General features: G+C 61.8%; 58 protein-coding genes (2 of these 58 only partly in view). 22 read left to right on the top strand and 36 right to left on the bottom strand.

Annotation, left to right across the window (positions count from 1 at the left end):
- The 3 genes from ACJO2E_RS15760 to ACJO2E_RS15750 form a co-directional block, all read right to left on the bottom strand.
- Positions 1-344: the 5' end (the start) of a DUF3857 domain-containing protein gene (locus ACJO2E_RS15760; protein ID WP_406965076.1), read on the bottom strand. It extends 1,543 nt beyond the left edge of the window; 344 of the gene's 1,887 nt are visible here — the first part of the coding sequence; its start codon is at positions 342-344; its stop codon lies beyond the left edge, outside the window.
- Entirely contained in the window at positions 341-979 is a 639-nt protein-coding gene (locus ACJO2E_RS15755; protein WP_406965075.1) for a hypothetical protein, read from the bottom strand. Before ACJO2E_RS15755 ends, ACJO2E_RS15760 begins: the two co-directional genes overlap by 4 nt.
- Positions 980-1,148: 169 nt before the next feature.
- Positions 1,149-2,087: a glutathione S-transferase family protein gene (locus tag ACJO2E_RS15750; protein WP_406965073.1), complete on the bottom strand. Its 939-nt coding sequence runs from the start codon at positions 2,085-2,087 to the stop codon at positions 1,149-1,151.
- A gap of 272 nt (positions 2,088-2,359) precedes the next feature.
- Here ACJO2E_RS15750 and ACJO2E_RS15745 point away from each other — a divergent pair, with 272 nt between their 5' ends.
- Positions 2,360-2,896 (top strand): fasciclin domain-containing protein, encoded by a 537-nt coding sequence (locus ACJO2E_RS15745; protein ID WP_406965072.1) that lies wholly within the window; start codon positions 2,360-2,362, stop codon positions 2,894-2,896.
- A 147-nt stretch (positions 2,897-3,043) separates the two neighbouring features.
- Here ACJO2E_RS15745 and ACJO2E_RS15740 read toward each other — a convergent pair whose 3' ends face one another.
- Together ACJO2E_RS15740 and ACJO2E_RS15735 are read right to left on the bottom strand one after the other, a co-directional pair.
- Positions 3,044-3,604 (bottom strand): LOG family protein, encoded by a 561-nt coding sequence (locus tag ACJO2E_RS15740; RefSeq protein ID WP_406965071.1) that lies wholly within the window; start codon positions 3,602-3,604, stop codon positions 3,044-3,046.
- A 59-nt stretch (positions 3,605-3,663) separates the two neighbouring features.
- Positions 3,664-5,091, bottom strand: coding sequence for an aminotransferase-like domain-containing protein (locus ACJO2E_RS15735; RefSeq protein WP_406965069.1), 1,428 nt, complete (start codon positions 5,089-5,091; stop codon positions 3,664-3,666).
- A gap of 179 nt (positions 5,092-5,270) precedes the next feature.
- On the opposite strand from ACJO2E_RS15735, the gene ACJO2E_RS15730 reads away from it, so the two are divergent.
- Both ACJO2E_RS15730 and ACJO2E_RS15725 read left to right on the top strand, forming a co-directional pair.
- Positions 5,271-5,561, top strand: a complete 291-nt coding sequence (locus tag ACJO2E_RS15730; RefSeq protein ID WP_406965067.1) for a hypothetical protein — start codon at positions 5,271-5,273, stop codon at positions 5,559-5,561.
- Complete coding sequence (locus ACJO2E_RS15725; RefSeq protein WP_406965065.1) at positions 5,533-6,348, top strand: PhzF family phenazine biosynthesis protein; 816 nt, start codon at positions 5,533-5,535, stop codon at positions 6,346-6,348. The genes ACJO2E_RS15730 and ACJO2E_RS15725 overlap by 29 nt, the downstream gene beginning before the upstream one ends.
- A gap of 155 nt (positions 6,349-6,503) precedes the next feature.
- Here the strand turns inward: ACJO2E_RS15725 and ACJO2E_RS15720 are convergent, their stop codons facing one another.
- The 5 genes from ACJO2E_RS15720 to ACJO2E_RS15700 form a co-directional block, all read right to left on the bottom strand.
- Entirely contained in the window at positions 6,504-7,121 is a 618-nt protein-coding gene (locus ACJO2E_RS15720; protein WP_406965064.1) for a TPM domain-containing protein, read from the bottom strand.
- Between the two features lie 38 nt (positions 7,122-7,159).
- Positions 7,160-7,918: a TPM domain-containing protein gene (locus tag ACJO2E_RS15715; RefSeq protein WP_406965062.1), complete on the bottom strand. Its 759-nt coding sequence runs from the start codon at positions 7,916-7,918 to the stop codon at positions 7,160-7,162.
- Positions 7,918-8,535, bottom strand: a complete 618-nt coding sequence (locus tag ACJO2E_RS15710; protein ID WP_406965061.1) for a LemA family protein — start codon at positions 8,533-8,535, stop codon at positions 7,918-7,920. Before ACJO2E_RS15710 ends, ACJO2E_RS15715 begins: the two co-directional genes overlap by 1 nt.
- 148 nt (positions 8,536-8,683) lie before the next feature.
- Positions 8,684-8,893 (bottom strand): acetyltransferase, encoded by a 210-nt coding sequence (locus ACJO2E_RS15705; RefSeq protein WP_406965060.1) that lies wholly within the window; start codon positions 8,891-8,893, stop codon positions 8,684-8,686.
- Between the two features lie 84 nt (positions 8,894-8,977).
- Complete coding sequence (locus ACJO2E_RS15700; protein WP_406965058.1) at positions 8,978-9,592, bottom strand: YgjV family protein; 615 nt, start codon at positions 9,590-9,592, stop codon at positions 8,978-8,980.
- 228 nt (positions 9,593-9,820) lie between these two features.
- Between ACJO2E_RS15700 and ACJO2E_RS15695 the strand changes: the two genes are divergently transcribed.
- Both ACJO2E_RS15695 and ACJO2E_RS15690 read left to right on the top strand, forming a co-directional pair.
- A complete protein-coding gene (locus ACJO2E_RS15695; protein WP_406965057.1) occupies positions 9,821-10,183 on the top strand; it encodes a DUF4398 domain-containing protein in 363 nt (120 codons plus the stop codon).
- Positions 10,184-10,224: 41 nt separating this feature from the next.
- Complete coding sequence (locus ACJO2E_RS15690) at positions 10,225-11,037, top strand: OmpA family protein (RefSeq protein ID WP_406965056.1); 813 nt, start codon at positions 10,225-10,227, stop codon at positions 11,035-11,037.
- Positions 11,038-11,104: 67 nt separating this feature from the next.
- On the opposite strand, the gene ahpF is transcribed toward ACJO2E_RS15690, so the two are convergent.
- Both ahpF and ahpC read right to left on the bottom strand, forming a co-directional pair.
- Entirely contained in the window at positions 11,105-12,694 is a 1,590-nt protein-coding gene (gene ahpF / locus ACJO2E_RS15685; RefSeq protein WP_406965054.1) for an alkyl hydroperoxide reductase subunit F, read from the bottom strand.
- A 251-nt stretch (positions 12,695-12,945) separates the two neighbouring features.
- Entirely contained in the window at positions 12,946-13,512 is a 567-nt protein-coding gene (gene ahpC / locus ACJO2E_RS15680) for an alkyl hydroperoxide reductase subunit C (RefSeq protein WP_406965053.1), read from the bottom strand.
- Positions 13,513-13,829: 317 nt separating this feature from the next.
- Here ahpC and ACJO2E_RS15675 point away from each other — a divergent pair, with 317 nt between their 5' ends.
- The 7 genes from ACJO2E_RS15675 to ACJO2E_RS15645 all read left to right on the top strand — a co-directional run bounded on the left by ACJO2E_RS15675 (position 13,830) and on the right by ACJO2E_RS15645 (position 21,247).
- The gene (locus ACJO2E_RS15675) at positions 13,830-14,720 is read left to right on the top strand and encodes a radical SAM protein (RefSeq protein ID WP_406965052.1); all 891 of its coding nucleotides are present in this window, start codon (positions 13,830-13,832) and stop codon (positions 14,718-14,720) included.
- A gap of 117 nt (positions 14,721-14,837) precedes the next feature.
- A complete protein-coding gene (locus tag ACJO2E_RS15670; RefSeq protein WP_406965050.1) occupies positions 14,838-15,056 on the top strand; it encodes a hypothetical protein in 219 nt (72 codons plus the stop codon).
- A gap of 7 nt (positions 15,057-15,063) precedes the next feature.
- The gene (locus tag ACJO2E_RS15665) at positions 15,064-15,846 is read left to right on the top strand and encodes a hypothetical protein (protein ID WP_406965048.1); all 783 of its coding nucleotides are present in this window, start codon (positions 15,064-15,066) and stop codon (positions 15,844-15,846) included.
- Positions 15,847-15,967: 121 nt separating this feature from the next.
- Positions 15,968-16,576, top strand: a complete 609-nt coding sequence (gene betI, locus ACJO2E_RS15660) for a transcriptional regulator BetI (RefSeq protein ID WP_406965047.1) — start codon at positions 15,968-15,970, stop codon at positions 16,574-16,576.
- Between the two features lie 14 nt (positions 16,577-16,590).
- Positions 16,591-18,060 (top strand): betaine-aldehyde dehydrogenase, encoded by a 1,470-nt coding sequence (gene betB, locus ACJO2E_RS15655; protein ID WP_406965046.1) that lies wholly within the window; start codon positions 16,591-16,593, stop codon positions 18,058-18,060.
- 99 nt (positions 18,061-18,159) lie between these two features.
- Positions 18,160-19,836, top strand: coding sequence for a choline dehydrogenase (gene betA / locus ACJO2E_RS15650; protein WP_406965045.1), 1,677 nt, complete (start codon positions 18,160-18,162; stop codon positions 19,834-19,836).
- A gap of 193 nt (positions 19,837-20,029) precedes the next feature.
- Positions 20,030-21,247: a BCCT family transporter gene (locus ACJO2E_RS15645; RefSeq protein ID WP_406965043.1), complete on the top strand. Its 1,218-nt coding sequence runs from the start codon at positions 20,030-20,032 to the stop codon at positions 21,245-21,247.
- 38 nt (positions 21,248-21,285) lie between these two features.
- Here the strand turns inward: ACJO2E_RS15645 and ACJO2E_RS15640 are convergent, their stop codons facing one another.
- The gene (locus tag ACJO2E_RS15640) at positions 21,286-21,705 is read right to left on the bottom strand and encodes a hypothetical protein (RefSeq protein WP_406965042.1); all 420 of its coding nucleotides are present in this window, start codon (positions 21,703-21,705) and stop codon (positions 21,286-21,288) included.
- A 200-nt stretch (positions 21,706-21,905) separates the two neighbouring features.
- Between ACJO2E_RS15640 and ACJO2E_RS15635 the strand changes: the two genes are divergently transcribed.
- Positions 21,906-23,450 (top strand): peroxidase family protein, encoded by a 1,545-nt coding sequence (locus tag ACJO2E_RS15635; RefSeq protein ID WP_406965040.1) that lies wholly within the window; start codon positions 21,906-21,908, stop codon positions 23,448-23,450.
- A 56-nt stretch (positions 23,451-23,506) separates the two neighbouring features.
- Here the strand turns inward: ACJO2E_RS15635 and ACJO2E_RS15630 are convergent, their stop codons facing one another.
- From ACJO2E_RS15630 to ACJO2E_RS15590, 9 genes are all read right to left on the bottom strand, one after another.
- A complete protein-coding gene (locus tag ACJO2E_RS15630) occupies positions 23,507-24,265 on the bottom strand; it encodes a sulfite exporter TauE/SafE family protein (protein WP_406965038.1) in 759 nt (252 codons plus the stop codon).
- 10 nt (positions 24,266-24,275) lie between these two features.
- Entirely contained in the window at positions 24,276-26,438 is a 2,163-nt protein-coding gene (locus ACJO2E_RS15625; protein WP_406965037.1) for a TRAP transporter permease, read from the bottom strand.
- 28 nt (positions 26,439-26,466) lie between these two features.
- Entirely contained in the window at positions 26,467-27,474 is a 1,008-nt protein-coding gene (locus tag ACJO2E_RS15620; protein ID WP_406965035.1) for a TAXI family TRAP transporter solute-binding subunit, read from the bottom strand.
- Positions 27,475-27,653: 179 nt separating this feature from the next.
- Complete coding sequence (locus tag ACJO2E_RS15615) at positions 27,654-28,172, bottom strand: PRC-barrel domain-containing protein (protein WP_406965289.1); 519 nt, start codon at positions 28,170-28,172, stop codon at positions 27,654-27,656.
- Between the two features lie 176 nt (positions 28,173-28,348).
- Entirely contained in the window at positions 28,349-29,011 is a 663-nt protein-coding gene (locus ACJO2E_RS15610; RefSeq protein WP_406965033.1) for a CerR family C-terminal domain-containing protein, read from the bottom strand.
- Positions 29,008-32,124, bottom strand: coding sequence for an efflux RND transporter permease subunit (locus tag ACJO2E_RS15605; protein ID WP_406965031.1), 3,117 nt, complete (start codon positions 32,122-32,124; stop codon positions 29,008-29,010). Before ACJO2E_RS15605 ends, ACJO2E_RS15610 begins: the two co-directional genes overlap by 4 nt.
- A 7-nt stretch (positions 32,125-32,131) precedes the next feature.
- A complete protein-coding gene (locus ACJO2E_RS15600) occupies positions 32,132-33,262 on the bottom strand; it encodes an efflux RND transporter periplasmic adaptor subunit (RefSeq protein ID WP_406965030.1) in 1,131 nt (376 codons plus the stop codon).
- Positions 33,263-33,388: 126 nt separating this feature from the next.
- Positions 33,389-33,691, bottom strand: a complete 303-nt coding sequence (hmuQ, locus tag ACJO2E_RS15595) for a heme-degrading protein HmuQ (RefSeq protein ID WP_406965028.1) — start codon at positions 33,689-33,691, stop codon at positions 33,389-33,391.
- A 27-nt stretch (positions 33,692-33,718) separates the two neighbouring features.
- Complete coding sequence (locus tag ACJO2E_RS15590) at positions 33,719-34,300, bottom strand: phosphoribosyltransferase (RefSeq protein ID WP_406965027.1); 582 nt, start codon at positions 34,298-34,300, stop codon at positions 33,719-33,721.
- A 90-nt stretch (positions 34,301-34,390) separates the two neighbouring features.
- Here ACJO2E_RS15590 and ACJO2E_RS15585 point away from each other — a divergent pair, with 90 nt between their 5' ends.
- The 3 genes from ACJO2E_RS15585 (at position 34,391) to ACJO2E_RS15575 (ending at position 37,304) form a co-directional block, all read left to right on the top strand.
- Positions 34,391-35,002, top strand: a complete 612-nt coding sequence (locus ACJO2E_RS15585; RefSeq protein WP_406965026.1) for a phosphoribosyltransferase — start codon at positions 34,391-34,393, stop codon at positions 35,000-35,002.
- A 320-nt stretch (positions 35,003-35,322) separates the two neighbouring features.
- Positions 35,323-37,023, top strand: a complete 1,701-nt coding sequence (ilvG, locus tag ACJO2E_RS15580; RefSeq protein WP_406965025.1) for an acetolactate synthase 2 catalytic subunit — start codon at positions 35,323-35,325, stop codon at positions 37,021-37,023.
- Complete coding sequence (locus ACJO2E_RS15575; protein WP_406965023.1) at positions 37,020-37,304, top strand: ACT domain-containing protein; 285 nt, start codon at positions 37,020-37,022, stop codon at positions 37,302-37,304. Before ilvG ends, ACJO2E_RS15575 begins: the two co-directional genes overlap by 4 nt.
- Here the strand turns inward: ACJO2E_RS15575 and ACJO2E_RS15570 are convergent.
- From ACJO2E_RS15570 to ACJO2E_RS15535, 8 genes are all read right to left on the bottom strand, one after another.
- Complete coding sequence (locus ACJO2E_RS15570) at positions 37,278-38,669, bottom strand: metal-dependent hydrolase family protein (RefSeq protein WP_406965022.1); 1,392 nt, start codon at positions 38,667-38,669, stop codon at positions 37,278-37,280. The genes ACJO2E_RS15575 and ACJO2E_RS15570 overlap by 27 nt on opposite strands.
- A gap of 189 nt (positions 38,670-38,858) precedes the next feature.
- Positions 38,859-39,653: a hypothetical protein gene (locus ACJO2E_RS15565; RefSeq protein ID WP_406965021.1), complete on the bottom strand. Its 795-nt coding sequence runs from the start codon at positions 39,651-39,653 to the stop codon at positions 38,859-38,861.
- A 29-nt stretch (positions 39,654-39,682) separates the two neighbouring features.
- Complete coding sequence (locus ACJO2E_RS15560; RefSeq protein WP_406965020.1) at positions 39,683-40,126, bottom strand: hypothetical protein; 444 nt, start codon at positions 40,124-40,126, stop codon at positions 39,683-39,685.
- A gap of 84 nt (positions 40,127-40,210) precedes the next feature.
- On the bottom strand, positions 40,211-40,696 hold the full coding sequence (locus tag ACJO2E_RS15555) for a hypothetical protein (RefSeq protein ID WP_406965019.1): 486 nt from the start codon (positions 40,694-40,696) through the stop codon (positions 40,211-40,213).
- 39 nt (positions 40,697-40,735) lie between these two features.
- Positions 40,736-41,539, bottom strand: a complete 804-nt coding sequence (locus ACJO2E_RS15550) for an enoyl-CoA hydratase-related protein (RefSeq protein ID WP_406965018.1) — start codon at positions 41,537-41,539, stop codon at positions 40,736-40,738.
- A 78-nt stretch (positions 41,540-41,617) separates the two neighbouring features.
- Positions 41,618-42,025 (bottom strand): DoxX-like family protein, encoded by a 408-nt coding sequence (locus ACJO2E_RS15545; RefSeq protein ID WP_406965017.1) that lies wholly within the window; start codon positions 42,023-42,025, stop codon positions 41,618-41,620.
- Positions 42,018-42,452 carry a thiol-disulfide oxidoreductase DCC family protein gene (locus tag ACJO2E_RS15540; RefSeq protein ID WP_406965016.1) on the bottom strand — a complete coding sequence of 145 codons (435 nt, stop codon included), beginning with the start codon at positions 42,450-42,452 and terminating at the stop codon, positions 42,018-42,020. The genes ACJO2E_RS15545 and ACJO2E_RS15540 overlap by 8 nt, the downstream gene beginning before the upstream one ends.
- A gap of 3 nt (positions 42,453-42,455) precedes the next feature.
- Entirely contained in the window at positions 42,456-44,345 is a 1,890-nt protein-coding gene (locus ACJO2E_RS15535) for a monovalent cation:proton antiporter-2 (CPA2) family protein (RefSeq protein ID WP_406965014.1), read from the bottom strand.
- Between the two features lie 147 nt (positions 44,346-44,492).
- Here ACJO2E_RS15535 and ACJO2E_RS15530 point away from each other — a divergent pair, with 147 nt between their 5' ends.
- Positions 44,493-45,164 carry a class I SAM-dependent methyltransferase gene (locus ACJO2E_RS15530; RefSeq protein ID WP_406965013.1) on the top strand — a complete coding sequence of 224 codons (672 nt, stop codon included), beginning with the start codon at positions 44,493-44,495 and terminating at the stop codon, positions 45,162-45,164.
- Positions 45,165-45,204: 40 nt separating this feature from the next.
- Here ACJO2E_RS15530 and ACJO2E_RS15525 read toward each other — a convergent pair whose 3' ends face one another.
- On the bottom strand, positions 45,205-45,840 hold the full coding sequence (locus tag ACJO2E_RS15525) for an MBL fold metallo-hydrolase (RefSeq protein WP_406965012.1): 636 nt from the start codon (positions 45,838-45,840) through the stop codon (positions 45,205-45,207).
- Positions 45,841-46,010: 170 nt separating this feature from the next.
- Between ACJO2E_RS15525 and soxR the strand changes: the two genes are divergently transcribed.
- Positions 46,011-46,463 (top strand): redox-sensitive transcriptional activator SoxR, encoded by a 453-nt coding sequence (gene soxR / locus ACJO2E_RS15520; protein ID WP_406965011.1) that lies wholly within the window; start codon positions 46,011-46,013, stop codon positions 46,461-46,463.
- A gap of 20 nt (positions 46,464-46,483) precedes the next feature.
- Here the strand turns inward: soxR and ACJO2E_RS15515 are convergent, their stop codons facing one another.
- On the bottom strand, positions 46,484-47,389 hold the full coding sequence (locus tag ACJO2E_RS15515) for a LysR substrate-binding domain-containing protein (RefSeq protein ID WP_406965010.1): 906 nt from the start codon (positions 47,387-47,389) through the stop codon (positions 46,484-46,486).
- Between the two features lie 119 nt (positions 47,390-47,508).
- Here ACJO2E_RS15515 and ACJO2E_RS15510 point away from each other — a divergent pair, with 119 nt between their 5' ends.
- Positions 47,509-48,207, top strand: coding sequence for an FMN-dependent NADH-azoreductase (locus ACJO2E_RS15510; protein WP_406965009.1), 699 nt, complete (start codon positions 47,509-47,511; stop codon positions 48,205-48,207).
- 62 nt (positions 48,208-48,269) lie between these two features.
- On the opposite strand, the gene ACJO2E_RS15505 is transcribed toward ACJO2E_RS15510, so the two are convergent.
- A complete protein-coding gene (locus ACJO2E_RS15505; protein WP_406965008.1) occupies positions 48,270-49,223 on the bottom strand; it encodes a helix-turn-helix transcriptional regulator in 954 nt (317 codons plus the stop codon).
- A gap of 132 nt (positions 49,224-49,355) precedes the next feature.
- Here ACJO2E_RS15505 and ACJO2E_RS15500 point away from each other — a divergent pair, with 132 nt between their 5' ends.
- Positions 49,356-49,991 (top strand): glutathione S-transferase family protein, encoded by a 636-nt coding sequence (locus ACJO2E_RS15500; protein WP_406965007.1) that lies wholly within the window; start codon positions 49,356-49,358, stop codon positions 49,989-49,991.
- Positions 49,992-50,094: 103 nt separating this feature from the next.
- Positions 50,095-50,874, top strand: a complete 780-nt coding sequence (locus ACJO2E_RS15495) for an SGNH/GDSL hydrolase family protein (protein WP_406965006.1) — start codon at positions 50,095-50,097, stop codon at positions 50,872-50,874.
- Here the strand turns inward: ACJO2E_RS15495 and ACJO2E_RS15490 are convergent.
- Positions 50,864-51,247, bottom strand: a complete 384-nt coding sequence (locus ACJO2E_RS15490; RefSeq protein WP_406965005.1) for a RidA family protein — start codon at positions 51,245-51,247, stop codon at positions 50,864-50,866. The two genes, ACJO2E_RS15495 and ACJO2E_RS15490, sit on opposite strands and share 11 nt — an antisense overlap.
- Before the next feature lie 98 nt (positions 51,248-51,345).
- Positions 51,346-52,629, bottom strand: coding sequence for an NAD(P)/FAD-dependent oxidoreductase (locus tag ACJO2E_RS15485; RefSeq protein ID WP_406965004.1), 1,284 nt, complete (start codon positions 52,627-52,629; stop codon positions 51,346-51,348).
- Between the two features lie 148 nt (positions 52,630-52,777).
- On the opposite strand from ACJO2E_RS15485, the gene ACJO2E_RS15480 reads away from it, so the two are divergent.
- Positions 52,778-54,286: an aldehyde dehydrogenase gene (locus ACJO2E_RS15480; RefSeq protein ID WP_406965003.1), complete on the top strand. Its 1,509-nt coding sequence runs from the start codon at positions 52,778-52,780 to the stop codon at positions 54,284-54,286.
- 55 nt (positions 54,287-54,341) lie between these two features.
- Here the strand turns inward: ACJO2E_RS15480 and ACJO2E_RS15475 are convergent, their stop codons facing one another.
- Positions 54,342-55,681, bottom strand: partial view of a glutamine synthetase family protein gene (locus ACJO2E_RS15475; protein ID WP_406965002.1) — the 3' portion only. It continues 25 nt past the right edge of the window; the window shows 1,340 of its 1,365 coding nt (coding positions 26-1,365); its start codon lies beyond the right edge, outside the window; it ends in the stop codon at positions 54,342-54,344.

Here is a 55,681-nt window from a genome sequence, read left to right as displayed (position 1 = left end):
TCCATCTCCCGCAGCTCACCATAGCGGTCAACGGACGCCGCCGTATGGATGGTGAGGGTGTCGGAGTGCTGGTTGAAGGTTATGGTATCGGTACCATAGTCATGGGCATCCGCCGTGTCCGAATAGAACCACACTTCCCGGACACGCTTGCGGACCTCATCTTCACTGACATGGATCCGCACATCCTGTACCAGCAGGGTGAGCTGATCCGGCAGGCGCTCCCGGGCCTGGACATTCTCCGCGTACCGGCCGAGTATGGTGGTATCCGGCTCCCCCCACTGAACATTGCCACTGGCCGACACACTGGCCAGCAGCAGGATCCCCAGGATCATCCATTGCTTCATGGTGCTTCGAAGCCTCCTACCATCACCCGCATTTCCGGCTCCAGCCGCCCGAAGGAGCCTTCGGGGGTATTCAGGTAGCCGAGCATTTCATGGACACCCTGGTCGGTTTCCACCACCGTCCCGGCCCACACCGCCGGCTCCCCGGCACTCCGCCCCCAGCAGGTGTAATGGGACACCACGGACAGCGCCCGCCCCGCCAGGGTCCGATGTTCCTCGCAGGCACTCTGGTGCATGTCGTCATGGGCCATGGACTTGCGCCAGGCCACCACCTCGTCCAGCGTGTTGTCGGGAAAGTCGTTGATGACGATATGGGCGGATTCATGGGGACCGCGGAATTCATAGGCCGTATCCTCGTCACCGAAGACACCGGGCTGGATCCGCTCCCAGCCTTCCCCGGCCACGGGGAAGCGGACCTCACCATGATCACCGGTGAAGGTGGTGCCCGGGTCCAGGGTCTCCAGGCTGTCCACCGTCGGGAGCTCGATATCGATGCTGTGGAGAACCCACACAATCAGGGCAACCAGTACCAGCAGAATGATCCATCCGACCACCCAGTAACTGGACCGGGGCTTCGGTGGGCCGGGGAGATCCAGATCCATATCCAGGGGCTCGGTATCCCGGACGTCGGCTTGCATCGGCGGTTTCCTTCCGTGGCTGGTGATAAGCGGCAAACAGGGTCCCTGGAAGGTTACCTGTTTGTCATCATCGCATCCATGCGTCAGCGAAAAATATCAAAAACCGGATCACATTCCCGCCATCAAGGCCTGGATCATGATCCGGTTCACAGTTCTCCCGCACTCCGGGTTATTTTTCAGGGCTGATGCGGAACCCGTATCGGGGGAAATGCACATGGACCTCACCGGCCCGCTCATCCTCGCGACGGATAACAATCTCCTCCGCGTCCTGATACACCAGGGTTCCAGCCACCGGATCCACACCGTAATCCACCGCTGAGACCGTGACTGACGCCCCCACCTTCGCACCGGCCAGGTCTTCGAAGCCGGTCTCCGACAACGGTTCGGGATCGGTGTTGCGGGCAATCTCGACGGCGTCGGCCGCATCCAGCGCGGAGGCCTCGCCATGGCCACAGGCGGCCACCGCGTCCATCCAGGACAGCACCTGGGGATAGGGGTCCAGCAACTCCGCGATAGCCCGGTTGCCCCGGACAAACCACAGGGCGTGGTAGTAGGCGAAATCAGCAACGCAGGGCTCCTCGCCCAGCAGGAAAGTGCCGCTGTCCGCCAGTTGCTGCTCCAGCCGGCCCAGCAGCGTCGGCCATTGGGACAGGGCCTGGGCGGGATGCAACGGGGTGGCACTGCCGCCCTCAAACAGCTTCTTGCGGTCCGCCTGGAACGCTTTCTTCACGTCCTCCGGCGCCCCCTTGAAACGTTCGGCCACGGCGTGAGGCTGGAAATTCAGTGCCACCCCGTGCTGGAACATGACCTGGTCGGCAAAATGCGCGGTGCTGGCCGCCACGGCCTCCTTACCTTCCGGATACAGGGCCGGTAATGGCTGGATGCGGTCCAGTTGGCGGGCAATCATGGCGGTATCGCAATAGATATCCGCCCCCACCTGCATCACCGGGGTCCTGCGGTAGCCACCGGTCAGGGCCATCAGGTCCGGTTTCGGCATGATTCTCGGGATCTCCACCGACCGCCAGGCAAGACCTTTGAAGCCCAGCATCATGCGGGCCTTCTCGGCAAAGGGGGAAGCGTCGTAGTGGTGCAGGATGATATCGCTCATGGGGGCTCCTGGTTGACATTGGCACACTGGCCGGTTGCGTTATGCAACCACTTTAGCGGGATAAAGCGTTAACAACCAGACCAGGTGACCGGATCGGGGCCATCTCCGTTCCGACAACTGATAGACCAACTGCCATTACAGTTTGTCAATGTTAAGCATCTCATTCTGGCGATCCGCCGTATATCTCCTAGCATGGATAATGTGAATAACGTGAAACATGCGTAATTCAATGATCAGGGTAAATGCCGTACTAAATGGAGAAAGGAGTAAACATGAACATTCGAGGACTGTCTGCAACAGTTATTGCTTGTACTGTGTTTTCCATCCCTGCGTATGCTGATAACCATGGAATGGACGACAAGAAAACCGTTGCTGAACTTGTGGCAACATCCGATGAGCACACCGTGCTGGAAACCGCGATTGAGGAATCCGGGTTGTCGGCAAAACTGAACGGTAAAGGCCCGTTCACCCTGCTTGCACCGACCGACGAAGCGTTTGACGCATTGCCGGAGGGAACCCTGGATTCTCTGCTTATGTCGGAAAACAGTGACAAGCTCGAATCCATCGTTGGCTATCACGTTGTGGAAGGCCAGTTGATCCCTGGCTCAATGATCCTGATGCTCATTGAGGCTGGCGACACCCGTGGCTCTGTGACCATGCTGAACGGAGAACAACTGTTCATCAACAAGGAGAGCGATGGCAGTGTCACGCTTGAGGATGCTGAAGGTAACAAGACAAGCGTGATCAAAGCGGACCTGAAGGCCAGTAACGGCGTCGTGCACGTTATCGATCACGTCCTGATGCCCTGATCACCAGGTTATTGGAAAAGCAATCACCCACTATCACCCCGCCCCACCCAAGCAGTGGGGCGGTTCACTTCACGCATCAAGCCAATTGACATGCAATCATGGCAGTCTTTCAATAGAACGCATTGATGGCCAGACCGGATAACCGGATCAGGTCCACTTCCATTCCGGTGGCTGGTAACGCATCAGCGCCTGTAGCAGCGGCTCGGGTTGATCCTCCACCACCAGCATCTGGCGATGATGGGGTTTGAGGAAGCCGGAATCCGCCATGGTGTTCAGGAACGACAGCAACTGGTCGTAGTAACCAAAGGCGTTGTAGAGGGCACAGGGTTTGTCGTGGTAGCCCAGTTGCGCCCAGGTCCAGGCCTCGAACAGTTCATCCATGGTGCCGGGGCCGCCGGGCATGGCCACAAAGGCATCCGCCAGTTCGGCCATCTTCGCCTTGCGTTCGTGCATGCCGGAGACCACCTGCAGATCCGTCAGCCCGGGGTGGGCCAGTTCCCGGTTCTTCAGCGATTCCGGGATCACCCCATAGACCCTGCCACCACCAGCCAGTACCGCATCGGCCACCTCCCCCATCAGGCCAACCTTGCCGCCGCCAAACACCAGGTCGATACCCTGGCCGGCCATATAGCTGCCAAGTTCCCGGGCACTGTGGGCGAAGCGCTCGTGGTTACCGTGGCTTGATCCGCAAAACACTGCAATTTTCATGGTGGCGACTCCGAAGGCTGAAAGCGATAAGCGGCCATACTGCCACGGCTCCGGAGCCTTCACAATCGGGCGGTGGCACCCTCCCGCCGGGTTTCCGTCGCCAGTTGGCCCAGGGTGCGAATGGCCTCCTCGATCCGTGGTGTCCAGGGATTGGCAGCGTTCAGCCGCAGGCAGTTCTCGAACTTGCCGGTGGTGGAGAACATGATGCCGGGCGCCACGTTGATGCCCCGCTCCCGCGCCAGGCGATAGACGGTGGTACCGGAACAGCCGTCCGGCAATTGCACCCAGACCACGAAGCCACCACTGGGGCGGGTCACGGCGGTACCCTCGGGGAAATACCGGGCCACTGCCGAGCGCAGCCGTGCCGTGGCGTCCCGGTAGACCCGGCGTACCCCCCTCAGGTGGCGGTCGTAGCCGCCCTGTTCCAGGAAGTGAGCCACGGCCATCTGCGGCAGGCTGGCGGTGGCCAGGTTGGTAAAGTACTTCTGCTGACGCACCGCCGAAAAATACCGGCCCGGCGCAATCCAGCCCAGGCGCAGGCCCGGGGAGATGGTCTTGGAGAAGGAACTGCAATAGATGACATTGCCACTACGGTCGAAACTCCTGGCCGGCCGAGGCCGTTCACCGGAATGGGCCAGGTCACCGTAGATATCGTCCTCGATCAGGGGGACACCGGCATCAGCCAGCAACGCCACCAGCTTGCGCTTGTGATCGTCGGACAGGCGCATGCCCATGGGATTACTATGGTTGGTCACCGCGACGCAGGCCTTGATGGGCCACTGCTCCATTGCCAGTTGCAGGCCTTCCAGGCTGAGGCCCTCGGAGGGATGGGCGGGAATCTCGATCACCTTCAGGCCCACGATCTCGAGGGCCTGGAGGATACCAGGGAACGACGGCGACTCCACGGCCACGATATCCCCCGGCTCGGTCACTGCCCGCAGGGCCAGGATAATGGCTTCCTGGGCGCCGTTGGTGGCCAGGATCTCGTCCGGCGATACCGCCACGCCCAGGGCCACCATGCGCTGGGCCACCTGCCGGCGGAAAGCACTCTTGCCGGGGAAAGCGTAGTCCAGGGTGTCCAGGCCATGGCGCGCTGCCCAGATGGACGCCTGCTGAATCTGGCGGATGGGCAGGTAGTCCGGGTGCGGCACCGCCGTGGCCAGGGGCACCAGGCGCCGCTCCTCGTCGGAGCACAGGTCCATGGTCATCTCCCGGGCACTGACCGGCGAAGGCCCGGCGTCATGGCTGGACATGGCCGGCTCCGGCGCATCCACCGGGGGCACCCGCACGAAGTAGCCGCTGCGCTCCCGGGGTTCCAGCAGGCCCCGCCCCTCCAGGGTCTGGTGAGCCTGCAGTACCGTGGCAATGCTGACGCCAAGCTGCCGGCTGAGCACACGCACACCCGGCAAGCGCTCGCCATCCCGATAGACGCCGTCGCGGATCAGGTTTTCCACCTGGTCCGCCACCTGATGATAGAGAGTATCCATGGCACTATCCTTCCACAGTCCGGGAGCAAAGACGCAGTACAGTTACTGGCCGGAACAACCGGTACAGTTCGGATGACCGATTGCTCTGTACCGGTTCAATATCAGTTTAGCTGATTCTGTTATGGCAGGCTCGATAGCGGGACACTGGGTACCCAGACCACAGGAAAGGAAGCTGTCCCATGAGACCATCACCAAAAGCATCCCGTCCCCATCGCGGGGACCTGCTACAGGTACAGTCCGGCCCCAGTGTTGTGCCCGCCGATCCGGAGGCCAGGCTGGAACGGATGGGCTTCCGGGTGTCACGGCGCCCCGACGGGCACTGGACTGTGACCGGTTCCTCCCCGTTGCCGGAGCTGCACTTCTACAGCCGGATCGAGCTGGGGCGTTTCCTGCTCGGCAAGGCAAACCACTATCACCAATGGCTGAACTGGAGACAGCACCATGACAGAACTACCCCTCTATCAGGTTGATGCCTTTACCGACCAGGTCTTCCGGGGCAACCCCGCGGCGGTGATGCCGCTGGAGCAATGGCTGCCCGAGGATACCCTGCAGGCCCTGGCGCTGGAGAACCACCTGTCGGAAACCGCCTTCCTGGTGCCGGAACCGGAAGGCAGCGAAGCGGACTTCCACATCCGCTGGTTCACTCCCGGCGCCGAGGTCCCCCTGTGCGGCCATGCCACCCTGGCCAGCGCCTGGGTGCTGTTCAACCGCCTGGATTGGCCCCGGGAGAAGATCCGCTTCCGCTCACTAACCGGGCCGCTGTCGGTATCCCGCAAACCGGGAAACTGGCTGGAGCTGGATTTCCCGGTCCTGGAATACCAGTCGGTGCCCACGCCGGATATCCTCAGCCGCGCACTGCCGGGAGTGCCTGAACCGGTCTATGAAGTGCCCCGGGACACCAACCTGCTGGTGATTCTGGAGGATGCCAACGCCGTGCGTAACACCACCCCGGACCTGTCCATCCTCAAAAAGCTGGGCGACCAGGGGCTCATCGTCACGGCGCCGGGCGATGACTGTGATTTCGTCAGCCGCTATTTCGCCCCGGGCATAGGCATCGACGAGGACCCGGTCACCGGCTCCATCCACAGCGTACTGACGCCCTACTGGTCGGAACGCCTGGGCAAGCAGAAATTGCTGGCCCGCCAGCTATCCGCCCGGGGTGGGGAGTTACGCTGTGAACTGGCCGGCGACCGGGTGAAGATTGCCGGGCAGGCGGCGTTCTATATGGAAGGAACGGTTCATTTACCAAGCCGGTAAATCACTCGTCCATGGGGAACCCGCTTTCTCGAAGTAGACGCCCTGTTTCGCTGACTCCTCCAGGGAGTCAGCGAATGCCAGGTCGTGAGTGGCTGGGCGTGGCACTTCTTCAAACGCCGGCTTAGGGCTTCAACCAGGGGTTCTACCTGATGAACTCAGGGCAAAACCACCAGATGGTTGGGTAGCTGATTGCGTTCGTGGGTGGCCGGGACCTGTGCTTTCAGGTGCGTACCACAGGCTTCGATGCAGTCCAGGAAGCCCTGGCAGGTGTTTCCCTGGCGGACCTGCCGGGTAAAGTTCTCCACGATGCCTTCCCAGACCTTATTGTCCACCTTGGCCGAAATACCCTGGTCTACCAGGATTTCCACATAGCGCTCTGCCTCTGAAACGAAAATCAGCACACCGGTGCTATCCTTCGTATGGTGCAGGTTCTGCTCCAGGAAATGGCGACGGGCGAGATTGGAGGCGCGCCAGTACCGGACATGACGCGGGATCAGCATGGTGTTGATCTTCGGGATGCGGAACAGGGCACCCAGCACCAGAAAGACACCCCACTGCACCAGTAGCAGCGTGTGGACGCCAAACCACTCGGTGAAGTAGTTGACCAGCCCGGGCACCAGCAACGCCACGATCCCTGCCCATACCAGCGGGATATAGGCGTAATTATCAGCCTGGCGGGCCAACACGGTGACCAGTTCGGCATCGGTTTCCCGTTCGACCGCGTTGATGGCGGCCGCCACCTGGTCCTGTTCAGTCCTGGTTAATAGCGTCATAGATCGCTCTTGCTCTCAAGATAATGTGTCAACACAGGTTACCAGCCGCCGGAGGCGCCGCCGCCGCCAAAGCCACCACCACCGCCGCCGAAACCACCGCCACCAAAGCCGCCACCGCGACCTCCCATACCGGATCCCAGCAGCGCCCCGGCAATCAGTGCGCCCCGGCCGCGACCGCCACGGCCGCCGCCTCCACCGACGAGGGAGATGAACGAGACGATGATGACAAAGAAGAAAACCACCGCCAGCAGGTTCGGCTTTTCAGCAGGATCCCGTCCTGTCTGACCTTCTGGCACGGCCAGTGGCTCGCCCCCCAGCACCTGGATCATGGCTTCGGCACCCGCAATAATGCCCTGGGAGAACTCCCCCTGGCGAAAGGCCGGGGTGATGATCCGGTTGATGATGGTGGACGAAGCGGCATCGGTTAGCTGACCTTCAAGGCCGTAACCCACTTCGATGCGGATAGCACGTTCTTCTTCGGCGACAATCAGCAGTGCACCATTATCTTCGCCCTCCTGGCCGATACCCCAGTGGCGACCGAGCTGGTACCCGAAATCTTCAATGGGATAGCCCTGCAGTTCCGGCAGGGTAACCACAACCACCTGATTGGTAGTAGCTTCCTCGTGGGCTGCCAGCATGCTGGTCAGTCTGGACTCAGCGTCCTGGGACAGCATCCCGGCCTGATCCACCACTCGCCCACTCAGTTCCGGAAAATCCGGCGTGGACTGTGCCCAGGCCGGGGCCTGGAGCAGCAACAGCGCAATAAACGCAATGCAGGGGCGCAGCAATACCTTCATCAGAACTCAACCTGTGGCGCGTCTTCGGCGTTTTCGGTGGTTGCCTCAAAGTTCTCCCGCAGCTCCATGTCGCCGTAGAGCAGGCTGTGCCAGATTTTTCCGGGGAAGGTTCGGATTTCCGTATTGTACCGCTCGACCGACTGGATAAAGTCACGCCGGGCAACGGCAATACGGTTCTCGGTGCCTTCAAGCTGCGACTGCAGCGCCAGGAAATTCTGGTTGGATTTCAGGTCAGGATAGCGTTCGGAAACCGCCATCAACCGGCTCAGGGCACTGCTTAGCTCGCCCTGGGCCTGCTGGAACTGCTGGAGTTTCTCGGGGTTGTTGAGGATGCTCTCATCCACCTGAATGGAGGTGGCCTTTGACCGGGCCTCAATCACGGCCGTGAGAGTCTCCTGTTCCTGGGCGGCAAATCCCTTGACGGTTTCCACCAGATTCGGCACCAGGTCGGCACGACGCTGGTACTGGTTTTCCACCTGGGACCACGCGGACTTTACCTGTTCATCGTAGGTGGGAATGTTATTGATCCCGCAACCGGTCAGCAGCGACACAAGGGCCAGCAGCGATGTCAGTTGCCAGAAGGTCCATGAACCGGACCGTCTTTTCAGGTTTGTCATGGTTCAGCGCATCCTGTTCATAGCGAAAGGCACAGGCCGGCTCAGGCCAGCCTGATATACCGTGAGGGTTTCTTACCATAACACCTCACATCCGCCGGGTCGCGAACCACTTGTTAAATCAGAAAATTCATCAGATGGGACACCAGGATTACTTCCGCCGATAATCCGGATCCGTCCAGCATTGGGGCAAGGGTTCGCCGGAGGGAAAGACCAGTGCAGTCTTGGCGATGGGCTCGGGATCCTGGGCCTCTTCACCGTAGTGCACGCTACCGGTGACTTCGGGCTCATTGGGGTCGAAAAGGATCTTGATATCACTGATTTCCACCAGATGACCGGTGGATTTCTCTGCCAGGAGCATACAGGTTCTCCTCTGTAAGAGGCGGGATAGCGAGTGGTGTTCCTATCACTCTGGTTCCGAAGCACCGATTCTGCAACCCGCTGATCAGCCGCCGTAATCCCGGCGATCGGAAATGTTAGCGGAAGGGGATGAGTCAGCGGTCGTGCTCGGACCGACCTTGTCCACCGGCACCTCCGGGTAGCGTTTCCTGGCCCGGGCCATGCGGATGATGGTGACGATGTTGGTAACAAAGATCAGCCCCTCGGCAAGGCTGCCCCCGATGGAGCCAATGATCAGGTTATTGAGCATCCAGGCGAACGCCGCCAGCCCCAGGACGACACGCATGGCAATGCCCCGCAACAGGAACATGGCCACCGTGCCCAGGGTCGCGGCGGTCAGCGGAAACACATCAACCCAACTGCGCCAGGTCAGGGCCGCTGCCACCAGGTTGGCCGCCAGTACCGCCCACATGACCCACTGGCTGCCGGTGAATCGCCGGGCCAGCACGATGCGCACGATCACCAGCACCGTCAGCGCGGCGGCAGTCCAGCTACTGAAGAAGACGAACTGGAGCGCGAAGGCAACGTTGGCGGATATCAGCAGCACCAGCAGGCGGTCATCGTTCTTGCTGGAGAAGGCAACCAGGCAGATGGCCAGGGCCACCAGCCCGAAGAACTGACCGGCCAGGATGGCGGGGGACAGGCTTTCCAGGTCGGGCATGACGCTCCCCATGTTGAATGTATGGGCTGAAGGCCCCGGATCGCCTTCCGGCCAGATCGTTCGTGAACATTACCAGATCCGTCGATGACCCTGTGATCATTGCACAACCGTCATGGTCTGGCAGGACGATTTCGAGTCGTTTACTGCTACGCTTTCCGCCAGTCTGGCAGCGTTTGGATGCCCGCGCCGCCACTATTGCCGGCAACCCCCAACACAAGGAGACCGTGCATGTGTTCCCGTGTTATTTCCCTTCTGCTTTTCGGTGCCCTCCTCGCCGGTTGCGCCACGGACCCCGGCCCCAAACCGGAACAGGAAATGGAAGCGGCTCATAGCGCCATTGAGTCCGCTGACAGTGCCGGTGCCCGGGATGTGGAACCCGCCTTGATGACCGAAGCCCGGGACAAACTGGAGGCCGCTGGAACACTGATAGAAGAACAGCGCAATACAGAAGCCCGCCACTTGCTGGAACAGGCGGCGCTGGACGCCCAGCTCGCGGAAGCCCGTGCCGATACCCAACAGGTGAGAAACGCCCTGGGCGACCTGCAGGCCAGCATCGATTCGCTGCGCCGCAACCTGGAAAACCAGCAGTAACCCGCCGCCATGTGTACCGTTCAGACTCACAGGGAGACAACATGAACAAGCGATGTCTTACCGCAGGCTCGATGATAACGTTGGCGGGGCTTCTATTATCCGCCTGCGCCGGCACGCCGGAGCCACATCCGGGGCTGGTGGAGGCGCGGGCCGCCTACGACAGCGCCGTGGACAACGAACAGGTCGCCCGCAATGGCCTGTCACACCTGAGGGATGCGGACCAGGCCCTGGACCAGGCCGAGGAACTGTTCCGTGAAGGCGCCGACACCGGGGCCATCGACCACCAGGTGTACCTGGCCAGCCGCCATATCGACATTGCCCGGGAGAACGCCCTGCGGGCCGGACTGGAAGAGAAACTGGCGGAAGCACAGCGACAGCGGGATGACCTGCGTATCCGCATCGGCGAACGACGGGCCCAGATAGCGGAAATGGAAGCACGGATGCTGCGGGAACAGATGGATCGCTTGCATGCCGAACACACCGAGCGAGGCATGGTGATGACCCTGGGGGATGTGCTGTTCGATATCGACGAAGCGGAACTCAAGCCCGCTGGCGAGCAGACGGTGCAGAAGCTGTCCGACTTCATGCAGGAGTTCGGCAACTACCGCGTCCGCGTTGAAGGGTATACCGACAGCATTGGTGAGACCGACTACAACCAGGCCCTGTCGCTGCGGCGTGCGGAGTCAGTCCGCGATGAGCTGCTGGCGGATGGTATCGCCGCCGATCGGGTCGAGGTGGAAGGACTGGGCGAGCAGTACCCCAAGGCCTCCAACCAGACCGCCACCGGGCGCCAGGAAAATCGCCGGGTGGAAATCGTCATCTCCGACCGGGACGGTAACATCGGTTCCCGCTGATCCGGTTCACCATAAAAAACCCCGCCACCCTTTCGGGCGCGGGGTTCTCTCATCAGGAGCCGTCGTATCAGGCCGCGGCTTCTTCTTCGCCTTCCGGCACCTCGTTGCGGATCAGGAAATCGAAGGCGCTCAGTGCCGCCTTGGACCCCTCACCCATGGAGATGACGATCTGCTTGTAGGGCACGGTGGTGGCATCACCCGCCGCGAACACGCCCGGAATGGACGTTTCGCCACGCTCATCGACAATGATCTCGCCATGGCGACTCAGTTCGATGTCGCCCTTGAGCCACTCGGTGTTCGGCACCAGGCCGATCTGCACGAAGACACCTTCCAGGGCCACGTGGTGGTTCTCGCCGGTGTTCCGGTCCTTGTAGGTCAGGCCGTTGACCTTGCCACCCTCGCCGGTAACCTCGGTGGTCTGGGCGGACGTCAGGATCTCCACGTTCTTCAGGCTGCGAAGCTTCTTCTGCAGCACGTCGTCCGCCTTCATGTCATCGGCGAATTCCAACAGGGTCACGTGGCCGACAATGCCGGCCAGGTCGATAGCCGCCTCGACACCGGAGTTACCGCCGCCGATGACCGCCACGCGCTTGCCCTTGAACAGCGGACCGTCACAGTGGGGGCAGTAGGCCACGCCCTTGTTGCGGTACTCCTCCTCGCCGGGAACACCCAGTTGACGCCAGCGGGCACCGGTGGACAGCACCAGGCTGCGGGCCTTCAGGGAGGCGCCGTTCTCCAGGCGAATCTCGTGATAGCCACCAGTCTGTGAGGCCGGGATCAGCTTCTCGGCCCGCTGCATGTTCATGATATCCACGTCGTATTCCTTGACGTGCTGTTCCATGGCCGCCACCAGCTTGGGGCCTTCGGTGTAGGGCACGGAAATCAGGTTCTCGATGCCCATGGTGTCCGCTACCTGGCCACCAAAGCGCTCGGCGGCGATACCGGTGCGGATCCCCTTACGGGCGGCGTAGATGGCGGCAGAGGAACCGGCCGGGCCACCACCGATCACCAGCACCTCGAACGGGTCCTTCTGGTTGATCTTCTCGGCCTCTTTGGCACCGGCATTGCTGTCCAGCTTGGCCACGATCTCTTCCAGTGTCATGCGGCCCTGGCCCCAGGGTTCTCCGTTCAGGAACACCGCCGGTACGGCCATGATTTCCTTCCGCTCCACTTCGTCCTGGAACAGCGCACCGTCGATGGACGTGTGACGGATCTTCGGGTTGATGATACTCAGCAGGTTCAGGGCCTGCACCACGTCCGGACAATTCTGGCAGGACAGGGAGAAAAAGGTCTCGAACTCGAAGTCACCGTCCAGTGACTGGATCTGCTCGATTACGTCCTGGGATGCCTTGGACGGATGGCCACCCACCTGCAGCAGGGCCAGCACCAGGGAGGTGAACTCGTGCCCCATGGGAATACCGGCAAAGCGCACGCCGATATCGGAGTTGACCCGATTGATGGCGAACGACGGACGGCGAACATCCGGGTCGTCCTCGGTGCGCAAGGCGATCCTGTCGGACAACGGCTCGATTTCTTCCAGCAGCTCCCTCAGCTCCTGGGATTTCTTGCTGTCGTCATAGGCGGCCACCAGCTCGATAGGCTCCCTGACGTTTTCCAGATAGGCCTTAAGCTGGTCCTTGAGATTGGCATCCAACATAGAGTGTTTCCCCTTCAAAAACAGAATGACTGAACTGAAAATCGCGTTCCAAGGAATAAGATGGTGATAACAATAAGGCCCGGGCCTCGAATGCTCAAATTAATTGACCTTAAGCGATCAATAGGAGATTGCTATAGATGACGTCAAACCCGGAAGAACGGACCGCCAGATACAACAAACCCCGGCCAGGCCGGGGTTTGCGGAAAACATGGGGCCTGCCTGAACAGGTCCCCAACCAGCAGACTGGCTGCTTAGATCTTGCCAACCAGGTCCAGGGACGGAGACAGGGTCTCTTCGCCTTCCTTCCACTTGGCCGGGCATACTTCGCCCGGGTGGTTGCGAACGTACTGGGCAGCCTTGACCTTGCGCAGCAGGTCGTCGGCGTCACGGCCGATGCCTTCGGCAGTGATTTCCATGGCCTGGATAACGCCATCCGGATCCACCAGGAAGGTAGCGCGGTCGGCCAGACCCTGACCTTCACGCATCACACCGAAGTTGTTGGTGATGGTGCCGGTCTGGTCGCCTACCATGTAGTACTGGATCTTGCCGATGGTCTCGGAGCTGTCGTGCCACGCCTTGTGGGTGAAGTGGGTGTCGGTGGACACAGAGAACACCTCAACGCCCAGCTTCTGCAGCTCGTCGTACTTGTCGGCAACGTCGCCCAGCTCGGTCGGGCAGACGAAGGTGAAGTCAGCCGGGTAGAAGAAGAAAACGGCCCACTTGCCCTTCACGTCGGCGTCGGAAATTTCAACGAACTCGCCCTGCTTGAACGCGGTGGCGTTGAACGGTTTGATCTCGGTGTTTACCAGAGTCGTCATTGAGTTACTCTCCTTCAAGTTGATTGAGGTGCGTAAGGTAAACGGTCTACCTTGATTCCTCAAATTGATTGGCTTTAATTGACCAATAGAGCGTATCTATAAAGCATTTGATCCGGAGCATGCCGCCATGGCGTCCGGCTCCCGAAGAGGTTTACTGCACCCTATACATTGGGCAGCTAACAGCAGAATTCAATACGCTTGAGTTAACAAGCTGTTAGGTGTCAGGTGACCTGAAGCCGGCCCACGGATTCACTGTTGCCTCCATATTCGCTAACCTGTGTGACCGTTTCGATACACTCGCTCGGAGTCGCCCCACAATGCATTCGTTCCCCATCCAATACGTTGAGCCGGTCTTCCGCCCACCCAGTGAAGCCAACTCGCTGATCCTGCCGGTGACCAACGGCTGTTCCTGGAACAAGTGCACCTTCTGCGAGATGTATACCGACCCCCAGAAGAAATTCCGGGCCCGCCCGGAAGAGGAAGTACTGGAGGAAATCCGCAAGTGCGGCGAACGCATGATCGTCCAGCGGGTATTCCTTGCCGATGGTGATGCAATGATCCTGCCTACTCATCGCCTGCTGAAGATCCTTGAGGCGATCCGCGAACATCTGCCGGATGTTCACAGGGTTACCTCCTACTGCCTGCCCCGGAACCTGAAGCGCAAGTCGGTGGCGGAACTGAAGGAATTGCACGATGCCGGGCTGCACATGCTCTATATCGGTGCCGAATCCGGTGACGACGAGGTGCTCCGTCGGGTAAACAAGGGCGAGTCCTACGAGTCCACCAAGGACGCCCTGCTGAAGATCGGCGAGGCTGGCATCAAGCGCTCGGTCATGATCCTCAACGGACTGGGCGGCAAGAGTCTGAGCGACCAGCACGCCCTCAATTCGGCCCGCCTGATGAACGACACCCAGCCGGAATTCCTGTCCACTCTGGTGGTCAGCTTCCCCCAGGGCATGGACCGCTACCGGGAACAGTTCCCGGATTTCGAGCCCCTGGACCAGCACGAGCTGTTCCTGGAGGCGAAAAAGCTGCTGGACAACCTGGAGCTGGAGCAGACGGTATTCCGCAGCGACCACGCCTCCAACTACCTGGTGCTCAAGGGCACCCTGGGCCGGGACAAGGAACGAATGCTGGAGCAGGTACGCACTGCCATCAACACACCGGAACGCGCCCGCCTGCGCCCTGAGTGGATGCGGGGGCTGTGAACCTTTCGCATCGTGTCCGGTCGAAAAATCACCAGTTGTGTTATAGAGTGCAGGTATCAACCTGTTTCAGTCAGCCCATACCGGGTCACGGACGAACTGCCGGGAGATCAGTGGAACATGAAGGTATTCAGACTGTTTTCCAACAATGAGGAATCGGCCTACCAGGCGCGCCTTCGCAAGGCCGTGGAGGAGCATGGGGACCATTTCCGTATTGATGACAACGGTGCTGTCAGCGTCGACCTGAACAGCGAAAGCTTCTGCCGCTCACTGTATGCCGAGAACGCCGATGACCTTGGCGAACCAATGGAGGAGTCCCCCAAAGCCGTAGCGGAGTAGCGGCGCCGTGGGGTTTCTCTACATCTTCTTTATCCTGGTCTGCGGCTTTATTGTCGCCAACTACCACCTGCCCACCCGGTTCCGCCAGGGCCGCTCCACCGGTTGGGACTATTATTTCCGCATTGGCCTGCTGGGCTTCTGGTGCGTGGTCTTCGGTTTTCTTGTCACCATCCTGCTGGATACCCTGAACCTGCCCACACATCTGTTCGATCTGGCCGGCTATCCCCTCTCGCAGGTGCAGCAGGCCTGGCTGAATTTTGGTCTGGAAGAAGTCACCTCCCACCAGCTTTCCGTCGCCGTTTTCGCATTGGTCGGTGCGGTGCTGTTCGCCTTCTACAGCCATATCCGGGCCCGCAACAAGGTATTCCGGGTGTCCAGGCTGGCATCCGAGTGCAGTGGCCACCATCTGGAGAAGCTGCTGCTGGATGCCACCGTGTTCAACATGTCGGTTTCGGTCACCCTCAAGTCCCGCAAGTGGTACGCCGGCAAGGTGGTGGATTTCACCCCTGAGACCGGCGGCGTGCGCACTTTCGCACTGCTGCCCATGAAAAGCGGCTATCGCCGGGAGTCCGACCTGCAACTGGTGGATACCCAGGACTACGAGGCTTACTACCGGTTCATGGGTATGAAAGGGGATCACACCGGACGCCTGGACCTGGAACACTTCCGGGTGGTGATACCGGTGGAGCACATCAGCCACATCGCCATGTTCGATCAGGAAACCTACGAGATCTTTACCTTCACCCGACCGCCAGCCCCCTCGATGGGCGTCGCCGGGTCCCGCCTCTGAGCCTTGGCCCCTTCCCGGCCTGACTGATCACTTTTTGCCCACAAACCTTGCAAGACCGTCATCCTTTCGGTAGCCTTTCGTTAATTGAACGTTCAATTAAAAAAGATTACCGAGGAATACGATGCCGATTGTTGGCGTGAAAGACACAAGGAAACAGCAACTTATCGAGGCCACCATGGCCTCCATTGCCGAGCTGGGGATGCAGAACACCACCATCGTCAGCATCAGCAAACGGGCAGGCATGTCGTCGGGGATCATCAGCCACTACTTCGGCGGCAAGCAGGGTCTGATCGAGGCGGCCCTGCGTCACCTGCTGGAGCAGTTGGGCCAGGAACTGCGGGAGCGCATGGCCAGAACCGACGGCTCTCCGGAGCAACGCCTGGCGTGCATTGTCGAGGCCAATTTCTCGGAGTTCCAGCGCTCGGCCCTGGCCGCCAAGACCTGGCTCAGCTTCTGGGCCCGGTCCATGCACGAGCCTGGCCTCAAGCGCCTGCAGCAGATCAACAATGCCCGGCTGTACAGCAACCTGCGCTTTTCCTTTGCCCAGGTTCTGCCAGCGCGGGAAGCCACCGAGGCGGCCCGCCAGACCGCCGCGATGATCGACGGTTTCTGGCTGCGAAGTGCCCTCAGCCTCGACCCGATGGAGAGCTTCGAGGCCGGCGAGCGGCTGATCAAACAGTTTATCGAACAAACCCTGGCCGGCGCCGGGGCGATGCATTCATTGAATTGAGGTTATCGGTCACCATGTCCAACCAGCTTCCTGTCTACCAGAACTACGTCCATGGTCGTTTCCTGCCCAACACCAGCGGGGAAACCTTCCCGGTGGTGAATCCGGCCACCGGCAAGGTGATCTATGAGGTCGAGGTAGCGGACGAATCCATCCAGCGGGCCGCCATCGAAAGCGCCCGTTCGGGTTTCGCCGACTGGTCCGCCATGCCCGCGGTGGAACGCAGCCGCATCCTGCTGCGGGCTGTGGCCCTGCTGCGGGAGCGAAATGACGACCTGGCCCGCACCGAAGTACTGGACACCGGCAAACCCTGTCAGGAGGCGGAAGCGGTGGACGTGGCCACCGGTGCCGATGCCATTGAGTTCTTCGCCGGCATCGTGCCCTCCATGGAAGGTAACCAGCAGGACCTGGGGGGCGATTTCTACTACACCCGCCGCGAGCCCCTGGGCATCTGTGCCGGTATCGGTGCCTGGAATTACCCGATCCAGATCGCCTGCTGGAAATCGGCCCCCGCCCTGGCCACCGGCAACGCCATGATCTTCAAGCCTTCCGAAGAAACCCCCATGGGCGCCATGCGACTGGCGGAAATCTTCACCGAAGCCGGAGTACCGGCTGGCGTGTTCAACGTGGTCCACGGTGCCGCCGAGGTAGGCCAGTGGCTGACCCACCACCCCGATATTGCCAAGGTGTCCTTCACTGGCGAGGTGGGTACGGGCAGGAAGGTGATGGCCGCCGCGGCCACTACCCTCAAGGACGTCACCATGGAGCTGGGGGGCAAGTCGCCGCTGATCATCTTCGACGACGCCGACCTGGAGAACGCTGTCTCTGCCGCCATGGTGGGCAACTTCTACACCCAGGGCGAGATCTGCACCAACGGCACCCGGGTGTTCGTGCACCAGGACATCTACCCCCGCTTCATGGACCGGCTACTGGAGCGCACCCGCAACAACATCGTGCCCGGCGATCCCATGGACCCGGCCACCAACTACGGCGCGCTGATCTCCAGGAAACACCAGGAACTGGTGCTGCACTACATCGGCAAAGGCCGGGAAGAAGGCGCCACCCTGGCCCACGGCGGTGAAGCGTTCGAGCCCGAGGATTCCCGGGGGGGCTATTTCGTGCAGCCCACTATTTTCACCGACTGCACCGACGACATGACCATCGTGAAGGAGGAAATCTTCGGGCCGGTGATGTCGGTACTGACGTTCTCCGACGAAGAGGAAGTCATCCGCCGGGCCAACAGCACCGACACCGGCCTGGCCGCCGGGGTGTTCACCAACAACATCCGCCGGGCCCACCGGGTCATCCACCGCATCCAGGCCGGTATCTGCTGGATCAACAGCTTTGGCGCGTCACCGGCGGAAATGCCGGTTGGCGGTTACAAACTCTCCGGCATTGGCCGTGAGAACGGGCGCGAAACCCTGGCCCACTACACCCAGCTGAAAGCGGTGTATGTGGGCATGGAAGATATCGACGCCCCTTTCTGAACTCGACCGTTTCGACAGGCCCGGTCCCGACGGCGCAGGCACGGCCCTGCGCTGGACGAACGCCTGTGTGCCACCACTCCGTGAAGAGTGAGGATTGTTATGACCGACAACCAGTTCGACTACATCATTGTGGGTGCGGGTTCCGCCGGCTGCGTGCTGGCCAACCGCCTCACCGAGGATGGCCAGCACAAGGTACTGCTGCTGGAAACCGGCGGCAGCGACAAGAGCATCTTCATCCAGATGCCCACGGCCCTGTCCATTCCCATGAACACCCAAAAGTACGCCTGGCAGTTCGAGACCGAGCCGGAGCCCTACCTGGACAACCGCCGCATGCATTGCCCCCGGGGCAAGGTGCTGGGCGGTTCCTCGTCTATCAACGGCATGGTCTATGTACGCGGCCACGCCCGGGACTTCGATGAATGGGACGCCGAAGGCGCCGACGGCTGGCACTACCGCAACGTGCTGCCTTACTTCAAGAAGGCCGAAACCTGGGCCTTCGGTGGTGACGACTACCGGGGCGATACCGGCCCGCTAGGCGTCAACAACGGCAACAACATGCAGAACCCGCTGTACAGGGCGTTTATCCGGGCCGGTGTCGACGCGGGTTACCTGGAAACCGACGACTACAACGGCGCCCGCCAGGAAGGTTTCGGCGCCATGCACATGACCGTCAAGAACGGTCGTCGCTGGTCCACCGCCAACGCCTACCTGCGCCCGGCCATGGACCGCCCCAACCTGACCGTGGTCACCCATGCCCTGGTGCACCGGGTACTGCTGGAGGGCAACACCGCCACCGGCGTGCGCTATGAACAACGCGGCAAGGTGCATGACGTGGGGGCCCGGGAAGAGGTCATCCTGTCCGCCGGGTCCATTGGCTCACCTCACCTGTTACAACTTTCGGGCATCGGCAACCGCGAGGTGCTGGAGCAGGCCGGTATCGAGGTGAACCATGAACTGCCCGGGGTGGGCGAGAACCTGCAGGACCATCTGGAGTTCTACTTCCAGTTCCGCTGCAAGCAGCCGGTGTCCCTCAACGGCAAGCTGGACTGGTGGAACAAGCTGAAGATCGGCGTGCGCTGGATCCTGAAGAAGGATGGCCTGGGTGCCACCAACCACTTCGAGTCCTGCGGCTTTATCCGCTCGAAGGCCGGTGTGGAATGGCCGGACCTGCAGTATCACTTCCTGCCGGCGGCCATGCGCTACGACGGCAAGGAGGCCTTCGACGGCGATGGCTTCCAGCTCCACATCGGTCACAACAAGCCGAAAAGCCGGGGCTTCGTGCACGTCCAGTCCGCCGATCCGAAACAGGCGCCCCGCATCCGCTTCAACTACCTGCAACACGAGGCGGACCGGGAAGGCTTCCGGGATTGCGTGAAGCTGACCCGGGAGATCATCAACCAGCCGGCCATGGATGAGTACCGGGGCGCAGAGATCCAGCCCGGGGAACATATCCAGAGCGACGAGGACATCGACGCCTTCGTTCGCCAGGCAGTGGAAAGCGCCTATCACCCATCGTGCACCTGCAAGATGGGCACCGACGGGCAGGCGGTGGTTGACCCTAATACGCGGGTTCATGGCATTGACCGGCTGCGGGTGGTGGACTCGTCCATCTTCCCCACCATCCCCAACGGCAACCTGAACGCCCCCACCATCATGGTGGCGGAACGGGCCGCCGACCTGATCCGGGGCAGAGAACCCCTGCAACCTTCGGATGCGCCCGTGGTCACGGACGATCAGTGGCAGGCGCGCCAACGCCCGGGGCAGGCACGGCGCTAGCGCCAGTACCAGACGATGCCGGAGCACACCCGCTCTGGCATCGCCCGGCTTTCAGGATTTCCCTATCAGCGCGACGACCTTGTCGTTTTCGGGCGCCGGATAGGCAAGTCCTGGGTAGACAACTCGAATCAACAGAGGAGACAACACCCATGACATCGACCCTGATGAGACAGTACAACCGGAGGGCAGGCGTATGACACTCTGGTTATCCACAGGCCTGATCTTCACCTTCGTCGCCATTGTGCTGATTATCTACAAGTGGTGGGACGTGCAGTGCATCGGCGTCACACCGGTGCGTACCTTCACCTTTATCGCTATCCTGTTCACCTCCGGCCTGGACGTGGGGCTGATCATGTTCCCCCTCACCGAGTTCGGCGGCTATGGTGACGTGGGAACCAACCCGGAGTACGGCTTCGCCAACCCCCTGGCCATTGAGTTCGGGTTCTGGGCGTTCCTGATCTGGGGCTTCTACTTCCTCACCTGCTTCTACTTCTGCATGATCGAACCACGGGTGAAGTTCTTCGAGATCCCCCTGGTGAAGGTCATCAACAACGTGGTGATCATCGGTACCTGCGCCTTCACCGCCTACCTGCTGCTGGTGAACCTGCCCTGGTACCTGCCGCAACTGGGCGATGGCGAAACGGTGGTGCCCACCTTCTACCTGATCGTGTTTGCGGCCATCGCCCTGGCGGTGTATTCCAGCAGCAAGATCAAGTACGTGCGTATCCTCAGCCTGGGCTCGAGCTGGCTGTTTATCGCGCTGATCGCCGTCATGTGGGGCCAGGCCTTCCTGGGCGGCCAGGGCAGCCCCTGGGACTTCTTCGTCACCGCCAGCCTGCTGGGCGAGTACTTTGGCAACATCCACCGCTTTGCCCTGCCGATTAACGACTACCACGAATTCTACCTGTTCTGGTGGTTCTCCTGGAGCATCATGATCGGCCAGTTCACCGCCCGGTTTGTCAGTGGCATCCGCACCTGGCAACTGTTCCTGGCGATGCTGTTCGTGCCATCCATCGCCATCGGCACCTGGTTCACCGTGCTCTATCACTATCACGCCCAGGAGCTGTCCATTGCCACGGTCATCAACCTGGCCATGATTACCGTAGGCATCCTGATGGTGATCAATTCCCTGGATTCCCTGATCCGGCTGTACACCGACAACCTGAACCTGACCGTGAAACGGTTCGGTCGACTGCCCTATTTCTTCGGCAACCTGGTGGCCATGGTGGGGCTGACCCTGCTGTTCCAGCTGGACTTCCTGCGTATCCAGTGGGTGGGTGCACTGGTCATCGCCCTGTACTTCGGTTGCTTTGGCTATATCCTGGCGAAAAAGCGCGCGGAGGTGTTCGGTATCGACAGCTCACCCCGGGAGAACGTGCTGGACTTCCACCGGATAGAAACCACCAACTGATCGCGAGAGGCACCTGCCAGGCATGGTGGGGCAGTCGATCACTGTGGCCAGCGGGCCACGTCTTCCATGACGTGGCCCGGTGCCAACAGGACCGCCACTTTGCCGCTTTCGCCGTCGTCAAGACTGTCCGGCTCGCATAACTGTAAGGCCGGCCAACATCCATCGAAAAACGACAGTCTCTTTGGCGGGCGCTCCACCATATGCCTGAAACCGCCCGGCAAAGAAACACTTACCCTCCCCAGCCAGACCGGCATCCCCGCCAATCCCGCTGAATGACGTGGCAATAGCGTCGTCGTGGCCTTCGAAACCGCTGTCAATGTCAGGAATACATAACTGATCAAAATTGACGAGAACGTCTCCGAATGTTCATGAAATTCAATAAAAACACAAAACTTTAACGCGGCCAGTAACGCAAAAAAGTCGAGAAGTTTTACAGCCGGCAGGGCTTCTCCCGGCAAACGCCGGCCCCAGGCGCTTCCGCTAGCTGCCGGGGCACGCCAGGCCACTGATATTACAGCGCGTTTACAGTTTTTTGACCAAATGGCACGCAGGATGCTCGATTCCCGTCCCGGAAGCCAAGGCTTCCGGTCACACCTGGTAGTGAATGCAGGGAGTTGAAGCTCCCGAGACCAATGACAAGGACAAGATGGAGAGAGTCATGAACATCAAGGACAACCAGATCCCGGACTCCCAGGACCACGGCAAGGCCAACCTCTGCCCCGGCCACGGAATGGGCGGACGTCACCCTACCCGGGAGGGACTGGGCCGACTGTCGGGACATGATGACCCGGGCATGTTCGGGCGCATGTTTCCGAACCTGAGCCCACTCGATGTGCCCGACCACAAGCTGAAGGCGCTGGCTGAAGCCATGCTGGATCCGGAACCGGATGGCGACGACCGCAGTAACCCGACCATACCCGGTGGCTACACTTACTTCGGCCAGTTCGTGGACCACGATATTACGCTGGACCTGAGCTCACTGTCCGACAAGAAGCGGGATCCCCTGGGCCTGGAGAACTTCCGCACGCCTGCCCTGGATCTGGACAACGTCTACGGCCTGGGCCCGGACGGCTCGCCTCACCTGTATGCCCGTAGTCCGGACGCCCCCAGGCAGCGCGGCCCGAAACTGGTGGTCGGCCGCAACATCAATGTGGACTTCGGTGGCATTACCGGTGAATTCCACAACGACCTGCCCCGCAGCCCCGAGGGTATGGCCCTGATCGGCGACCCCCGCAATGACGAAAACCTGGTGGTCGCCCAGACCCAGTTGGCGTTCATCAAGTTCCACAACGCTGTCTGCGACCACCTGACAAGCGAAGGCGTACCGGATGCCGAACTCTTCGACCGGGCCCGGCGAACCGTCACCCATCACTATCAGTGGCTGGTGCTCCACGACTGGATGGAACGACTGTGCGGTGAAGGCACCACGGATCACATCCTGAACGAAGGCCGCAAGTATTACCGGTTCAAGCATACGCCGTATATGCCGGTGGAGTTCTCGGTGGCCGCCTACCGCATCGGCCATAGCATGGTACGGCAGCGCTACAGCTACAACCGGGTGTTCCCGGATACCGGGTTCGATTTCCTGTTCGACTTTACCGGCCTTTCCGGCGGCATCACCGGGCTGCTGGCCCCGGATCCCCCCACCGGGCCGGTGCCGGTCTCCCACCTGCCCAGCAACTGGATCATCGACTGGCGACGCTTCTATGAACTGGATCGTCCGGACGGGATCGCCTTCAATGCGTCGAAGAAAATTGACGCCCTGCTGGCAAGGGAACTACACGAACTGCCCGGGGGTGGAGGCAACCTCGCAGAGCGTAACCTCAAGCGCGGCGTCAGCCTGGGCCTGCCCTCCGGACAGGATGTGGCCCGCGAGATGGGCCTGACACCACTCACCGGTGATCAGATCGCCAGCGGCCCGGATGGCCAGGTGGCCCGTGATCAAGGACTGCACGAGGCCACACCCCTGTGGTACTACCTCCTCAAGGAAGCGGAAGTTACCCACAACGGCGAACGGCTGGGGCCGGTGGGCGCGACGATTATCTCCGAGGTATTCGTGGGGCTGGTTCACGGCGACCACCAATCCTACCTCTGGCAGGAGGGCAAGGACTGGAAGCCCTTCCTGCCCTCGAAGGAACCGGGACGGTTCACCATGGCCGACCTGCTGACCTTCGTGAATGAACTCAACCCCCTCGGGGATTAAACCTGCCCCGTGCGCGGCACCGGTGCCGGTGCCGCGCCGCCAGCCGGCATTCCCGCTCAGTACAGGATCAGCCGCACCAGGATGGCCGCCACCATGGCCAGGGTCAGCCACTTGATCCAGCGGGCGCCCTGTGGGCCCATGTTGACCCGCACCGCCATCATGGCCCCGGCCATATTGCCCGCCGCCAGCACGAGACCAGTCATCCAGAGCACCTGTCCCTTGGCGGCGAAGATGGCCAGGGCCGGCAGGGTGTAGATCAGGATAATGAACACCTTGATGACGTTCACCTGGGGCAGGTCGATTTTCAGCATCCGGTAGAGCACCACGATGAACAGGGCACCCACCCCGACCTGGATGAACCCCCCATAGAGCCCGATCAGGAACAGCGCAAGGTATTCCATGGGACCCAGCCGGTCCGGGGTCAGCGGGCGGGTATCCAGCTTCGGCTGAGGCAACAGCATGAACGCCGAGGCACCGATCATGGCGGCGATCAGTATGGACTCGAAGATGGCCTGGGGAATCCAGGTGGCGGTCCAGGCCCCCAGCAGGGAGCCGGCGACGGCGGGGATAGCCAGGCGGATGCTCACCGCCAGGTTGCTGTGCCCCGCCCGGAAGAAACTGCCCACGGCGGTGATGCTCTGCAGGGTGATGGCCACCCGGTTGGTGCCGTTGGCCACCTGTGCCGGCAGGCCCAGGAATATCAGCAGCGGCAGGGTGAGCATCGACCCACCGGCGGAGAGCACATTGATAAAGCCGGCCACGCCGCCGATGGCCACCAGGGCCAGGATCTCCCACAGGGACAGGGAGAAGGTCACAGGGCTGGCCTCAGGCGGTCGCGGTCACACCGGTACCGTGGGAACGGCGGACACTCCACGCCAGCAGGGCGACAAACACCACCAGTCCAGCCAGGTCGATCCAGATCATGCCGTGGGGCCATAGCATCAGTGCTCCGACAGGGAACATCAGCACCCGCAGCCACCACCGCAGGGGATGTTCCAGATATCCTTCCAGGCCCGCAATAATGGCATAGATACCAAACAGGGCAAACGTGAACACCTTGAGCATTTCCAGGGGAGTACCGGAAATCAGCGGCGAATAGGCAAACAGCAGCGGCACAATGTACAGGCCCTTGGCCACCTTCCAGGCAGTGAGGCCCGTGCGCATGGCGGGCGTACCGGCAATGGCCGCCGCGGCGAAGGCAGTCAGGCACACCGGCGGGGTGACGTTGGAATCCTGGGACAGCCAGAAGATGATCATATGGGCCGCCACCAGCGCCATGGTCAGGGCATGGGGGGACAGCGCCTGTTCCAGTAACTGGCTGGTGAAGTTCTCCGGCACCTCCGCCAGCATAGCCACTGCCTGGGCCCGTTCCATGGGGGCGCTTAGCAATTCCGTCGCCTCCGGCGAGGTCAGCATGAAGATCGCCCGGGCCTGCTCCGGCAGGTTACCGCTGGCCATCAGGTCAATGAGTTGGGCCTGGGCAATCAACTGGTAGATGGCGGGGGCGGACAGGGTCGCCAGCACAATGTACGCGGCGGTAACCGGCAGCCCCATGCCCAGGATCAGGGACGCCAGCGCCACCAGCACAATGGTTACCAGCAGGCTGCCCCCGGCCCATTCGGTGATCATCAGCGAGAAAGTATTGCCGATACCGGTGGTGGAGATCACCATCACAATCAGGCCAACGGTAATCAGCAGGATCGCCGTGGTCATGATATTGCGGGTGCCCTGGGCCAGGGCGTCGAGGATATCCCGTAAGGTCATCGGCTTGCGGGCAATCCAGGACGCCACCACCACGGATACAATGGCAATGCCCGCCGCATAGGTGGGCGTAAAGCCGTAGATCAGCGATGCCACCAGCACCACCAGCGGCAGCAGGTAGTGCCAGCCGCCCTTGAGTACCTGACCGAAAGTCTCCGCCTCTTCGTCCTCGAGTTTGACGGCATGGCTGCGCTTGGCCTCAATGCGCACGAACATGGCGACGGAGAGGAAATAAAGCAGCGCCGGCAGGGCGGCAACGCCAATGATGGTGAGGTAGGACACCTGGGTATAGGAGGCCATGATAAAGGCCCCTGCCCCCATCACCGGAGGCATCAACTGGCCCCCGGTGGAAGCCGCTGCCTCCACGCCGCCAGCGAAGCGTGCCGGGAACCCGGCCTTGCGCATCAGCGGGATGGTAATGACGCCGGTGGACACGGTATTGGCCACGCTGGAGCCGGACACCGACCCCATCAGTCCGGAGGAGAACACCGCCACGAACCCGGGCCCGCCCACGAAGCGGCCAGCGGCGCAGCGGGCCAGGTCGATAATAAAATCCCCGGCGCCGGACTTCACCAGGAAGGCACCGAACAGGATGAACATGAACACGTAGGTCCAGGAGATGCGGGCGATGGAGCCCAGCATGCCCTGCCCGCCGATGTACGAACGGTAGAGCACCGTTTCCCAGGTCAGCCCCGGGAAATTGAAAATGCCTTCCACGTACTGCCCCCACCAGGCCACATAGGTGAGTGCAACAATGCACAGGCAGGGAATGAACCAGCCGGTGGTGCGCCGGGCAAACTCCAGCACCAGGACCACCGCGACGATAGAGACCACCCAGTCCGCAGTGGAGAACACCACACCCCGGTCATAGAGGGCATCCTCGAAACCCATCAGGTACAGGGCGCAGCCAAGGGCAGCCAGCCCGAGCACCAGGTCCACCCAGAACACGGCCCGCTGGACACCGGCCCGCTCACTGCGGATCAGCGGCATGGCCAGGGCACAGAGCAGGCCAAACAGGCCGAAGTGCAGCGCCGAAGTCCACAGCTCCGACAGGGTGGAGAAGGTATTGAACCACAGGTGGACCAGGGCAATACCGATGGCCAGCACAAAGATCACCCGGCCAATGACCGGGTGTTCCAGGCGTTCCGGGGCCTCTTTCGGGCTTTCCTCGCGGATCTTTTCCAGCCGGGCATCGACCCCGGCGTCGTCACTACGCGGTTCTGTCACACACGATGTCCTGTCACGGCCCGCAGGCTTATTCGGCCTTCAGGCGGTCCGGGATCTCGATGCCCTGTTCCTCGTAGTAGCGCTGGGCGCCCGGGTGCAGCGGCATGGGCAGACCCACAATCGCTTTCTCCAGGGCCATGGCCTTGGTGGCGGCATGGATGTTGTTGAGGAACGGCAGGTTCTCGTAGATGGTCTTGGTGATCTGGTAGACGTCCTCTTCGGACACATCGTCCCGCACCGCCAGGATGTTGGGCTGGGCAATGGTATTGATCACTTCGTCCTGGTTGGGATAGGTGCCGGCGGGGATCTCGTAGGCGGACCAGAGATCGAAGTTGCTGTTCACTTCCGCCAGCTGCTCCTCGGTGAAATTGAGGGTGACAATGTCATCCCCCATGTTGGCGTAGGCCCGGGTCACCGCCGAGGCCGGCACACCGGCGGGAATGTTCATGCCGTCGATATTGCCGTTCTGCAGGGCATCGGCGCTGGGACCATAGCCCATGTAGGCCATCTCCATCTGTTCCAGGTCGATGCCCACATTGCCGAGGATGAACCGGCCGGAACCCTCGGTGCCGGAGTTGCGGGCACCAATGGAGAAGGTTTCGCCGTAGAGGTTTTCCATGTCGGAAATGGTGCCGGAATCGGCCATTTCACTGCGGATCACGAAATGCTCCACGTTCTGCCACAGCATGGAGACCGAGCGCATGTTCTTGTAGGCCTTGGGCACCGGGCCGCTGCCATCCCACGCCCAGGCGCCGTACAGCCCCTGCAGGATGCCGAACTGGGCCTGGTCCTCGTCCATCAGCTTGAGGTTTTCGCCGGAGCCGGCGGAGCTGATGGCGGAGACGGAGATGTTCTCGGTGGGTTCGAGTTTTACCTTGATCAGGGTCGAGATGGCGACCCCTACCGGATAATAGGTGCCGCCGGTGGTGGCCGTACCCATGATGTACTGACCTTCGGCATGGGCCGTCATCGAGACGCCAAGAGACGCCGAAAGGAGCAGGCTGGAGGTAAGCTTCAGGAATGAGCGCTTTCGCATGGGAATGTCCTTATTGTTGGTCTGGTCGGTGACGTTCGGGTGTTGTTATCCCGATAAATCTAGACCAGCCAACGCCGGACAGCTACCCAACGCCCTTAGACTTTAGGCGGGTATCAATGTGAAAACATGGGGTGAGAACAGCAGGAAGCGCCTCGTGGGGGCGCTTCCTGACTGGGGGATCAGTTGGTGGCGTCCTCGATCTCGTCGCCGACGTTCCTGGCCCCTTCCTTGATGTTGTACCAGGCGGAGGAGGTGGCCTGCTTGGTATTCTCCCAGGCACTTTCGCTGATGTCCTTGGTGTTCTCCCAGGCCTGCTGCAGCCCCTGGCTGGTCTGGTTCCACCAGCTTGCGTCATAGGCTGGCAGCGCCTTGATATCATCCTGGGTTCCTTCCAGCTGAACCCTGTAGTCCTTGTCATCAAACTCGTCGCCGTCGTTGTCCGGTTCCATGCTCACGGTGAAGGTACCGCGCTCGGCAACAACGTCACGGCCACCCAGCCCCAGTACATCGCCGGTCTTGATCACCAGCGCATGGACCGACATACCGTCGTCCATGAGGATATCCTCAACCTCACCGACTTCTTCGCCACTGCTGTCATAAACCTCCGCGTCCATCAGATCATCCGCAGAGTATAGTCCCTGGGCGGCGTGCGCCGAGAGGCTGAAAGCCAAGGAACCAGCGACCAGGGAAAGCCCCATTGCCCGAACCAAACGTGTGTGCATCATGATTGAACTCCTGTATTCCGTTGACTCCTGCGTGCATGTCCGCGGGCCGAAGCGGCGGACATTGCCGGACGTGATGTGACACAGATCACGTTACAGTTAACGCTAACAGGTGGGTGACGGGGCACCAAGTGACAGTCTGGCAATAGAGCCTATGTACGGGTCATGCGCCGCACATGGGACACCACCACCGCCTCCGCCAGGGCGATGGTTTCCGGGTCAAATTGCTCACCGGCGCCAAGCCGTCTCAGCAATGGAGTGCGCCCTACCAGAAAGAACACCACCTGACCGACCAGGGTGTGCGCCTCCAGGATGACCTGCTGATCACTGGCCGGGCGTTTCATCAGCACGCTCACCAGGGTAGTGACAGCGACATGGGCCTTCTCGAAGGCATCCCGGTAAAGGATATCGAAGGCTTCGGAGGGGTTGGCCTGCTCCCGCATCACCAGCATCAGCCAGCGGCGGGCCTCCGGCCTCTCCATGAACAGGTGCACCATGCGCCCCATCAGTTGTTCCAGCAGCCGACGGGCACTGTCCTCCCCCAGGGTCTGGGCGTGGTCGTAGGTAATACCCATCTCCCCCAGCTGCAGGTCTTCCCGCAACCGGGTGGAGATGTGACGGGCCGCCGCCAGGTAAAGCCCATGCTTGTTGCCGAAGTAGTAGGCAATGGAGCCAATGTTGGCGCCCGCTGCCGTGGCAATCATGCGGGTGGTGGTACCGCTGAAACCATGTTCACCAAACAGGTCGATACCCGCCAGGATCAGGTTTTCCGCCGTCTGGTTATCGGCATTCACCGGACTGTTCAATCCACTCACTCCTTTCCGTCAACGCTGGCGGGCTCCAGTGTGCCGGATTCCCGGCCGAAGAAATACGTGTACAGCACCGGCACCACGCCCAGACTCATCACCGTACCCAGGGCCAGCCCAAAGGCCATGGCACTGGCCATGCCGTAGAATAGCGGGTCATGGCCCACGATCAACGGCAGGAACCCGAGGATAGTGGTGATGGTGGCCATCAATATGGGCCGCAGCCGGCGCACGGAGGCCGCCACCACCGCCTCGGTTATCGGCAGCGCCGGCTCTTCCTGCCGGTTCAGGTCAATGCGGTCAATCAGCACGATGGCGTTATTGATGATGATCCCCGCCAGACTGTACAGGCCCAGCAACACCATGAACCCGAAGTTGGCCCGCAGCACCAGCAGGCCCACGGCCACGCCCAGGATCACCAGGGGAATCGTCGCCACGATCAGCAGGGGCCGTTTGAAGGAATTGAACTGGGCCACCAGCAGCACCATCACGATACCCAGGCACAGGGGCAGGTTGGCCTGCAACGCGGCGCGCCCCTCGGCGGACTGCTTCACCACACCGTCAAACGCCACCGCGTAACCCGGTGGCAGACCGGCCTCCAGCTCCCTCAGGGCCGGTTCCACCCGGGGCACCATCTCCTCCGCTGTATAGCCGCTGTTACGGGCTTCCACCGTAATCGACCGTTTCAGGTCCACCCGGTCGATACGATAGTAACCGTTGCCCAGGGAGATATCCGCCACCTGGTTCAGGGTCACGCCCGCCCCTGGCGTTTCCAGCGGATAGACCGTCAGGGAACGCAGCCGTTCCAGACTTTCCCGGCCTTCCTCCTGGTAACGGAGCATCACCGGGATATGGCGGTCCCCCTCCCGGAAATCGGTGATGCGGTAACCGTCGATGGCACCTTGCAGCGAACGGGCAATATCGGCGGAGCTGACCCCGGCACGGCGGGCCCGGGCCTGGTCCACCTCGATATGCAGCGACGGGATCCGCGCCTCCCAGCTCTGGCGCACATCCCGCGTACCGGGCAGGTCCGCGAGGATGCGTTCCACCTTCGCCGCCGACTCGAACAGCATCTCCCGGTCCGGCCCTGTCACCTGGACCTCCAGCAGGTTGCTGTCCGAAGGGCCCAGGAACATGCGGGTGACCTGGGCGGACACGGACGGATGGCGGGTGGCCAGCAGCCTGCGGGTGTTGTCCAGCACGCCGTCCATGTGCCTGGCGTCGCTCACGTTCAGGACCAGGAAGCCCTTGTTGGGCGCCGGATCGATGGGAGTCAGCGACAGCACGAAACGGGGTCCGCCAAAGCCCAGGTAGGCGGCGACGCTTTCCACATGGGGATTGTCATCCCCGGACAACAGGTCGCTGATCCGTCGAATCCCGTCGTCCGCCACGCTGGGCGCAATATCGGAGGGAAAATCCACGTACACCAGCACCTGACTGCGGTCGGAATCCGGGAAGAACTTTTTCGGCACGACCTGCATCAGTCCCACGCCGGCGGCGAAGGCCACCACCATCAGCAGCAGGAAGGTCTTGCGGTAGTGCAGGATCGTCCGCAGGAGCCGCTCATAAACGGCAGCCATGCGACCAAACAGTCGGTCCGACAGGGTGGCTTCCGGCGGTGTGTCCCCGGTCTCGCCCGCAGAACGCACCGGCGCTTTCAGGAAGCGATGACACAGGATCGGCGTCACCGTCATGGACAGCAGCCAGGACGCCAGCAGGGTAATGGCCACCACAATGGAGATGGACCGGGTGTACTCACCGGCCACATGCTCCGCCAGCATCAGCGGCAGGAACACCAGGATGGTGGTCAGGCTGGAGGACAGCAGCGGCATGGCCAGCTCACTACCGGTCTGCTGCAACGCCTGGTTGCGGCTGGCGCCGGCCTCCAGGCGGGTCTTGAAGTCTTCCGCCACCACGATGGCGTTGTCCACCAGCAGCCCCAGGGCAATGACCAGGGTGGCCAGGCTCATGCGCTCCAGGGTCATCTCCGTCAGGCCCATCACCGCCAGGGTGACCAGCATGACCCCGGGAATAATCGACCCTACGATCAGGCCGGTTCGCACCCCCAGGAACAGCACCACCACGGCCAGCACGATGGCCAGGGTCTGCAGCATACTGGCGGTGACACCGTAGACCGCATTGGCCACCTGCTCCGCCTGGAAGGTCATGATGTCCAGGTTATAGCCCGCCGGCAGGGTGGGCCGGATGGCTTCGATGGCGTCCTTCACTGCGTGACCAAAGTCCAGCACGCTGTGGCCCTCCAGCATGGACACCGCCAGCACGATGGCCCGCTCACCATTGAAGTAGGCCGGCCGCTGCACCGGGTCCACGTAGCCATGGCTCACCTCCCCCAGGTCCTGCAACCGCAGGGTACCGCCTTCCGGCAACTGGATTTCCGCCTGGCGCAGGGCCTCCAGGCTGTGGAAGCCACCGCTGACCTGCAACGCGAACCGCTGTTCACCGGATTCGATCACACCGCCCGGGGGCAGGATGTTCTGCTTCTCCAACTGGTCCGCCAGGGCCTGAGGAGACAGTCCCAGCTCGGCCATGCGCTCCACCGGCAGCTCCACGAAGATGCGCTCCGGCTGCACACCGATCAGCTCGACCTTGCGGATGCCCTCGATGCCGTACAGCTCGGCCCGGATGTGCTCCGCCATCTGGAGCTGTTCAGCCTGGGAGAAGTCACGGGAGGTCAGCGCGGCGGTGACCACCGCCACATCGCCGAAATCATCGTTCAGGTTGGGTTCGCCGGCCCCCTCGGGTAATTCCGGACGGGCCGCGTCGACGCGCTCCCGCACCTCGTCCCAGATCTGGTCCAGGTCGAAGTAACGGTCGTGGATCACCACATGGATGATGGAGCGGCCCCGCATGGAGGTGGAGCGGATCTCTTCCACCTCCCCCACCTTGCGCACACTGGCCTCCAGGGGCTTGGTGATAGTCTCCTCCACCTCCTCGGCGGACAGCCCCGGATATTCGGTGGTGAGCACCGCCTCCCGCACCAGGATCTCCGGATCCTCCCGGGTGGGCAGCGAGAAGTAGCTGAAAGCCCCGTAGGCCAGGGCCAGGATGGTGGTCAGCAGGACAACGGGACGGTAGCGGAAGGCAAACTGGGACAGGTTCATGGACACCTCAGTGGAACCGCTCGGGGCCATCGCCCAGCAGGCTCACCTGCTGCCCCTCGGTTACGAATTCCGGTCCCCGGGCGACAATCCTCTCGCCACTGGCCAGCGGCCCGGTCACCACGGCCTGGTTGCCCGCCGTGTCGATGACCAGCACATCCACCCGCTGCAACCGCTCCTCGGGGCCGATCCGCAGCACATGGGCCTGTTGGGGGCCATCGTGGACCAGACTGGTCAGGGGAAGCCGGAACGTGTCCAGGGCGTGCCCGCCATCGACCTGATCCATGGACAGGTGCACCTGGGCAGTCATACCGGAGCGCAGCCCCGGCAGGGTGTCTCCCAGGGTCAGGGTCACCGGGTAGTTGTTGGCGGAACGGGGTTCTGAACCGATCTGGTGGACGCGGGCCGGCATCCGCTCCACGCCCAGGGCGGGGATACTCACCGCCTGCTCGGAGCGGGCCGACAGCCGGCTGACCAGGGTCTCCGGCACGCTGGTGTCCACCTCATAACCTTCCCGGTCGGAAATCACCGCCAGCACCGCCTGGCCGGCGGATACCCGCTCCGCCGGCTCCACCATGCGCTGACCCACAGTGCCCTCGAAGGGTGCCTTCAGTTGCGTCTGCGCCAGGTCCCGCTCGGCAATACGCCGGGAGGCCACTGCTGCCTCATGGCGATAACGGGCGGTTTCCAGTGCGGCCCGGGCACTGTCCAGCTGGGACGCACTACCAAAGCCCCGGTCCGCCAGGTCCGACTGCCGCCGGTGGTCCAGCCGTGCTTCCTGCAGGGCAGCCGCAGCCTCCCGCTCCGATGCCAGGGTCTGGTCGTGGGCAAGCTGGTAGCGGGCCCTGTCCAGGGTGGTCAGCACCTCCCCGGCGGCCACGGTGTCACCCACATCCACCGATACGGACCGGACCTCGCCACTCACCTCGAAACTCAACCGGGTGTGCTCACTGGCCTTCACCTGACCTGACAGGGTGACCTGCTCCGGGCCGTTGGCGGGGATCACCCGGGCCGTGTCCACCACTCGTGACGTCTTCGACTGCGTGACTGGTGGTTCCGACGGCAGGCACCCGGTCAGTGCTCCCGCCAGAAACACCATCATCGCTATCAGGACGTTCCGGTCCCGCGAAGCTGACTGCATGATCATAGCTATCCTTTCACCCGATTAATCATTTGATCAAAATCATATTAATCATTTGATTAACTTACAAGGATAAAAAAGGCCTGTGTGGTCACTCAGGCCTTTTCAGTGGCGTCTATGGGAATGTCAGAGCACCGCCTTGAATCCCTCGAACTGGGGTGGCCCCAGATAGATGTCCTTCGAGGGACTGGCGTTGGCATGGGCCTTCCGGAAGGCCTCGGATTTCGTCCAGTTGACGAAGGCTTCCTCGGAATCCCACACGCTGTGGGAGGTGAACAGGGTGTGGTCCTCGTGACTGGGGCCCTGCAGAAGGTGGAATTCCCGGAATCCGGATACGCCCTCCAGGTGGGAGTCGCGGTTACGCCAGATCTCGATGAAGTCCTCTTCCTTGCCGGGGGCGATGCGGAATCGGTTCATGGCAATGTACATGGCAGTCCTTCTGTGTCTGTCGAATGTTCAGGGGTTTCGGGTATCCGGAAGATGGGGCGCCAGGATCTCATACAGTGCCGGTCGGTTGTCCCGGATCTCCCCGGCGGTCAGCCCCTCCAGGGAATGTGGGTACTTGAGCCAGGCTTCCGTCTCATGGATATAGTACTGCGGCGCCCAGCCCACCTCGTTACGGCCCGGTTTGTAGTAGGGCACCGCCACGCGGATGTCCTCCGGGGTATTGAGGCGGGCCCGCTTGCCCAGTTCATCAATGATGGCCTGCACCGAACGCCCCGTGTCAAACACATCGTCCACGATCAGCAACGAATCCTCATGGGTGACGTGTTTGACCAGGTAGTTCAGGCCGTGTACCCGAACTTCCCTGCTCTGCTGGTCAATGCCCGCCCCATAGGACGAGGTGCGCACGGCGATGTGATCCGTATGCAGGCCGTGGTAGTCGAGGAACTCCTGCACCGCGATGCCGACCGGGGCACCGCCCCGCCAGACCGCGATCATGAACGTGGGGCGAAACCCGGAATTGAGGATCTGCGCCCCCAGCCTGAAGGCGTCTTCCAGCAGGCCCTGGGCAGTAAGGTATTGTTTCGCAGCCATGAGTCTCTTAATGTCTGGGGGTAAGCGGTCATCATCCCACCATCCCCGGACAGTCTCAAATACCGCACTCCGGGTTACAGGCAGATCCCGATGAAAATCAGTTCCGTCCCCCCCAAAGCCAGCCGTTCCCGCCGCTTCCTTGACGAAGAGGCCCTGATCGAGGACGCCTTCCGCCTCGGCGTCCAGGTCTACGAGAGCGGGTTCCGGCCCAATTTCATCGTTGGGCTATGGCGGGGCGGCAGTGCCATCGGCATCTACGTGCAGGAATGCCTGCAAACCCTGGGCGTGGCCACGGACCACATCGCCCTGCGTACCTCCTACCGGGGCATGCAGGCCTACGATGAAATGGTGTCGGCCCCGGAACAGAACATACGCGTGCACGGCACCCACTACCTGCTGGACAACCTCAATCACGACGACCGGTTGCTGATCGTGGACGACGTCTTCAGCACCGGCTACAGCGTTGCCGCGGTGCTCAACCGGTTGAACCGCCAGCTCAAGCGCAACATGCCCGCCGACACCCGTGTCGCCACCCTCTATCAACGTCCCGGGGCCGCCAAGGCCGGCATTGCCCCGGACTACAGCCTGCACCAGACCGGGGACTGGCTGGTCTTTCCCTATGAAATCAATGGACTGACGCGAGAGGAAATCGATACTCACAAGCCCTACCTGGGCCCGATACTGGACAGCGTCAAGACCTGATCCGGTGGTCTCACACGGGTCCAAATCCAGATAAAACGGACCATCGTTCAAAAAAACCCGATATCGACGGTTGCGCGATTGTCGGCAATCGGGTTACTGTTTAACCAGAATTTTCAGTCAGCCAACGAATCCGAGCGCAATGAACCTGAACGCCGTTATTGTCATCGTGAAGCTAGTCCTGGTGGTCGTGGTGCCATCCGGGGGCTTTTGCGTGGACAGACGGTTGACTGACTGACAGACCGAAGAGACACCAGAAGCCCCCGGCACCGAAAGGTCCCGGGGGCTTTTTTTTGCACCAGGAAAATCAAAGGAAGAACACCATGACCGGCGCACAACACATCCTGGAGGCGTTCCGCCGCCACCACACCGACACCGTATTCGGCTACCCCGGCGGCTGCATCATGCCGCTCTACGATGCCCTGGTGGACGACGTGGGTGTGGAGCATGTGCTGTGCCGCCATGAACAGGCCTGTGCCCTGGCCGCCGACGGCTATGCCCGGGCCAGCGGCAAGGTTGGCGTCTGCATCGCCACCTCTGGCCCCGGCGCCACCAACCTGATCACCGGCGTGGCCAATGCCCACCGGGACTCCGTACCCATGCTGGTCATCACCGGCCAGGTGCCCACCGCCCTGATCGGCACCGACGCCTTCCAGGAGACCGACATGCTCGGCATGACGCTGGGTATCGTCAAACACAGCTACCTGGTGGAACGGGCGGGGGATCTGCCGGGCATCATGGAAGAGGCCTTCGAACTGGCCCAAAGCGGACGGCCCGGCCCGGTATGGATCGACATCCCCAAGGATATCCAGTTGGCCGACATCAATGCGCCGGCCATTGCGGAGCCAGTGCCGGTGCCGGAATCACCGGTGGACCTCGGCGATGCCCTGACCATGCTGCGAAGCGCCCGCAAGCCCCTGATCTACAGTGGCGGTGGCGTCTCCCTGGCCAACGCGGAGAGTGCCTTCCGGGCCTTTGCAGAAGCCTCCGGCATGCCCGCCGTCACTACCCTCAAGGGTCTCGGCAACACCGGGCCCAACCACCCGGCGGATCTGGGCATGCTCGGCATGCACGGCTCCCGGGCCGCCAACCGGGCGGTGGAGGAGTGTGACCTGCTGCTGGTCATCGGCGCCCGCCTGGACGACCGCGCCACCGGCAGGCTGGACGGCTTCGCCCCCAATGCCCGCATGATCCATATCGACGCCGACGCGGCGGAACTGAACAAGCTGCGCCCGGCGGACATAGCATTGAGGGGAGAGCTGGGCACCATCCTGGATGACCTTACCGACGACCTGCGGAAACATCCCCTGGTGATCGGGGAGTGGCAAACCCGGTGCCGCACCTGGCACACCACCGGTGGTTTCCATGCGGCGGACAACGAGGATCCCTATGCGCCGATCAACGGCCCCGCGTTTATCCGCCAGTTGTCCCGGATCACCCCGGGCGATACGGTGATTGCCTGCGATGTAGGCCAGCACCAGATGTGGGTGGCCCAGCACTACCGCTTTGCCAGCCCCCGCCACCACCTCACCAGCGGCGGCCTGGGCACCATGGGCTTCGGCCTGCCGGCGGCCATCGGCGCCCAGTTCGCGGACCGCGACAGCACAGTTATCAATGTCACCGGCGACGGCTCCTTCATGATGAACGCCCAGGAACTGGCCACCATCCGCCGCTACAACCTGCCGGTAAAACTGATCATCCTGGATAACCAGTGCCTGGGCATGGTCCGCCAGCAGCAGGAGTTGTTCTACGACAACCGGGAAAGCCAGATCAACCTGGACGACAACCCGGACTTCCTCACCATGGCCAAGGCGTTCGACATCCACGCCCTGCACATCAACCGCACCGACCAGATCCGCCGGGGCATCGAAACCCTGCTGGCCTACCAGGGTCCGATGCTGCTGCACGTAGCCATCGCCCGGGAGGAGAATGTCTGGCCCATCGTCAGACCCGGCGCCAGCAACACCGACATCATCGACGAACCCCATCGCAACCGGACACCCAACAAGGAGCACGTGGCATGAACGCCCATGAACAGGAGATACCCAGTTACCAGATCCACTGCCGGATGAACCCCGAAGCCGCCGCCCTGGAACGGCTGTGTCAGGTAGTGCGTATCCGGGGCTTCCGGATCTCGAAAATGGCCATGGAAAGCAGCGGCGACGCCCTGGATATCGCCCTCACCCTGGAGGGCACGCGGCCCATCGGCATGTTGCAGAGTCAGTTGGAGAAGCTGCAGACGGTGGCCAGGGTCGAATGGCGAACTGTGAGCCCGGACCTAGTCTCCGTTAGTGGCGCTATCTGAAGGGCCCAGGGTGTTCTTGTAGATCACCCCGCCTTTCATGATGATCCTGAAATTGGCCTCCGGCTCCGCGATCAGCGACAGATCCTCGGTCGGGTCACCATCCACCAGCAACAGGTCGGCAACAGCGCCTTCCTCGATCACGCCAATGGGTCCCGGCAACGGATAGCGGGGCCCCGACAGGCCGATCAGCCGACCGTTATTGCCGGTGGCAATCTGCAGCGCTTCGCCCGGGGTGTACCACCGCTCCATGGTCACCAGCAGAGCATTCTGATTGTCGCCATAGTCACCCGTACCCAGCATATCGGTGCCGAAGGCCACCTGCACCTTGTGCTTCTTCGCCAACTCAAAGGCCCTGTCCGTGCCCTGGTGCACCATGATCTGCTTGAGCCGGGACGGCCCGGTCTGGGGGTTGGCGAGTTCGTTTTCGATAAAGGGCTGAAGGCTCCACCAGACGTTCTTCCGGGCCATCATCCTGACCGTTTCCTCGTCCACCAGTTGACCATGTTCGATACTCTTCACACCGGCCTCAAGGGCCATCTGCACGGCCCTTGAGGTATAGGCATGCACTGCCACATAGGTACCCCAGTTCTCCGCTGCCATCACCGCGGCCCGCAGCTCATCCGGCGTATACTGGCTGACGTCGATCGGATCATACATGGATGATACACCGCCGCCGGCCATCAGTTTGATCTGGGTTGCCCCCTGCATCAGTTGTTCCCGGACCCGCTTGAGCACAGCATCGGCCCCGTCAGCGATGGCCGTAACGCCCACCCGATCCGCATAGTTCAGGCCAGCGTTATTGGGTTCGGGTACTTCGTGGGGCAGCCGGAAATCCCCGTGACCTCCCGTCTGCGAGATCATGGCGCCGGACGGAAAGATCCTTGGACCCGGCACCAACCCTTCCTCAATGACCCTGCGCAGCCCGAACGACGGACCGCCCATATCACGTATCGAAGTAAACCCCCGCATCAGCGTGGCCTCGGCCACGTTACTGGCCACCAGATGGATGTAGGCAATGTCCGATGTGAGTGCCTCCATAGAGGTGGGCTTGACCAGTGTCGAGTGCCAGTGGGCATCAATCAGTCCAGGCATCAGCGTTCGACCATCACCATCAATCACCTGAACAGGGATATCGTCCGCTGGCGCAACGTCTTCCTCCGATATGCGCTGGATCTGTCCCTGGTCTACGAGCACATTGACAGGTTCCGGTCGCCGTTCGGCGGATTTACCATCAAAAACATACACGTTCTGGAACAGTATGGCCTTCGGAGAGGAGGAATCTCCGGTCTCCGCCCGGGCGGCAATGGCAATCAGGGTGATGGCGAAAGCCAGGATGAATCGAAAGGAAAAGGAGAGCTTATTCATGACCAGGGTTCCCTGAGGTCCGGCAATGGAAAGGGCTGTTTGGGTGAACTTCCTGCATCACCACAGCCCGGCTCCTTTCCATGGTAGTCCAGAATTCCGTCGCGGGTATTTTATCGATCAGCCCAGTCTGACCTGATTCGCCGGGCCCGTGTTAATCGATGCCCGGCGAAGCTCAGGGACAACACCAGCCTAAGGCGTCACTCTCGATGGTCTGGCATTGCCATTCCTTACCCTTACAGAACCGTCCGGCAAAACCTCTATCGGCACCCTCCCATTCACAAAGCCGGGATCCAGGAATCGGCTCTTAAGCCTCACCCAGGTTTCTCCCTGCCTGGCGGGCTTTATGGAACTGAGAGCCGAAGGAAATACGGGATTCTCTGCTCCGACGGGAACATATTGAGTCGGAAACAGGATTGGGGTCGTCGTCCGGTTCTGATACCCGGAAAATCCATCTGGCGTGTGCTCGTCCCAGATCCGGTAGCTTTCGTCCACCGGCACCTCACCACACAGCCTCCGCATCCTGTCCTGCGAAATAGCCCGTGCGGCACTGTAGAAACCAATCACATTGGAGACCAGATCCTCGGTACTGAAACTGCTGCCGCCAGAAACCAGGGAAAAAGGAAAAGTGCCCTGGAGTTTTTCGAAATCAAAGGAGGCACTCAGGTAAATGGCAAGACCAACACTTTCCAGTTCGGCCTGGGAGAGCCCCTTCTGGATGACCCAGTGACGTCGGGAGGAAACCCGAATTCCCAAAGCCCCCATTTCCTGACCATATCCGATCACGAAAGCCGGCTTGCCATTCAAAGTCACGTCTACCGAGTTGAGCAACCCATTGTCTGCCGTTTGTCCCTTCAGCTTGTTCAATAATCCAAGGGCCCCATCCGGCAATGCATGCCCCCAGTCAACCCACCCACAATGATAGGTGTAACTTAATCGTCGCCAGCCCGTCGGCTGTGTTGGTTCTATATCGGCTCGATCGGTCATTCTGAAAGTCCTTTTCTGAACACGGTGGGTTAGATAGCCCTGACGGACAACTGCACTTCACAACCAGAGTCATTACAACTCGGCGAGAAGATCACCGAATATCGACGCTCTTCCTGCTTCACGCACAGCAGCTCAGGATCCATGGACTGGAGGCTGTCGTCAGGGAACTGGAAGTTGTTGCGCTCACACAGGCGCTGATAGTGGGATTTTATGTCAAGCAGGTCGCTTTCATCAGAGACAGAGAAGCGCAGAGTCGCGATTTCAGGCAGGGTTCCTTCCGGACCGGTAACCTCGATATCACCGGACCGATGGTATGACTCCGGAATGGAAAACGTTTCCAGTGCGTCCCTTGCCGGAGAGTCTGGGAAAAACTCAACCGTGTAAGAACTGAAGGTGAAGGTTGGTCCCAGCGTAAAGAAAAGTGCAAAAGCAACTACCAGGACGGCTATGCTGCCGTATATAACTTTTTTCATGTCCGTATGACTTCCGTATCCTGAATTAAGATCACTGAATCAATGATCGGAGCGTATCAAAGGCACTATAGGAAACCTATTAATTCACGGCAATTCCTCAAAGACCTCAAGCAACTGTCTGGCCTTCGAATCGGACTGATCAAACTCGCTGACAAACTCATCCAGCAGGCTGTCCTCGGAACGGGAACGGTAGATAAAGATACGGTCCAATGGTGACTTCTGACTGTCGCCTCTGAAAGCCACCGACGGCAGTGCTTGCTCGCTGGCGGGTCCCGGGTAGAACCTGAACTTCAGGTTGCGCACCGGCTCACTGTCCTCCAGCGGCCCGGTCTCCATATAGAGGAGTTCCCAATAAGCCAGGAGCAACCCGGTTTGCTCCACCTCACCACTGAAATCGATGAAATCCGGATTGGCTTCTTTCCGGTCGTATGTAAGTTCACTCTCTTCCGGAATACTGACTTCCAATCGACTTTTCTGCCCAGCTGTCGCAACCTGCATGGAAGCCATTCCGGCGATTACGAAAAGGGTTGAAGCCAAGAAAAGAGGTAGTTGGTACTGGCTGAGCCTCATCCCTGAGTCACTCCTCTGAAGGTGAACGAATCCCATGTTTCATTTTTTCGCCATGGACTCCAACATCCGGTTCACCGCCTCCAGGTGTTCCGGCTCGTTGTGGCACATGCCCTGGAATACGGCGCAGACATCCAGGAATTCCTTCAGTTCCATGCGCTGGGCCATCTTCATCAGGCGTTTGGTGAGGCGGGTGGCTTTCGGGGGCTGGGCGGCGATGCGGGTGGCCAGTTTCAGGGTGTTGGGCAGCAGCTCGTCTGCCGGGACGACTTCCATAACGATACCCAGTTCCTTCGCTTCGGTGGCTTCCACCACGCGGCCACTGAGGGTCAGTTCGAAGGCCCGCTGGTAGCCAATCAGCCGCTGCATGAACCAGGCACCGCCATCGCCGGGGATGATGCCGAGGTTGAGGAAGGTCTCGCCGAACTTCGCCTTCTCGGAGGCGATACGGATGTCGGCCATGTTGGCCAGATCGAAGCCGGCACCAATGGCCGGGCCGTTGACCGCGGCAATGATGGGCACTTCCACTTCCTGCAGGGCCAGGGGGATGCGCTGGATGCCCTTGCGGTAGCGCTCTGCACACTCCGCCACATCGCCGGCGAAATCGCCGCCCCGGTCCGCCATGTCTCGGACATTGCCGCCGGCGCTGAAGGCAGACCCGGCGCCGGTGATTACCAGCACGGAAACCTCATCGCAGTGGTTCACCCAGTCGGCGGTGGTGACAATATCGTCAATCAGGTTCGAGCCGGTGAGGGCGTTGCGCAGGTCATGGCGGTTCAGCGTCAGCGTGGCGACGCGGTTTTCCAGTGTCAGCAGGGCGTCGGTCAGTTGGGGGACGTTGGTCATGGAAGGCTCCTTGTTGAAGGCTTTTACCCGGGAGCACCGGGATTGATGATGGGACAAGGATAAACCACCCGCCGGAGATTATCTTTTCTTGCCGCTGGCCCCGGCCTCCACCCGCCGCAACTCCACAAGGGCAATCACCGACAGCGCGAACACGGCCAGATTCACCGTGGTGGCGTTGAAAGCGGAGACCAGGAACTGGCTGGCCATCACCACCGTGAACAGGTACAGGCCCGCAATGAACACCGCAGACACGGCGTAGGGCCAACGCTGTCGATGGAGCAGCAGGATGGACAGGCCCAGGAGCACTTCCACAGTGCCCGCGATGTAGGAAATCACCGGCGCCTGTTCGGGTGTGAACCCCGCCAGCACATTCATGCTCAGCTCATCGGCGTGGGGCCCCAGCCACTTCGGAACGATCCCCTGGTAGATCCAGATAAAGGCGAGCGAGCACCGGCAGATCGTCAGGACAGGCGTAGCGCTATTCATCCAGGAAGCGGCTCCTGTGGTCCGGGGTTAGTACCAGGCAGGTGTCGTACCTACCGAACAGCCGGTAGCGATTGCGGGCAATACGGTCGTAGAGCCAGTCGCGGATCGGGCCAGGGATAACCCGGCCTACCGCCCCCAGCCGCCAGGGCATGGGTAAGCTCCCCAGGATACACAGGATGGCATCAGAGCGGACATGGACCCGCCCGTTGCGGATCAGCACCAGGGTTTCATACTGATCCGTGGGCATACCGCACCACTCCAGCAACGCCTGCCCCTGGGGCGACTGCACCGATGCCAGGCGGAACCGGCGCTGGTGGTCATGGCGGATCAGGAACTTTGCCCAGCCGTTGCAGAGCTTGCAGACGCCGTCGAACAGCACAACCTGGTCGTCACTGCCCACACCGGGCGGGACCTCACTATCCGTCATACCTCAGTCTTCCTTTGGTGGTGTCCATACCGGTACATCCTCCCGGCTGGGTTCGTCCCAGTCGCTCTGCATGATACCGCTGAGGGTTTCTTCCAGTTTCATGAACAGTTCACCATAGCGGGAACTGAAATGGATGCCTTCCTCGATTTCCTTCCAGGCCTCATAGAGTTCGTCCTGATGGGCCTCCTCGTTCTGCTGGAAGGCCCAGGTCATCTGCCTTGACCGCAAGGGGTGCACGCCCAGGGCCGTCATGGCATGACCACCCATCTCAAGGGCGGAATGGTAGGTTTCACTGATCACATCGTCGGCCCCGGCCTGTCGCAGCCGGTAGCTGTGCCCCCGGTCGAAGGCCCGGGCCAGCACCCAGACCCCGGGGTAGAACTGCTTGACGTGCTCCACCATGCGGATAGCCCGGTCCGGATCGTCGATCGCGATTACCAGCAGCCTTACCTGGGCGATGCCGGCCGTCTCCAGCAGGTCGGACCGGCTGGCGTCGCCGAAATAACTGCGGATGCCAATGCGCCGCACGTTCTCGATCTGTTCGATCTCGTGGTCCAGCACCACCGCCGGAATATTATTGGCCCGCAACAGACGGCAGACGATCTGACCAAACCGCCCCACCCCGGCAACAATCACCGGGGCCTGTTCATCGATGGTGTCCGCCTGGCGTTCCTCATTGGTCACCCGGCGGTAACGGGGCAACACCACCCGATCGTAGAGGATGAACAGCAGGGGTGTCAGGAACATGGACAACGCCACCACCAGCGACAGGATCTTGGCCAGCTCCGGTGGCACCACCGAGTTCTGCACGCTGTAGGTCAGCAGCACAAAGCCGAACTCACCGGCCTGGGCCAGCCCCAGGGTGAACAGCCAGCCGTTGCTGCCGCGAATACCGAAAAGCATCGCCAGCACCAGCAGCACCAGTGCCTTGACGGCAATCACCGCCGCCCCCAGCAACAGGACCAGCCCCCATTCCTCCGCCAGCACGGCAAAGTCGATCCCCGCCCCGACAGTGATAAAGAACAGGCCCAGCAGCAGTCCCTTGAAGGGCTCGATGTTGGCTTCCAGTTCATGGCGGAATTCGCTGTTGGCCAGCACCAGCCCGGCCAGGAAGGCGCCCAATGCCGGGGACAGGTTCACCAGGCTCATCAGTGCGGCAATACCGATCACCAGCATCAGCGCCGTGGCGGTGAACACTTCCCGCAGCCCCGCCTGGATGACATAACGGAACAGCGGCCGGCTCAGGTAGTAACCCCCGACAATCACCGCCGCAATCGCCCCAATCACCACCAGAGCATGAGCCCAGCCCGGCAGATGATCCACCAGGCTCAGACCACTGCCATGCCCACCACCGTCAGCTGGCCCACTGCCCATCAGTTCCGGCAGGGCCAGCAACGGCACCAGCGCCAGGATGGGAATCACCGCGATGTCCTGAAACAACAGTACCGAGAAGGCGCTGCGACCACCTTCGGACTTCGCCAGCCCCTTCTCGTTCAGGGTCTGCAACACGATGGCCGTGGACGACAGCGCAAAGATAAACCCGACGGTCAGCGCCGTCTGCCACACCAGCCCGGCCCAAAGGCCGATGCCCATGCCGGCGGCTGCGGTCAGGCCCACCTGCAGGCCACCCAGCCCGAGCAACTTGCTGCGCTCGGCCCAGAGTGCCTTCGGGTCCAGCTCCATGCCCACCAGGAACAGCATCATCACCACGCCAAACTCGGCGAAATGCTGGATGGTGGTGGTCTCCTGCCCCACCAGACCGGTCACCGGCCCGATGATCACGCCAGCCACCAGGTAACCCAATACCGACCCAAGCCCGAAACGGGCGGCCAGCGGTACGGCAATTACGGCGGCAATCAGGTAGATAAAGGCCTGGATGAAATAGGCGGTCATGGTGGGCTCCGGAGTTGCGGCTGAAACTGGATCATAGCGGAAGCGTTAGTGTCCCGTTGACCCTATTTGTAGCAATATAAACACAAAACGCCCGAAACTTCGGTTTTGTGTTTATATTGCTACAAACACTCTCAGAAACAACAGCGTATGGCTTATCTCGCCGACAACACCATCCCCCAAAGCTGGACCACCAACGCCGACGCCTGGACCCGGGCCGTCCGTAGCGGCTCCATCGAAAGCCGTGAGCGGGTCACCAATGCCGCCATCGTGGACGCGGTGCTGGGCTGCCATCCGGGCCGTGTGCTGGACCTGGGCTGTGGCGAGGGCTGGCTGGTGCGGGCGTTGGCGGCGCAGGGTGTCCAGGCGGTCGGCGTGGACGCTTCCCCGGGATTGATTGAGGCCGCGAGGGCCAGCGGGGGCGGTGAGTTCTTCCTTGGAAGTTACGAAGAGCTGACCCGACACCCCGGGCAGATCCCCGGCCCCTTTGACGTGATCGTCGCCAACTTCGCCCTGCTACAGGAACACCTGTCGCCGCTGCTCAGGGCGGTCAGCGTCCTGCTGACGCCACGGGGGCGACTCATCATCCAGACCGTCCATCCCGGCGGTGTGGAGCAGCCGCAACAGGAGGGCTGGCGACAGGAGGACTTCCGCAGCTTCGAGGGCGACTGGCAAGCCATGCCCTGGTACTACCGTTCGCTGGATAGCTGGACGCAACTGCTGGGGGAAAGTGGCTATCAGTTGGAGGAGATCCGCGAGCCACTCCATCCGGATACCTGTCAGCCACTTTCCCTGATACTGGCCGCCAGCCCCCTGCGCTGATCCCGGAACGACGGCCCACCATATTAACCAGGACGGGATTCTAGGTATTGAGCTGCACCAGGGCCGATTCCACCTTCCCTGACCACTCCTCCGGGCGCATCTCTTCGTACCCGGCCTGGCCGCCGAAGGCACTGCCGATCGCCACGTCGGGCGTCAGTTCCTTCAACAGCGCCAGGCTGGTGGCAAGGGTCTCCCGGTCGCTCATGCCGTCGATGTAGCCCGGCTTCCAGGTGCCGTCGTCCCCCCGGTACAGGGTGTCCCCGGTGAACAGGTAGCGTTTTCCGGTCGGCGAGGCCACCAGGAAGCAGGTGCTGCCTGGCGTGTGGCCAGGTGTCGGAATAACCTCGATGTTATCCAGCAGCACTTCGCGGCGATCGAACAGCCGGTCCGGGGTCCGGATCTTCGCGAATTCATCCCGCTCCCTTTCGTGGCCGCCCAGTTGTGTCCCGAAACGGTCACGCAGCTTGAGGATGGACGCGCCCAGTTCATCCTGATGGCTCAGCAACTGCCAGTCAGCACCGCCCAGTTCGGCGATAGCATCCCGTTCATGGTCGTGGCCCGTGTTGTAGAACAACACATTGCCGCTATCGCGGGTCAACAGGTAGGCGTGGGTGGTCAGGCCCGGGAATGGGCTTTCCACATCGGTTTCCCAGAGGTCGGCAAAGATCTGTTTCATGACAGGCTCCTTATGGTTTGGCCAGTGAAGGTGGACCTATGCTGGAACCTCAACCAAACTTGAGGTAAACCGTTCCGGCGCTTGTGTTTTTCTATGGCAAAGATAGCCCGTCGCTATACCCGCGCCAGAGAACACATCAGTCAGCCATCAATGACAGGAGGAAGGCTATCGTGGCCAGACAACTTAACCGTCAACTCAGTGTGGGAGAGGCTGCCCGGCGCAGCGGTGTGGCGGTCTCCACCCTGCATTTCTATGAGCAGAAGGGGCTGATCACAAGCTGGCGGAACGCCGGCAACCAGCGTCGCTATCACCGGGATGTCCTGCGACGGATTGCGGTGATCAAGGTCGCGCAGCGCCTGGGTATCTCCCTGGCGGAGATCGGCGAGGCGCTGGCCTCCCTGCCCACGGAACGTGCGGTGACCGCGGATGACTGGCAGCGGCTCTCCGAGCAGTGGCGGGCCCGGCTGGACCACCGCATCAACCTGTTGATGGGGCTACGGGACCAGCTCAGCGACTGCATCGGGTGCGGGTGCCTGTCCATCGAGGCCTGCCGCCTGCGCAACCCGATGGACGAACTGGGGGATGAGGGACCGGGTGCGCACCTGCTGGAGGGAAACGAATGAACGTCGGGACGCTCCGGTAACTACCGGGTCTCCGGGCACAGGCCACCCGGCACCGTCATCACCCAGTCCCGGACAGCCTGGATGGTGGGGTCGTCCCGCCGGTTTTCCGGGTAGACCAGGTGGAAGGCCTTCCCCGGCAGTTCCGGACCAAAGGGCTGCACCAGACGGCCCTCCCTCAGTTCATCCTCAATCAGCTCGCGACCGATCAGCGCCACCCCCTGAGCACCGATGGCGGCGGCGATGACGTGGGTTTCGTCGGAAAACACCAGCCCCGCGCTCACATCCAGCCCCGGCACCTTCGCCTGCTTCTGCCAGCTGGGCCAGTCCATGGGGGCAACCACGATGTTCTGGGGGTGGAAGTGGATCAGCGGATGGTTGGGCAGGTCGGCCACGTCCGTGAGGTTCAGGTACGGGCTGCAGGCGGGCACGAAGGTGTTATCCATCAGTTTTTCCGCCACCAGCCCGGGCCAGCGGCCGTCGCCGTAACGGATGGCCAGGTCCGCCGTTACCCCGTCCAGGGGCACGGCCTCATGGCTGGCGTGGATGCGCAGATCGATATCCGGATGGGACTCCCGCAACAGGCACACCCAGGACAGCAGCCAGCGTGAGGCAATGGCCGGCGTGGTGGAGAGGGTGACCGTCCGGCGGGTGGGCGCGGCCTTCAGGCGCTCAACCACACCGGCGATGTTATCGAAGGCGGCTTCCAGCGCCTGCTGCAGTTCCCGGCCCTGGGCGGTCAATTCCAACTGCCGGGGCTTGCGCACAAACAGGGCGATGCCCAACGCATCCTCAAGCCCCCGGATCTGGTGGCTGATGGCGGTGGCGGTCACCGACAGCTCCCGGGCCGCCTGTTTCGCGCTCTCGTGGCGGGCGGCGGCTTCAAAAGCCCGCAGGGCGGAGAGGGAGGGTAATCGTCGGGTGCTCATGGATGAATCCAGCTCATCTATAGGTCGAAAAAATCGTCGTTTGTCGGCCTATCAAGTATGGGGATACGCTGAATTCGCTGTCAATCACAGATGAATTCAGATTACCAAAGGAGCCTGACATGACCCATATCCTGCAACTGGACGCCAGCGCCCGCCCCGGCTTTGCCGGCATCGACGAGCATGGCTCCCACAGCCGCGCCCTCACCCACCAGTTCGTCACCCGGTGGCGTGCCCGCCGCCCGGGGGACACGGTGACTCACCGGGACATTGGCCTGACACCACCGTCCTTTGTCAGCCATGACTGGATTGCCTCCGCCTTCACCCCGACGGAACATCAGCAACCCTGGATGGCCGACGTGCTGGCGGAAAGCGACGAGTTGATTGATGAACTGATTGCCGCGGATATCCTGGTGATCGGCGCACCGCTCTACAACTTCGGCATGCCCGCCGCCCTCAAAGCCTGGGTGGACCTGGTGGTACGCATGGACCGCACGGTGGCGTATGACGAAACCAGGCCGGAAGACCCGTTTACCCCGCTGCTGGCGGACCGGCCCCGTCACGCGGTGATCCTCTCCTCCCGGGGAGGCGTCGGTTTCGAGCCCGGCGGTGAAATGGCCCACCTGAACCACCTGGAACCGGGCCTGACCACGGTGCTGGAGTTTATCGGGATCACCCGGATCCATCGCATCGCGGTGGAGAACCAGGAAGCCGGCGGTGAGTTGTTGGCCGAATCGGTGGCGAAAGCGGAGCGCCAGGTGGCGGCGTTGGTGACGAACCTGCAGGCGACCATTCAGGAAGCCACCACCGAGCCGGCATGACGAAGACCTCTGCCGACACCTACCAGGGTGTCGGGCAATGGCGGCCAGCGCACCAGGGACGATCAGCAGGCCGCCAGCAATGTCTGTGCATGGCGGCGCAATGCCTCCTTTAAGCCTTCCGGCGCCAGGATGGTGAAGCGGACGGGCAGTTGCGACAGCCACCAGGCAAACCATTCCAGGCTGTCGGTGTAGGTGTTCATCAGCAGCCCGTCCTCATGGGCCTCGAACTGGCCGGAACACTCCGGGATAAAGGTACCCAGGGCCGACAGGGTCCTGCGATCGGTATGCAGCAACACGGATACTTCGTGGTCCTGCCCCCAGGAGGACAGGCTGTCCTGCAGGAAGGTCGCCGGATCGAAGTCCGCTGGCCGGCGGAAGGTCTCGGGGCAGGCCTGCACCTGATCAATCCGGTCCAGCCGGAAGGAACGCATGGCCTGGCGCAGGTGGCAGAAGCCGATCACATACCAGCGCCCCTGGCGGAACACCACGCCATAGGGGTCGATGATCCGGTCGATCATGCCACGGTCCGGGGAGTGGTAGCGGAATGCCACGCGCTGGCTATCCTCCGCCGCGCTGGTCAGGGTCAGCAGGGCGTGGTCATCCAGGCTGGGCTCGCCCCGGGGCAGGATCACCCGGGTGGTGTCGCGCACCGCCCGCACCCGGCGCTTGAGGTTGTCCGGCATTACCCGCTCCAGCTTGGCCTCGACCCCGGCAATGGCGGGGGCGTAGGCCGCCAGCCCCAGTTGTCGGGCCGCCAGCAAACCCAGGGCAATGGCCAGGGTTTCCTCGTCGGTGAACATCATCGGCGGTAGCTTGAAGCCGGCCACCAGGCTATAGCCGCCATAGCGCCCCTGCTCCGTGGTTACGGGAATGCCCAGTTCCTCCAGCACCGCGATATAGCGGCGCACGGTGCGGCGGTCCACCTCCAGGCGTTCCGCCAGCTCGGCGCCGCTGATCTGGCGGTGGGATTGCAGTAACTCCAGGGCGGCCAGTACACGCGTCGTGGGTCCCGACATAATTGCCATCCTTTTCCGGGCCAATGATGAAATTTTGATGATCCCACTTATCTAGGACCGATTCTCTCCTAATTCCAGCCTAATCTGTTCCTGCACGCAGTAAACGCCAAAACCAAGGAAGAGGAAATCGTCATGTCAGAACTCACGTTCTACACCAATCCCATGTCCCGCGGTCGGGTCGTACGCTGGATGCTCGAAGAACTGGCCATACCCTATGAGACCGAGATCCTGGACTTTGAAGGGGCCATGAAGACGCCCGAGTACCTGGCCATCAACCCCATGGGCAAGGTGCCCGCCATCAAACACGGTGACACCGTAGTCACCGAGGTAGCCGCTATCTGCACCTACCTGGCCGACCAGTTCCCGGACAAGGGCCTGGCACCACCGGTCAACAGCCGGGAACGGGGACCCTACTATCGCTGGCTGTTCTTCATGGCGGGACCGTACGAGATGGCCACCAGCGCTGCGGCGTATGGCTGGCGCATCGATGACGACAACGTGCAGGCCGTGGGCTGTGGCCGTCTGGAAGACGTTATCCAGACGCTGGAACAGGCCCTCCAGAAAGGCCCCTACATCTGCGGGCAGCAGTTCACCGCCGCTGATATCCTTGTCAGCAGCTACCTGTGGTGGGAGATGATGCAGAAGAACCTGCCGCCCAACGAGGTGTTCCAGGAGTACACCAACCGCATGGATAGCCGGCCCGCCGCGAAGCGGGCCAATCAGTTGGATGATGAGCTGGTGGAGCGGATGAATACCGCCACTGCCTGAGCACCACCACACCATCCACGGTTCGCCAGCGGTCCGTGGATGGTGTGGCTCCGACCAGATCCCAACCGACCACCCTCACTTGATCTGCCGCCGCAGCCATAGCATGCTCTGGCAGGAAACCGCCTCAACCTGTTCACGGGACCAGCCCATGCACCTGCCCTTCTGGCTGACCACTGCCGGCCTGTCGCCCCTGCTGATCTATCAGGGCCGAAACGTCCGTCGCAACATCGTCCGGCTTCCCGAGGCCGGTGGCGATCCTTCCGGGCAGTACGGTGAGGGAACGCCGGACCGACGGGTGCTGGTGATAGGCGAGTCCACGGCTGCCGGCGTTGGCGTGCAACGCCATGACCAGGGCCTGGCGAGTCAGCTTGCCCGGCTGCTCCATGAACGCAGCGGTGAGACCGTTACCTGGCACACCTGCGGCATCAACGGCGCAACCCTGGCCGAATTGATGGATAACCTGCCGCTGGAAAGCTTGCCGCAGGCGGATGTGGTCCTGCTGAGCATGGGTGTCAACGACACCACCGGCTTCACGCCACGCCACCGGTTCCGGCAACGATTGCTGGCGTTACGGAAAATGCTGAAAGACCGCTACCCGACACCCCTCGGCCTGCTCAGCGTGCCGCCCATGCATCGGTTCACCGCGTTGCCCTCGCCACTGCGGCAGATGATGGGCTGGCGGGCGCGGCAGTTGGACAGAGTCTATCAATCACTGGTGAGGGAACAGCCCGGGGACTTTATCTACCTGCGTTATGCAGCGGTCACCGATTCCTCACTGCTGGCAGAGGATGGCTTCCACCCGGGAGAGACAGGTTATCGCCTGATGGCTGAATCCATTGCGGACCAGTCCCTGCATTATCCCCAAACGGGTGTCAGCCCCTGACTCTTGCAGTGACCTCAATCTCCAGCTTCATGGCGTCATCCAGCAGGCCGGCCACAAACATGGTGGCAGCGGGACGGGACTCGCCCAGGTACTTCTGGAAGACGGGCCAGCAGGGCTCGAAGTCGGCCCGGTCCGGGAAGATGTAGTGGATGCGCACCACATCGGCGAAGCTGCTGCCCGCCTGTTCCAGTACCTTGCCGATGTTGCGGAAGCACTGCTCGGCCTGCTCCACCGCGTCGTCGGAGATGGTCATGGTGTCGTAATTGAAGCCGGTGGTGCCGGACACGTACACGTAGTCCCCATCAACGACAGCGCGGGAATAGCCGATCTTGGACTCGAATTCAGAACCGCTGGAAATCAGTGTTCGACTCACGGTGGAGATCCTTTCAACAGAGGAGAAAAAGCCGGGTAACCCGGACAGGCGATTCTAGTCCATCGTCCAGGTTTCGGAAATCCTGTAGCCAGCCGGAGTCAAACGCCCAGCTGGTCTCGCATGGCGTAATACCACGCCCCGACGGCGGTGAACGGCACCCGGAACAGGCGCCCACCGGGGAATGGGTAGTGAGGCAGGCTGGCGAAGGCGTCGAAGCGGTCCGACTGCCCCTGGATCGCCAGAGCTAGCGCCCTGCCGGCCACATGGGTAAAGGTGACACCATGGCCCGAGCAGCCCTGGGAATAGAATACGTTGTTCTGCAGGCGCCCCATCTGGGGCAGCCGTGACAGGGTGAGCAGGAAGTTGCCGGTCCAGGCGTAGTCCACTTTCACATTGGCCAGCTCCGGGAAGGTCTTGAGCATATTGGGCCGGATCAGCCGCTCGATATTGGCCGGGTCGCGTGCGCCGTAGACCACACCGCCGCCATAGATCAGCCGCCGGTCACCGGAGAGGCGGAAGTAGTCCAGCAGGTAGTTGCAGTCTTCCACGCAGTTGTCGTCCGGCAGTAAGCGGTTGGCAACCGCCTCATCCAGCGGCTCGGTGGCAATGATCTGCGAACCGCAGGGCATGGACCTGGCGCCCAGCTCCGGCACCAGCCCGCCCAGGTAGGCATTGCCCGCCAGCACCACGAAGCGGGCGCTCACTTCTCCCTGGGCAGTTCTGACCATTGCTCGCTGGCCGTGGCTAATACCTGTGACTTCGGAATGCTCGTGGATCACCCCGCCCAGGGACTCCAGCGCAGCGGCCTCTCCCAGGGCCAGGTTCAGCGGGTGGATATGGCCGCCGGAGTGGTCAATGGCGCCACCCACATAGCGGTCGGTGCTGACACGGGCATGGATACCCTCCCGGTCCAGCAGTTCCAGCTGGTCATGGCCAAATCGTCGCCACAAGGCCTGCTGTGCTTCCAGATGCTTCTGCTGACGCGGGTTGAGGGCCGCGAAGATGCCGCCATCCTTCAGGTCACAGGCAATGTCGTAATCCCGCACCCGCTGGCGGATGATCCGGCCGCCTTCGAATGCCATCTCCGCCAGCAGGCGCAAGTGGTCCGGTGTGGTCTGACGCTCGATGGCGTCCAGGTCACGACTGAAACTGTTGACGATCTGGCCGCCATTGCGGCCGGACGCCCCCCAGCCCACCGTCGCCGCCTCCAGCACCACTACCCTGAAGCCCGCCTCCGCCAGAAACAGGGCCGTGGACAGACCAGTGTAGCCGGCGCCTACCACACAGACATCCGCCTCGCTCCGGCCCTCAAGGGGCGAACGTTCCGGTGCAGGATTGGCAGAGGCGGCGTAACAGGAAGGAACCGGAGGGTAATGGGTCATGGATCAGCGCCATCAGGGACGATATTGCGGCAAGTCTATGCCAGCGCCGGGCACGCGGGAAGACACGTTCTTCTACCTATAGCGGGACCTGTAAGGAAGCCCGATAGTTCGCCTGATATTGACCGATTCCATTGCCTGCGAGGCGCCCATGTCCAACACCGCAACACCCACCACCCGTGACCAGTGGCAACAACGGGCGGACCGACTCGTCTTCGAGGGGCGCGCCTACATCAATGGTGCCTACCAGTGGGCGGTCAATGGCGATACCTTCCCCTGTATCAGCCCGGTGGATGGCCGGGAGCTGGTGCAGGTGGCCAGTTGCGACCAGGATGACGCGGAACAGGCGGTCATCGCCGCCCGCCGCGCCTTCGAACAGGGCACCTGGAGCCGCCTGGCGCCCACCGAACGCAAGCAGGTGCTGATCCGCCTTGCCGATCTGATCGAAGCCCACGGCGACGAACTGGCACTGCTGGAAACCCTGGACATGGGCAAGCCCATCACCCATGCCCGCACCGTGGACGTGCCCGCCACTGCCCGGGCCATCCGCTGGACCGCCGAAGCCATCGACAAAGTCTATGGTGAACTGGCAGCTACGCCCCAAGACCAGATCGGCATGATCTCCCGGGAGCCCATGGGCGTGGTGGCCGCCATCGTGCCCTGGAACTTCCCCATGATCATGGCCGCCTGGAAGATTGCCCCGGCCCTGGCCACCGGTAACTCGGTGATCCTCAAGCCGTCGGAGAAGTCGCCCCTGACCGCCATTCGCCTCGCGGCACTGGCCGAGGAAGCCGGCATTCCGCCGGGCGTGTTTAACGTGCTGCCCGGCTTCGGCCACACCGTGGGCAAGGCCCTGGCTCTGCATATGGATGTGGATTGCCTGGTATTCACCGGCTCCACCAACGTCGCCAAACAGCTGATGATCTACGCCGGCCAGTCCAATATGAAACAGGTCTGGCTGGAGGCCGGCGGCAAGAGCCCGAACATTGTCTTCGCCGACGCCCCGGACCTGAAGAAGGCCGCCGCCGAGGCCGCCAGCGCCATCGCTTTCAACCAGGGCGAGGTATGTACCGCCGGCAGCCGGTTACTGGTGGAGGACAGCATCCGCAGCGAGTTCATCGGACAGGTCTGCGACGCCCTGAAAGCCTGGCGCCCCGGCCATCCGCTGGATCCGGCCACCACCTGCGGGGCCATCGTCGACCAGGCCCAGTTGGATCGCATCATCGAGTACATCCGCATTGGTCAGGCCGAGGGTGCGCAACTGGTCACCGGTGGCAAACGGGTGATGGAGGACACCGGCGGGCTGTTTGTGGAACCGACGGTGTTCAATAACGTCCTCAACCCCATGCGCATTGCATCGGAGGAAATCTTCGGGCCGGTACTGTCGGTAATCAGCTTCAGCACTGCCGAGGAAGCCATCGCGATTGCCAACGATTCCATCTACGGCCTGGCGGCAGCGGTGTGGACGTCCAACCTGAACACGGCTCACAAGGTCGCCAAAGCCCTGCGGGCCGGCAGTGTGTGGATCAACCACTATGACGGCGGCGATATGACCGCGCCGTTTGGCGGCTTCAAGCAGTCAGGCAATGGCCGTGACAAGTCACTGCATGCCTTCGACAAGTACACGGAGCTCAAGGCGACCTGGATCTCGCTCGACTAGTCTCCGGTCGATACGAAACCGGCGCCTGTGTGGTGCCGTTTTCACATCCGGATCATCACACGGTATGGAGATACCAGAGGTACTCCAGGTCCGAGATCGTCATCTCGAATTCGTTGAGCTCGTGCTCCTTACAGGCCACGAACACCTCCAGGAAATCCCGCCCCAGATAGTCTTCCATTACCGCTGACTGAGCCAGTTCCCGCAGGGCATCCCGCAGGTTGTTCACCAGACTGGCCTCGTGCTGCTCATGGGCATTGCCTACGGTCATGGGTGGCGGTTCGATGCGGTTGGTGATGCCGTAATGGATGCCCGCCAGCACTGCGGCCATCAGCAGGTAGGGGTTGGCGTCGGCGCCAGCCACCCGGTGCTCGATACGCAATGCCTCCGGATCACCACCGGGCAGGCGCAGCGAGGCCGTGCGATTATCCACGCCCCAGGTGGGCGCGCTGGGCACATAGTATTCCGGGCTGAAGCGGCGGTACGAATTGATGTTGGGGCAGAACAACGCCATGGCATCGTTCATGGTGGCCACCAGCCCGCCCACGGCCCAACGCAACAGGTCGTTGGGCTGCTCGGCATCACCGGCGAAAACGTTCTTACCGTCCTGGTCCACCAGACTCACGTGCAGGTGCATGCCACTGCCCGCCTGGTGGTGGTACGGCTTGGCCATGAAGGTGGTGTCCATCTCATGGTCGTAGGCCATGTTCTTGATCAGACGCTTGAGCAGGGTGGCATGGTCACAGGCCCGCACCGCGTCGTTCACGTAGCGCAGGTTCACCTCGAACTGGCCGGGGGCGGATTCCGCCACCAGCGCGTCGGCGGGCAGTTCCTGCTCATGGGCTGCATCCAGCACATCCGCCAGGAATTCCGCATATTCGTCCAGATCGTCGATGGAGTACGCCTGTGTACCCGCCGGGCGCTTGCCGGAAATCGGCGACTTGGGCGGCTGGGGCCGGCCAGCCAGGTTCTCCTGATCGATCAGGTAGAACTCCATCTCGTAGGCCGCCACCGGGGTCAGCCCTATCGCCTCGAAGCGTTTGACGATGTTCTGCAGCACCACCCGTGGATCGGCGAAGAACGGCGTCTCCCGGTCCAGCTCGTACATGGTCAGCAGCAATTGGGCGGTGGGCCGCTTCTGCCAGGGTTCCATGGTGAGGGTGACGTCGATGGGCAGGCAAACCCGGTCCGCCTCGCCGATATCCAGACCCAGGCCGGTCTCTTCCACTGTTGTGCCCTGGATATTAAGCGCAAAGATGGAGGCCGGCAGGGCAATGCCCCGCTCGAACACTTTGGCCAGGGTCGACGGATCCACCCGCTTGCCACGGACAATACCGTTGATATCCGGAATCAGCAGGTCGACAAACTGCAGCTCGGGATGCTTCTGAAGGAAGGCGT

The sequence above is a fragment of the Marinobacter shunpengi genome (assembly GCF_045449695.1).
Classification (GTDB): domain Bacteria; phylum Pseudomonadota; class Gammaproteobacteria; order Pseudomonadales; family Oleiphilaceae; genus Marinobacter.
Note: the sequence above shows the minus strand (reverse complement) of the source record. Positions and strands in the feature narration are given on the sequence as shown.

Coding starts and splice junctions, on each gene's coding strand:
- ACJO2E_RS15755 (WP_406965075.1), bottom strand. CDS start 979: ATGCAAGCCGACGTCCGGGATACCGAGCCCCTGGATATGGATCTGGAT.
- ACJO2E_RS15750 (WP_406965073.1), bottom strand. CDS start 2,087: ATGAGCGATATCATCCTGCACCACTACGACGCTTCCCCCTTTGCCGAG.
- ACJO2E_RS15745 (WP_406965072.1), top strand. CDS start 2,360: ATGAACATTCGAGGACTGTCTGCAACAGTTATTGCTTGTACTGTGTTT.
- ACJO2E_RS15740 (WP_406965071.1), bottom strand. CDS start 3,604: ATGAAAATTGCAGTGTTTTGCGGATCAAGCCACGGTAACCACGAGCGC.
- ACJO2E_RS15735 (WP_406965069.1), bottom strand. CDS start 5,091: ATGGATACTCTCTATCATCAGGTGGCGGACCAGGTGGAAAACCTGATC.
- ACJO2E_RS15730 (WP_406965067.1), top strand. CDS start 5,271: ATGAGACCATCACCAAAAGCATCCCGTCCCCATCGCGGGGACCTGCTA.
- ACJO2E_RS15725 (WP_406965065.1), top strand. CDS start 5,533: ATGACAGAACTACCCCTCTATCAGGTTGATGCCTTTACCGACCAGGTC.
- ACJO2E_RS15720 (WP_406965064.1), bottom strand. CDS start 7,121: ATGACGCTATTAACCAGGACTGAACAGGACCAGGTGGCGGCCGCCATC.
- ACJO2E_RS15715 (WP_406965062.1), bottom strand. CDS start 7,918: ATGAAGGTATTGCTGCGCCCCTGCATTGCGTTTATTGCGCTGTTGCTG.
- ACJO2E_RS15710 (WP_406965061.1), bottom strand. CDS start 8,535: ATGACAAACCTGAAAAGACGGTCCGGTTCATGGACCTTCTGGCAACTG.
- ACJO2E_RS15705 (WP_406965060.1), bottom strand. CDS start 8,893: ATGCTCCTGGCAGAGAAATCCACCGGTCATCTGGTGGAAATCAGTGAT.
- ACJO2E_RS15700 (WP_406965058.1), bottom strand. CDS start 9,592: ATGCCCGACCTGGAAAGCCTGTCCCCCGCCATCCTGGCCGGTCAGTTC.
- ACJO2E_RS15695 (WP_406965057.1), top strand. CDS start 9,821: ATGTGTTCCCGTGTTATTTCCCTTCTGCTTTTCGGTGCCCTCCTCGCC.
- ACJO2E_RS15690 (WP_406965056.1), top strand. CDS start 10,225: ATGAACAAGCGATGTCTTACCGCAGGCTCGATGATAACGTTGGCGGGG.
- ahpF (WP_406965054.1), bottom strand. CDS start 12,694: ATGTTGGATGCCAATCTCAAGGACCAGCTTAAGGCCTATCTGGAAAAC.
- ahpC (WP_406965053.1), bottom strand. CDS start 13,512: ATGACGACTCTGGTAAACACCGAGATCAAACCGTTCAACGCCACCGCG.
- ACJO2E_RS15675 (WP_406965052.1), top strand. CDS start 13,830: ATGCATTCGTTCCCCATCCAATACGTTGAGCCGGTCTTCCGCCCACCC.
- ACJO2E_RS15670 (WP_406965050.1), top strand. CDS start 14,838: ATGAAGGTATTCAGACTGTTTTCCAACAATGAGGAATCGGCCTACCAG.
- betI (WP_406965047.1), top strand. CDS start 15,968: ATGCCGATTGTTGGCGTGAAAGACACAAGGAAACAGCAACTTATCGAG.
- betB (WP_406965046.1), top strand. CDS start 16,591: ATGTCCAACCAGCTTCCTGTCTACCAGAACTACGTCCATGGTCGTTTC.
- betA (WP_406965045.1), top strand. CDS start 18,160: ATGACCGACAACCAGTTCGACTACATCATTGTGGGTGCGGGTTCCGCC.
- ACJO2E_RS15645 (WP_406965043.1), top strand. CDS start 20,030: ATGACACTCTGGTTATCCACAGGCCTGATCTTCACCTTCGTCGCCATT.
- ACJO2E_RS15635 (WP_406965040.1), top strand. CDS start 21,906: ATGAACATCAAGGACAACCAGATCCCGGACTCCCAGGACCACGGCAAG.
- ACJO2E_RS15620 (WP_406965035.1), bottom strand. CDS start 27,474: ATGCGAAAGCGCTCATTCCTGAAGCTTACCTCCAGCCTGCTCCTTTCG.
- ACJO2E_RS15615 (WP_406965289.1), bottom strand. CDS start 28,172: ATGGGGCTTTCCCTGGTCGCTGGTTCCTTGGCTTTCAGCCTCTCGGCG.
- ACJO2E_RS15605 (WP_406965031.1), bottom strand. CDS start 32,124: ATGAACCTGTCCCAGTTTGCCTTCCGCTACCGTCCCGTTGTCCTGCTG.
- ACJO2E_RS15600 (WP_406965030.1), bottom strand. CDS start 33,262: ATGCAGTCAGCTTCGCGGGACCGGAACGTCCTGATAGCGATGATGGTG.
- hmuQ (WP_406965028.1), bottom strand. CDS start 33,691: ATGTACATTGCCATGAACCGATTCCGCATCGCCCCCGGCAAGGAAGAG.
- ACJO2E_RS15590 (WP_406965027.1), bottom strand. CDS start 34,300: ATGGCTGCGAAACAATACCTTACTGCCCAGGGCCTGCTGGAAGACGCC.
- ACJO2E_RS15585 (WP_406965026.1), top strand. CDS start 34,391: ATGAAAATCAGTTCCGTCCCCCCCAAAGCCAGCCGTTCCCGCCGCTTC.
- ilvG (WP_406965025.1), top strand. CDS start 35,323: ATGACCGGCGCACAACACATCCTGGAGGCGTTCCGCCGCCACCACACC.
- ACJO2E_RS15575 (WP_406965023.1), top strand. CDS start 37,020: ATGAACGCCCATGAACAGGAGATACCCAGTTACCAGATCCACTGCCGG.
- ACJO2E_RS15570 (WP_406965022.1), bottom strand. CDS start 38,669: ATGAATAAGCTCTCCTTTTCCTTTCGATTCATCCTGGCTTTCGCCATC.
- ACJO2E_RS15565 (WP_406965021.1), bottom strand. CDS start 39,653: ATGACCGATCGAGCCGATATAGAACCAACACAGCCGACGGGCTGGCGA.
- ACJO2E_RS15560 (WP_406965020.1), bottom strand. CDS start 40,126: ATGAAAAAAGTTATATACGGCAGCATAGCCGTCCTGGTAGTTGCTTTT.
- ACJO2E_RS15555 (WP_406965019.1), bottom strand. CDS start 40,696: ATGAGGCTCAGCCAGTACCAACTACCTCTTTTCTTGGCTTCAACCCTT.
- ACJO2E_RS15550 (WP_406965018.1), bottom strand. CDS start 41,539: ATGACCAACGTCCCCCAACTGACCGACGCCCTGCTGACACTGGAAAAC.
- ACJO2E_RS15545 (WP_406965017.1), bottom strand. CDS start 42,025: ATGAATAGCGCTACGCCTGTCCTGACGATCTGCCGGTGCTCGCTCGCC.
- ACJO2E_RS15540 (WP_406965016.1), bottom strand. CDS start 42,452: ATGACGGATAGTGAGGTCCCGCCCGGTGTGGGCAGTGACGACCAGGTT.
- ACJO2E_RS15535 (WP_406965014.1), bottom strand. CDS start 44,345: ATGACCGCCTATTTCATCCAGGCCTTTATCTACCTGATTGCCGCCGTA.
- ACJO2E_RS15530 (WP_406965013.1), top strand. CDS start 44,493: ATGGCTTATCTCGCCGACAACACCATCCCCCAAAGCTGGACCACCAAC.
- ACJO2E_RS15525 (WP_406965012.1), bottom strand. CDS start 45,840: ATGAAACAGATCTTTGCCGACCTCTGGGAAACCGATGTGGAAAGCCCA.
- ACJO2E_RS15515 (WP_406965010.1), bottom strand. CDS start 47,389: ATGAGCACCCGACGATTACCCTCCCTCTCCGCCCTGCGGGCTTTTGAA.
- ACJO2E_RS15510 (WP_406965009.1), top strand. CDS start 47,509: ATGACCCATATCCTGCAACTGGACGCCAGCGCCCGCCCCGGCTTTGCC.
- ACJO2E_RS15505 (WP_406965008.1), bottom strand. CDS start 49,223: ATGTCGGGACCCACGACGCGTGTACTGGCCGCCCTGGAGTTACTGCAA.
- ACJO2E_RS15500 (WP_406965007.1), top strand. CDS start 49,356: ATGTCAGAACTCACGTTCTACACCAATCCCATGTCCCGCGGTCGGGTC.
- ACJO2E_RS15495 (WP_406965006.1), top strand. CDS start 50,095: ATGCTCTGGCAGGAAACCGCCTCAACCTGTTCACGGGACCAGCCCATG.
- ACJO2E_RS15485 (WP_406965004.1), bottom strand. CDS start 52,629: ATGACCCATTACCCTCCGGTTCCTTCCTGTTACGCCGCCTCTGCCAAT.
- ACJO2E_RS15480 (WP_406965003.1), top strand. CDS start 52,778: ATGTCCAACACCGCAACACCCACCACCCGTGACCAGTGGCAACAACGG.